Origin of the sequence: Nitrosococcus watsonii C-113, assembly GCF_000143085.1 — a bacterium.
Lineage (GTDB): Bacteria > Pseudomonadota > Gammaproteobacteria > Nitrosococcales > Nitrosococcaceae > Nitrosococcus > Nitrosococcus watsonii.
Genome location: NC_014315.1, coordinates 229,189 through 285,975 on the forward strand (window position 1 = coordinate 229,189; position 56,787 = coordinate 285,975).

The 56,787-nt window shown below is 50.8% G+C and carries 55 protein-coding genes, 1 tRNA gene and 1 riboswitch (2 of these 57 cut by a window edge); of the genes, 35 read left to right on the top strand and 21 right to left on the bottom strand.

The features are described 5' to 3' along the window. The 13 genes from NWAT_RS01080 to lpxC form a co-directional block, all read left to right on the top strand. Positions 1-798 carry the 3' portion of a UDP-N-acetylmuramoyl-L-alanyl-D-glutamate--2,6-diaminopimelate ligase gene (locus tag NWAT_RS01080; protein ID WP_013219303.1) on the top strand. It extends 762 nt beyond the left edge of the window, so 798 of the gene's 1,560 nt are visible here — the last part of the coding sequence; its start codon lies off the left edge, out of view; it ends in the stop codon at positions 796-798. Beyond that, positions 798-2,162: a UDP-N-acetylmuramoyl-tripeptide--D-alanyl-D-alanine ligase gene (locus NWAT_RS01085; RefSeq protein ID WP_013219304.1), complete on the top strand. Its 1,365-nt coding sequence runs from the start codon at positions 798-800 to the stop codon at positions 2,160-2,162. Before NWAT_RS01080 ends, NWAT_RS01085 begins: the two co-directional genes overlap by 1 nt. 4 nt (positions 2,163-2,166) lie before the next feature. Beyond that, complete coding sequence (gene mraY, locus NWAT_RS01090; protein WP_013219305.1) at positions 2,167-3,243, top strand: phospho-N-acetylmuramoyl-pentapeptide-transferase; 1,077 nt, start codon at positions 2,167-2,169, stop codon at positions 3,241-3,243. Positions 3,244-3,330: 87 nt separating this feature from the next. Beyond that, positions 3,331-4,689, top strand: coding sequence for a UDP-N-acetylmuramoyl-L-alanine--D-glutamate ligase (gene murD / locus NWAT_RS01095; RefSeq protein WP_013219306.1), 1,359 nt, complete (start codon positions 3,331-3,333; stop codon positions 4,687-4,689). Beyond that, complete coding sequence (gene ftsW, locus NWAT_RS01100) at positions 4,686-5,837, top strand: putative lipid II flippase FtsW (protein WP_013219307.1); 1,152 nt, start codon at positions 4,686-4,688, stop codon at positions 5,835-5,837. The genes murD and ftsW overlap by 4 nt, the downstream gene beginning before the upstream one ends. After that, positions 5,837-6,916, top strand: coding sequence for an undecaprenyldiphospho-muramoylpentapeptide beta-N-acetylglucosaminyltransferase (murG, locus tag NWAT_RS01105; RefSeq protein WP_013219308.1), 1,080 nt, complete (start codon positions 5,837-5,839; stop codon positions 6,914-6,916). The genes ftsW and murG overlap by 1 nt, the downstream gene beginning before the upstream one ends. Beyond that, positions 6,909-8,342, top strand: coding sequence for a UDP-N-acetylmuramate--L-alanine ligase (gene murC / locus NWAT_RS01110; protein ID WP_013219309.1), 1,434 nt, complete (start codon positions 6,909-6,911; stop codon positions 8,340-8,342). The genes murG and murC overlap by 8 nt, the downstream gene beginning before the upstream one ends. 2 nt (positions 8,343-8,344) lie before the next feature. After that, the gene (gene murB / locus NWAT_RS01115) at positions 8,345-9,241 is read left to right on the top strand and encodes a UDP-N-acetylmuramate dehydrogenase (protein ID WP_041350824.1); all 897 of its coding nucleotides are present in this window, start codon (positions 8,345-8,347) and stop codon (positions 9,239-9,241) included. Then, entirely contained in the window at positions 9,238-10,188 is a 951-nt protein-coding gene (locus NWAT_RS01120) for a D-alanine--D-alanine ligase (RefSeq protein ID WP_013219311.1), read from the top strand. Before murB ends, NWAT_RS01120 begins: the two co-directional genes overlap by 4 nt. Continuing rightward, positions 10,178-10,978, top strand: a complete 801-nt coding sequence (locus NWAT_RS01125; RefSeq protein WP_013219312.1) for a cell division protein FtsQ/DivIB — start codon at positions 10,178-10,180, stop codon at positions 10,976-10,978. Before NWAT_RS01120 ends, NWAT_RS01125 begins: the two co-directional genes overlap by 11 nt. Further along, positions 10,971-12,206 (top strand): cell division protein FtsA, encoded by a 1,236-nt coding sequence (gene ftsA, locus NWAT_RS01130; protein ID WP_013219313.1) that lies wholly within the window; start codon positions 10,971-10,973, stop codon positions 12,204-12,206. Before NWAT_RS01125 ends, ftsA begins: the two co-directional genes overlap by 8 nt. Positions 12,207-12,267: 61 nt before the next feature. Next, on the top strand, positions 12,268-13,425 hold the full coding sequence (ftsZ, locus tag NWAT_RS01135; RefSeq protein ID WP_013219314.1) for a cell division protein FtsZ: 1,158 nt from the start codon (positions 12,268-12,270) through the stop codon (positions 13,423-13,425). Between the two features lie 130 nt (positions 13,426-13,555). Next, positions 13,556-14,470 carry a UDP-3-O-acyl-N-acetylglucosamine deacetylase gene (lpxC, locus tag NWAT_RS01140; protein ID WP_013219315.1) on the top strand — a complete coding sequence of 305 codons (915 nt, stop codon included), beginning with the start codon at positions 13,556-13,558 and terminating at the stop codon, positions 14,468-14,470. 20 nt (positions 14,471-14,490) lie between these two features. Here the strand turns inward: lpxC and NWAT_RS01145 are convergent, their stop codons facing one another. Beyond that, positions 14,491-14,985 (bottom strand): DUF721 domain-containing protein, encoded by a 495-nt coding sequence (locus NWAT_RS01145; RefSeq protein ID WP_232420175.1) that lies wholly within the window; start codon positions 14,983-14,985, stop codon positions 14,491-14,493. Here NWAT_RS01145 and NWAT_RS01150 point away from each other — a divergent pair. From NWAT_RS01150 to argJ, 3 genes are all read left to right on the top strand, one after another. Then, a complete protein-coding gene (locus NWAT_RS01150) occupies positions 14,978-15,925 on the top strand; it encodes a M23 family metallopeptidase (RefSeq protein ID WP_013219317.1) in 948 nt (315 codons plus the stop codon). The genes NWAT_RS01145 and NWAT_RS01150 overlap by 8 nt on opposite strands. 178 nt (positions 15,926-16,103) lie before the next feature. Next, positions 16,104-18,815 carry a preprotein translocase subunit SecA gene (secA, locus tag NWAT_RS01155; RefSeq protein ID WP_013219318.1) on the top strand — a complete coding sequence of 904 codons (2,712 nt, stop codon included), beginning with the start codon at positions 16,104-16,106 and terminating at the stop codon, positions 18,813-18,815. A gap of 53 nt (positions 18,816-18,868) precedes the next feature. Beyond that, a complete protein-coding gene (argJ, locus tag NWAT_RS01160) occupies positions 18,869-20,086 on the top strand; it encodes a bifunctional glutamate N-acetyltransferase/amino-acid acetyltransferase ArgJ (RefSeq protein WP_013219319.1) in 1,218 nt (405 codons plus the stop codon). A 42-nt stretch (positions 20,087-20,128) separates the two neighbouring features. On the opposite strand, the gene NWAT_RS01165 is transcribed toward argJ, so the two are convergent. Genes NWAT_RS01165 through NWAT_RS01175 form a run of 3 tightly spaced genes read right to left on the bottom strand, consistent with a single transcriptional unit; the run spans position 20,129 to position 22,030 of the window. Then, a complete protein-coding gene (locus NWAT_RS01165) occupies positions 20,129-20,485 on the bottom strand; it encodes a Rieske (2Fe-2S) protein (protein WP_013219320.1) in 357 nt (118 codons plus the stop codon). Next, on the bottom strand, positions 20,482-21,366 hold the full coding sequence (locus NWAT_RS01170) for a PfkB family carbohydrate kinase (RefSeq protein ID WP_013219321.1): 885 nt from the start codon (positions 21,364-21,366) through the stop codon (positions 20,482-20,484). Before NWAT_RS01170 ends, NWAT_RS01165 begins: the two co-directional genes overlap by 4 nt. A gap of 10 nt (positions 21,367-21,376) precedes the next feature. After that, positions 21,377-22,030 carry an adenylate kinase gene (locus NWAT_RS01175; RefSeq protein WP_013219322.1) on the bottom strand — a complete coding sequence of 218 codons (654 nt, stop codon included), beginning with the start codon at positions 22,028-22,030 and terminating at the stop codon, positions 21,377-21,379. Positions 22,031-22,337: 307 nt separating this feature from the next. On the opposite strand from NWAT_RS01175, the gene NWAT_RS01180 reads away from it, so the two are divergent. Further along, on the top strand, positions 22,338-23,603 hold the full coding sequence (locus tag NWAT_RS01180) for a 6-phosphofructokinase (RefSeq protein ID WP_013219323.1): 1,266 nt from the start codon (positions 22,338-22,340) through the stop codon (positions 23,601-23,603). Positions 23,604-23,696: 93 nt separating this feature from the next. Here NWAT_RS01180 and sppA read toward each other — a convergent pair whose 3' ends face one another. Next, entirely contained in the window at positions 23,697-24,674 is a 978-nt protein-coding gene (gene sppA, locus NWAT_RS01185; RefSeq protein ID WP_013219324.1) for a signal peptide peptidase SppA, read from the bottom strand. Between the two features lie 100 nt (positions 24,675-24,774). Beyond that, entirely contained in the window at positions 24,775-25,749 is a 975-nt protein-coding gene (locus NWAT_RS01190; protein WP_013219325.1) for an RluA family pseudouridine synthase, read from the bottom strand. Between the two features lie 1,004 nt (positions 25,750-26,753). Between NWAT_RS01190 and NWAT_RS01195 the strand changes: the two genes are divergently transcribed. Then, positions 26,754-29,048: an Rne/Rng family ribonuclease gene (locus NWAT_RS01195; RefSeq protein WP_013219326.1), complete on the top strand. Its 2,295-nt coding sequence runs from the start codon at positions 26,754-26,756 to the stop codon at positions 29,046-29,048. Positions 29,049-29,179: 131 nt separating this feature from the next. On the opposite strand, the gene NWAT_RS01200 is transcribed toward NWAT_RS01195, so the two are convergent. Then, the gene (locus NWAT_RS01200) at positions 29,180-29,728 is read right to left on the bottom strand and encodes a low molecular weight protein-tyrosine-phosphatase (RefSeq protein ID WP_041350825.1); all 549 of its coding nucleotides are present in this window, start codon (positions 29,726-29,728) and stop codon (positions 29,180-29,182) included. A gap of 107 nt (positions 29,729-29,835) precedes the next feature. On the opposite strand from NWAT_RS01200, the gene NWAT_RS01205 reads away from it, so the two are divergent. Beyond that, positions 29,836-30,114 carry a hypothetical protein gene (locus NWAT_RS01205; RefSeq protein ID WP_013219328.1) on the top strand — a complete coding sequence of 93 codons (279 nt, stop codon included), beginning with the start codon at positions 29,836-29,838 and terminating at the stop codon, positions 30,112-30,114. Here the strand turns inward: NWAT_RS01205 and kdsB are convergent. Continuing rightward, on the bottom strand, positions 30,111-30,920 hold the full coding sequence (gene kdsB, locus NWAT_RS01210; RefSeq protein ID WP_013219329.1) for a 3-deoxy-manno-octulosonate cytidylyltransferase: 810 nt from the start codon (positions 30,918-30,920) through the stop codon (positions 30,111-30,113). The two genes, NWAT_RS01205 and kdsB, sit on opposite strands and share 4 nt — an antisense overlap. Next, positions 30,921-31,736: an LOG family protein gene (locus tag NWAT_RS01215; protein WP_013219330.1), complete on the bottom strand. Its 816-nt coding sequence runs from the start codon at positions 31,734-31,736 to the stop codon at positions 30,921-30,923. A 453-nt stretch (positions 31,737-32,189) separates the two neighbouring features. On the opposite strand from NWAT_RS01215, the gene NWAT_RS01220 reads away from it, so the two are divergent. Next, positions 32,190-32,774, top strand: coding sequence for a nitroreductase family protein (locus NWAT_RS01220; protein ID WP_013219331.1), 585 nt, complete (start codon positions 32,190-32,192; stop codon positions 32,772-32,774). 66 nt (positions 32,775-32,840) lie between these two features. Here NWAT_RS01220 and NWAT_RS01225 read toward each other — a convergent pair. From NWAT_RS01225 to NWAT_RS01255, 7 genes are all read right to left on the bottom strand, one after another. After that, positions 32,841-32,914: transfer RNA gene (locus NWAT_RS01225), tRNA-Gln, on the bottom strand. Positions 32,915-32,925: 11 nt separating this feature from the next. Further along, the gene (gene rpsI, locus NWAT_RS01230) at positions 32,926-33,315 is read right to left on the bottom strand and encodes a 30S ribosomal protein S9 (protein WP_013219332.1); all 390 of its coding nucleotides are present in this window, start codon (positions 33,313-33,315) and stop codon (positions 32,926-32,928) included. A gap of 19 nt (positions 33,316-33,334) precedes the next feature. Next, positions 33,335-33,763: a 50S ribosomal protein L13 gene (rplM, locus tag NWAT_RS01235; protein WP_013219333.1), complete on the bottom strand. Its 429-nt coding sequence runs from the start codon at positions 33,761-33,763 to the stop codon at positions 33,335-33,337. Positions 33,764-33,855: 92 nt separating this feature from the next. After that, entirely contained in the window at positions 33,856-34,653 is a 798-nt protein-coding gene (locus NWAT_RS01240) for an undecaprenyl-diphosphate phosphatase (protein WP_013219334.1), read from the bottom strand. 29 nt (positions 34,654-34,682) lie between these two features. Continuing rightward, a complete protein-coding gene (locus tag NWAT_RS01245) occupies positions 34,683-35,516 on the bottom strand; it encodes a hypothetical protein (protein WP_013219335.1) in 834 nt (277 codons plus the stop codon). Between the two features lie 26 nt (positions 35,517-35,542). Next, the gene (locus NWAT_RS01250; protein WP_013219336.1) at positions 35,543-36,319 is read right to left on the bottom strand and encodes an ABC transporter permease; all 777 of its coding nucleotides are present in this window, start codon (positions 36,317-36,319) and stop codon (positions 35,543-35,545) included. After that, the gene (locus NWAT_RS01255; RefSeq protein ID WP_013219337.1) at positions 36,316-37,242 is read right to left on the bottom strand and encodes an ABC transporter ATP-binding protein; all 927 of its coding nucleotides are present in this window, start codon (positions 37,240-37,242) and stop codon (positions 36,316-36,318) included. The genes NWAT_RS01250 and NWAT_RS01255 overlap by 4 nt, the downstream gene beginning before the upstream one ends. Before the next feature lie 94 nt (positions 37,243-37,336). Between NWAT_RS01255 and mutH the strand changes: the two genes are divergently transcribed. Together mutH and NWAT_RS01265 are read left to right on the top strand one after the other, a co-directional pair. After that, positions 37,337-38,032, top strand: coding sequence for a DNA mismatch repair endonuclease MutH (gene mutH, locus NWAT_RS01260; protein WP_013219338.1), 696 nt, complete (start codon positions 37,337-37,339; stop codon positions 38,030-38,032). After that, positions 38,033-38,422, top strand: coding sequence for a VanZ family protein (locus NWAT_RS01265; protein WP_013219339.1), 390 nt, complete (start codon positions 38,033-38,035; stop codon positions 38,420-38,422). A 147-nt stretch (positions 38,423-38,569) separates the two neighbouring features. On the opposite strand, the gene NWAT_RS01270 is transcribed toward NWAT_RS01265, so the two are convergent. Continuing rightward, the gene (locus NWAT_RS01270; protein ID WP_049773039.1) at positions 38,570-40,123 is read right to left on the bottom strand and encodes a phospholipase D family protein; all 1,554 of its coding nucleotides are present in this window, start codon (positions 40,121-40,123) and stop codon (positions 38,570-38,572) included. A 427-nt stretch (positions 40,124-40,550) separates the two neighbouring features. Continuing rightward, positions 40,551-42,425, bottom strand: a complete 1,875-nt coding sequence (gene thiC / locus NWAT_RS01280) for a phosphomethylpyrimidine synthase ThiC (RefSeq protein WP_013219341.1) — start codon at positions 42,423-42,425, stop codon at positions 40,551-40,553. Positions 42,426-42,483: 58 nt separating this feature from the next. Beyond that, a riboswitch (TPP riboswitch) is annotated at positions 42,484-42,580 on the bottom strand. 196 nt (positions 42,581-42,776) lie between these two features. Between thiC and purD the strand changes: the two genes are divergently transcribed. From purD to hemF, 4 genes are all read left to right on the top strand, one after another. Further along, positions 42,777-44,090: a phosphoribosylamine--glycine ligase gene (gene purD, locus NWAT_RS01285; RefSeq protein ID WP_013219342.1), complete on the top strand. Its 1,314-nt coding sequence runs from the start codon at positions 42,777-42,779 to the stop codon at positions 44,088-44,090. 87 nt (positions 44,091-44,177) lie between these two features. Beyond that, positions 44,178-45,050 carry a phosphoribulokinase gene (locus NWAT_RS01290; protein WP_013219343.1) on the top strand — a complete coding sequence of 291 codons (873 nt, stop codon included), beginning with the start codon at positions 44,178-44,180 and terminating at the stop codon, positions 45,048-45,050. Positions 45,051-45,059: 9 nt separating this feature from the next. Continuing rightward, a complete protein-coding gene (locus NWAT_RS01295; RefSeq protein WP_013219344.1) occupies positions 45,060-45,617 on the top strand; it encodes a Sua5/YciO/YrdC/YwlC family protein in 558 nt (185 codons plus the stop codon). 44 nt (positions 45,618-45,661) lie between these two features. Beyond that, entirely contained in the window at positions 45,662-46,594 is a 933-nt protein-coding gene (gene hemF, locus NWAT_RS01300; RefSeq protein WP_013219345.1) for an oxygen-dependent coproporphyrinogen oxidase, read from the top strand. A gap of 30 nt (positions 46,595-46,624) precedes the next feature. On the opposite strand, the gene trmL is transcribed toward hemF, so the two are convergent. Beyond that, positions 46,625-47,110 (bottom strand): tRNA (uridine(34)/cytosine(34)/5-carboxymethylaminomethyluridine(34)-2'-O)-methyltransferase TrmL, encoded by a 486-nt coding sequence (gene trmL / locus NWAT_RS01305; protein WP_013219346.1) that lies wholly within the window; start codon positions 47,108-47,110, stop codon positions 46,625-46,627. 16 nt (positions 47,111-47,126) lie between these two features. On the opposite strand from trmL, the gene NWAT_RS01310 reads away from it, so the two are divergent. Beyond that, on the top strand, positions 47,127-48,122 hold the full coding sequence (locus NWAT_RS01310) for a dihydroorotate dehydrogenase (protein WP_013219347.1): 996 nt from the start codon (positions 47,127-47,129) through the stop codon (positions 48,120-48,122). Here NWAT_RS01310 and NWAT_RS01315 read toward each other — a convergent pair. Beyond that, the gene (locus NWAT_RS01315) at positions 48,119-49,168 is read right to left on the bottom strand and encodes a metal-dependent hydrolase (RefSeq protein ID WP_013219348.1); all 1,050 of its coding nucleotides are present in this window, start codon (positions 49,166-49,168) and stop codon (positions 48,119-48,121) included. The genes NWAT_RS01310 and NWAT_RS01315 overlap by 4 nt on opposite strands. A 64-nt stretch (positions 49,169-49,232) precedes the next feature. Continuing rightward, positions 49,233-49,880: a TetR family transcriptional regulator gene (locus NWAT_RS01320; RefSeq protein WP_013219349.1), complete on the bottom strand. Its 648-nt coding sequence runs from the start codon at positions 49,878-49,880 to the stop codon at positions 49,233-49,235. A gap of 105 nt (positions 49,881-49,985) precedes the next feature. On the opposite strand from NWAT_RS01320, the gene NWAT_RS01325 reads away from it, so the two are divergent. From NWAT_RS01325 to grpE, 8 genes are all read left to right on the top strand, one after another. After that, positions 49,986-51,254, top strand: coding sequence for an outer membrane beta-barrel protein (locus NWAT_RS01325; protein ID WP_013219350.1), 1,269 nt, complete (start codon positions 49,986-49,988; stop codon positions 51,252-51,254). Between the two features lie 61 nt (positions 51,255-51,315). Next, entirely contained in the window at positions 51,316-52,098 is a 783-nt protein-coding gene (gene cmoA / locus NWAT_RS01330) for a carboxy-S-adenosyl-L-methionine synthase CmoA (protein ID WP_013219351.1), read from the top strand. A 13-nt stretch (positions 52,099-52,111) separates the two neighbouring features. Beyond that, positions 52,112-52,864 (top strand): methyltransferase family protein, encoded by a 753-nt coding sequence (locus NWAT_RS01335; protein ID WP_013219352.1) that lies wholly within the window; start codon positions 52,112-52,114, stop codon positions 52,862-52,864. Positions 52,865-53,177: 313 nt separating this feature from the next. Further along, positions 53,178-53,948, top strand: coding sequence for a class I SAM-dependent methyltransferase (locus NWAT_RS01340; protein WP_013219353.1), 771 nt, complete (start codon positions 53,178-53,180; stop codon positions 53,946-53,948). Then, positions 53,941-54,384 (top strand): ribonuclease HI, encoded by a 444-nt coding sequence (gene rnhA / locus NWAT_RS01345; RefSeq protein ID WP_013219354.1) that lies wholly within the window; start codon positions 53,941-53,943, stop codon positions 54,382-54,384. The genes NWAT_RS01340 and rnhA overlap by 8 nt, the downstream gene beginning before the upstream one ends. Beyond that, positions 54,384-55,115: a DNA polymerase III subunit epsilon gene (dnaQ, locus tag NWAT_RS01350; RefSeq protein WP_013219355.1), complete on the top strand. Its 732-nt coding sequence runs from the start codon at positions 54,384-54,386 to the stop codon at positions 55,113-55,115. Before rnhA ends, dnaQ begins: the two co-directional genes overlap by 1 nt. A gap of 186 nt (positions 55,116-55,301) precedes the next feature. Continuing rightward, positions 55,302-56,351: a heat-inducible transcriptional repressor HrcA gene (hrcA, locus tag NWAT_RS01355; RefSeq protein WP_013219356.1), complete on the top strand. Its 1,050-nt coding sequence runs from the start codon at positions 55,302-55,304 to the stop codon at positions 56,349-56,351. A 60-nt stretch (positions 56,352-56,411) separates the two neighbouring features. Beyond that, positions 56,412-56,787, top strand: the 5' portion of a protein-coding gene (gene grpE / locus NWAT_RS01360) for a nucleotide exchange factor GrpE (RefSeq protein WP_013219357.1). The gene runs 257 nt beyond the window's last position; 376 of the gene's 633 nt are visible here — the first part of the coding sequence; its start codon is at positions 56,412-56,414; its stop codon lies beyond the right edge, outside the window.

Genomic DNA, 56,787 nt, shown 5'->3' on the forward strand with positions numbered 1-56,787 from the left:
CGCCACGCCGTTATTAATGGGGATGATGCCGCAGGCCGTGCTTTTTTAGCTAACCTTCCTCCCGAAGTGAAGGCCATCAGCTATGGCTTGATGAATCCCCAGGCGAGCCTCCACACCGGGAAACTTCGTTGTGACCGTCATGGTATTGCCATGACGATTCAAAGTGCTTGGGGTGAAGGTCAATTAACTTGCCCTTTGCTAGGCCGGTTTAATGCTTATAACTTGCTGGCCGCTCTTGGCGGATTACTGGCTGTTGGGATGCCCTTTACTGAGGCGCTGCAGCGCCTCTCCCAAGTTCGAGCAGTGGTTGGACGTATGGAATCTCTTGGTGGAGAGGAAGGTGAACCTTTATTGGTAGTGGACTATGCCCATACCCCAGATGCCCTGGAGCAGGTTTTGCGCTCCTTACGGGCGCATTTGGGTCCAGGAGGCCGGTTATGGTGTGTGTTTGGTTGTGGCGGGAATCGAGATCGCGGTAAGCGTCCTTTAATGGGGGCAGCCGCTGAGCGTCTGGCTGATTTCGTGATGCTGACGGACGATAATCCTCGGAATGAGGACCCCATCCAAATTATCGTGGATATTCTCTCCGGTATCGATGATCCAGATAGGGTTTACCAGTTTAGGAACCGCTCGGAAGCAATCATCCGTGCTACACAATTAGCTGAGCCTGAGGATATTGTGCTCATTGCTGGAAAAGGGCACGAGGAGTACCAACAGATCGGCGCCGAGCAGCGCCCCTTCAGCGATCGAGAGCAAGCGCAACAAGCTCTACGGCAACGGCAGGGAGAGTTGCGCTGATGGCGCGAGGATTTACCATGGGCCTGGCAGAATTAGCTTCTGTGGTTCAGGGACGGCTGCAGGGGATAAATATTGCCGCAAGCGGGGTGAGTACCGATACCCGTTCCCTAGCGCCTGGAGCTTTGTTTGTAGTGTTGAGAGGACTACGTTTTGATGGCCATGCCTTTATCACCCAAGCGCGGGAAAAAGGGGCAAGTGCTGCCCTGTTAGAACAGAGGATTAATGATCCGCTACCGCAGATTGAGGTTGCGGATGCCCGCATCGCTTTAGGTCAGCTGGCAGCCTGCTGGCGCCGGCGTTTTGCCCGCCCCATCGTGGCGGTGACCGGTAGTAACGGTAAAACCACGGTTAAGGAGATGATAGCCTCAATCCTGGGCTGGGTGGAGCCTATATTGGCGACCCGAGGTAATTTGAATAACGATATCGGTGTTCCTTTGACCTTATTGGAGCTCGATACAAGTCATAGTTTTGCTGTAATCGAGATGGGTGCTAACCGGCCTGGCGAGATTGAATATCTGAGTCGTTTGACGCGCCCTCAAGTGGCTCTCATTACCAATGCGGGGCCAGCCCATTTAGATGGATTTGGCGATCTCAAGGGCGTAGCTCGCGCTAAGGGAGAAATTTTCCAGGGAATGGGTTCAGAAGGTGTCGCCATTCTTAATGCCGATGACCCTCATTTTAGCTATTGGCGAGATTTAGCGGGCGGGTTGCCAGTGATGGGGTTTGGTTTAAGTAGATCCGCGGAAGTAACGGCCCGTCATATAGTGGCTTCTACCAAAGGTAGCCGTTTTACCCTCATCACTCCTGCCGGCAAGGTTAAGATTCAGCTACCCTTGCCTGGGCGGCATAATGTTTTTAATGCCCTTGCGGCAAGCGCTGCCGCCATTGCCTTGGGCGTGGATAGGCAGCATCTGAGTGCTTCTTTGGCGGCTTTGCCTTCTATTCCAGGCCGGTTGCAAATCCGCCGAGGAATTGGTGGGATGCGGCTGCTTGATGATACTTACAATGCTAATCCTGCTTCTTTGCAAGCAGCATTGGAATTACTGGCCAAATTTCCTGGAGAACGTGCCTTGGTGTTGGGCGATTTTGCCGAACTTGGAGAAGAAGCTGCCCCCTTGCATCAAGCCATGGGAAAACAGGCCCGGGCGGCTGGTGTGAACAGACTTTATACCCTGGGTCGTCTGGGCGCTTTTGCGGCGAAGGCTTTTGGACGGGGGGCATCGCATTTTTTAGAACGGCAGCCTTTATTGGCGGCTTTGCAAGAGGAATTGCATCCTGATATTACCGTGCTGGTTAAGGGCTCCCGTTGTATGTATATGGAGCAAATAGTCGCGGCACTAAGTAGCGGCGGGGAGAGCGGTTAGGGCAGTGCTGCTATATTTGGCCGATTACCTCGCCCGCTTCAATAGTGGCTTCCACGTGTTTCAATATCTGACCTTGCGGGCTATTTTAGGTGTACTGACTGCTTTGGTCATCTCTTTTGTCGTAGGGCCGCCTATGATTCGCCGCTTGAAATTCGTGGGTCAACCGGTGCGCTCAAACGGGCCCACTACGCATCTTTGTAAAGCAGGGACTCCAACGATGGGGGGAGCCCTTATCCTGGTGGCTATCGTTACGGCAACAGCATTGTGGGCGGATTTGAGCAACCGTTACATTTGGGTGGTGCTGGTGGTCACCCTCCTATTTGGGGGGGTGGGGTTTGTGGATGATTATAAAAAACTGATCGCTCGAAATTCCCAGGGATTACCAAGCCGTTACAAGTATTTTTGGCAGTCCATGATTGCCCTGAGCGTTGCCCTGTTTTTGTATTTTACCGCCTCGGTGGCGGCGGAGACCGAGCTGATTGTTCCCTTCTTTAAAGATATTGCGGTGAATTTGGGGGGGTATTATGTATTGCTGACCTATTTTGTGGTAGTCGGTAGCAGCAATGCGGTTAATCTTACGGATGGCTTGGATGGGTTGGCCGTGTTGCCTACCGTGTTGGTAGGGGGCGCCTTGGGGATTTTTGCTTATGCCACGGGGCATAGCGGGTTTGCTCAGTATTTAGGGATTCCCTATATCCCAGGAGTGGGAGAATTAGTCGTATTTTGTGGCGCGCTGGTAGGTGCTGGATTAGGGTTTCTTTGGTTCAATGCCTATCCGGCGCAAGTATTTATGGGGGATATCGGTGCATTATCTTTAGGCGCCGCCTTGGGCATATTAGCGGTTCTGGTGCGGCAAGAGTTAGTGCTTTTCATTATGGGAGGGGTGTTTGTTGTTGAGACGGTGTCCGTCATGCTGCAAGTGGCTTCTTATAAGCTAACGGGACGGCGTATTTTTCGCATGGCGCCTTTGCATCATCATTTTGAGATTAAGGGTTGGCCGGAGCCTCGGGTGATCGTGCGTTTCTGGATTATTACCGTCATCTTGGTATTAATTGGTCTGGCGACCCTAAAAATTCGCTAATTCTATAGAAGTTATGGAAATACTAGGCATTGTAAGAAATAGAGTAGCGGGTTTAGCCAATATTTTTCCCTCATGGATGGGATTGACATGCTGAATGAACCCCTACGATCCCAGGCGGCAGTAGTTAGCGTGATCATTGGTCTCGGTAAAACCGGGCTATCGAGTGCCCGCTTCCTAGCTAGCCGCGGTTTCCCCATAGCAGTTATGGACAGTCGTGAGTTCCCGCCAGGACTCGCCGCCCTCCAGGAGCACAATCCTGACGTGGTGCTCCGGCTGGGTGGTTTTGATGCTGCCCTGATAGCGGAGGCTGAACAATTGGTCGTCAGTCCTGGCGTGGCCTTGAGTGAGCCAGCAATCCAGGTAGCTCAGGCAAGAGGAATACCTGTGATAGGAGATATTGAATTATTTGCTTCCTATGCCAAGGCGCCCGTGATAGGGATTACCGGATCTAATGGTAAAAGCACTGTGACCTCGCTGCTTGAGATGATGGCGCGCCAAGCCGGTAAACAGGTGCTCGCGGGGGGTAACCTGGGACTCCCCGCCCTGGAATTACTAGAAAAACCCGTGCCGGACCTTTATATCTTGGAATTATCCAGCTTTCAATTAGAGACTACCTATACCCTAAATACGGTTGCTGCTTGCGTACTTAATATCAGTCCCGATCATATGGATCGATATCCTGATCTAGATGCTTATTTCCAGGCAAAAGCCAGGATTTACCGGGGGACTGGGACGATGATTATTAACACCGACGATTTTCGTGTAGCAAGCCTCGCGCAACCCCATCGGTCTTGTCTTCGATTTACCCTAGGGAATCCAAATAATAATGAATATGGGCTACGGGAATATGGGGGGGAAATATGGTTGGCGCGGGGGCATGAAGAGCTATTATCAACCCGGCGGTTGCCCTTGGCTGGACGCCATAATCTGGCCAATGCCTTGGCCGCGTTGGCCCTGGGGGAGGCTGCGGGACTGCCTCGCGCCGCGATGTTGTCAGCTTTACAGGTATTCCCCGGTTTACCTCACCGTTGCGAGTGGTTAGCGGAGGTAAAGGGAGTGCGTTGGTATAACGACTCCAAGGGAACTAACGTAGGCGCTACGGTGGCGGCGATTGAAGGGATGCCCTGCCAAGGAAAGCTGGTGCTCATTGCGGGGGGTGTCGGCAAGGGCGCGGATTTTTCTCCTTTACGGGAGCCTTTAGTCCAGCGGGCTAGGGCAGTCGTCTTAATAGGTCAAGATGCTTCCCGATTGGAAGCGGTATTGGCCGGCGGTCTCCCCCTCTATCGGGCCAATAGCATGGGTGAGGCCGTGGCTAAAGCGAGCGCCTTAGCTCAATCCGGTGATTGTGTTTTGCTCTCCCCTGCCTGCGCTAGCTTTGATATGTATGCTGATTTTGAGGCTCGCGGTCAGGCGTTTAGGCAAGCCGTGCAGGAAATATCATTATGATGAGTCGTTTTTTACCTCCCCGGCAAGCGACCCGCGGTACGCCACAACCTGATCTCTATTTGCTTGGGGCGACGTTGGCCTTGGCGGGTCTCGGTTGGGTAATGGTGGGCTCAGCTTCCTTAGCCATTGCCGATGGCCCTCGCTTTCTTTGGCGCCAAGGGATTTTTTTATTGTTGGGGTTGACTGCGGCTTTGGTGGTTTGGCGAATACGGCTGACCTTTTGGGAACGGCTTGGTCCGGTGCTGTTGTTGCTTGGATTAGGATTATTGTTGTTGGTGTTAATTCCCGGCATAGGGATAGAGGCCAATGGTAGTCGGCGGTGGTTGGCTATTGGACCCTTAAGTCTACAGCCTTCGGAGTTAGTGAAGTTGTTTATGGTGATTTATCTCTCCGGATATTTGGTACGCCGCAGCCATGAGGTGCGCACTACCGTGAGGGGCTTTTTCTTTCCGGTAGGGATATTGGCCCTAGCGGGGTTGCTATTGTTGCTGGAACCTGATTTTGGCGCGGTAGTTATTCTGTTCGCTACTATGCTGGGAATGCTGTTTCTAGGGGGGGCTCGTCTCTGGCACTTTGTGTTGCTTGCTGCCCTCGGGGGGGTGGGACTTGCTGCCTTAGCTTGGGATTCTTCCTATCGGATGGAGCGGTTAACTTCTTTTCTCGATCCCTGGGCTGATCCGCTCAATAGTGGTTATCAGTTAACTCAGGCTTTGATTGCTTTCGGCCGGGGTGAATGGCTGGGGGTGGGATTAGGCAACAGTATCCAGAAATTATTCTATTTGCCCGAGGCTCATACGGATTTTCTTTATGCTGTTTTGGCTGAGGAACTGGGTTTAGTGGGAAGTTTAGCCGTAATTGTTCTGTTTGCCGTGCTAGTTTACCGGACTTTGCTGATTGGGCGGGCAGCGGAGCGGGCAGGACGTATTTTTGGCGCTTATCTGGCCTATGGCCTCGGAATTTGGATAGGGCTGCAAGCGTTTATCAATTTGGGGGTCAATATGGGGGTGCTGCCTACCAAAGGGTTGACTCTGCCTCTTATGAGCGTGGGGGGCAGTAGCATCATCGTCACTTGCATTGCAGTGGCGCTTATACTGCGGGTGGATCTGGAAACCCGCTTCCCTAAAACTGCCCGGAGAGGTGTTAAATAATGGCAGTACGGGTGCTGATCATGGCTGGCGGTACGGGGGGGCATGTATTTCCCGCCCTGGCGGTGGCTGATCGGCTCCGGGCATGGGGGGCAGAGGTCGTATGGATGGGAACCCGCCATGGGCTGGAAGCTGAGCTGGTGCCAAAGGCAGGTTATCCCATCGAGTGGATTTCAGTTAGTGGTTTGCGTGGTAAGGGCCTAACCCATTGGTTAAGGGCACCATTCAAATTGTTGCTTGCTTTGTCTCAAGCTTTGCGTGCCCAGCGCCGCTGGCAGCCAGCGGTCGTGCTGGGGCTAGGTGGATTTGTTGCTGGCCCAGGGGGGTTGGGGGCCTGGCTGCTGCGGCGGCCTTTGCTGATTCATGAACAAAATGCAATTGTAGGCACGGCCAACCGATTGCTGGCTCCGCTAGCTAGCCGGGTGATGGAAGCGTTTCCCGGCGCTTTTCCTCCAGCGAGAAAGGCTGAATGGACCGGCAATCCAGTGAGGGAAAGTATTGAGCAGCTTTCCGAAACGGGGGTTCGGCTTCAGGCTCGACAGGGCCGCCTTCGCTTGTTAGTTTTCGGCGGTTCCCAGGGGGCGCAAGTATTAAATGCAACCGTTCCTCAGGCCCTGGCCCTATTGCCCGCCAAAGTGCGTCCCCAGGTCTGGCATCAGTGCGGCTCCCGGCAATGGGAAGAGGCTGTAGCTGCTTATCGAGCGGTGGGAGTGGAGGCTCGGCTAGTGCCTTTTATTGATGATATGGCAGCGGCTTATGCCTGGGCTGATTTAGTGGTGTGCCGCGCCGGCGCGTTGACGGTGGCAGAGTTAATGGCCGTGGGAGTTGGTGCTTTACTGGTGCCGTTTCCATTAGCAATTGATGACCATCAACGGGCCAATGCGGAGTATCTCGTTGCGGCCGGGGCCGCTCTATTATTGCCGGAAAAGGAGCTATCCTCGTCGCGCCTGGCGCAAGCAATCGAACATTTGGTAGCAAACCGCTCTATTTTGATAAGCATGGCTCAGGCGGCCCGGCAACTTCATCGGGCAGGCGCGGCTCGGCGGGTTGCTGAGCGGTGTCTGGAGGCGGCCGATGGTTGAGGAGCCTCAAATGGCGCCTATCCCGCCCATGATGCGGCGGATTCGACGAATTCATTTTGTCGGTATCGGCGGGGTGGGGATGGGTGGAATCGCTGAGGTACTACTCAATTTAGGCTATCAGGTTTCGGGCTCGGATTTGCGTAAGAATCAGCTTATTCAACGACTTCTAAGCTTGGGCGCCCAAATTAGAATCGGCCATGACTCTCAGCATATTGAAGGCTGCGATGTGGTGGTAGTTTCAAGCGCCATTGATGAAAACAATCCCGAAGTGAGAGCGGCTCGTGGCCGCCTCATTCCGGTAGTGCCACGGGCGGAAATGTTGGCGGAGTTGATGCGCTTCCGGTACGGCATTGCCGTGGCTGGAACCCATGGCAAAACCACGACTACAAGCCTGATTGCCGGGATTCTTGGGGAGGCAAATCTGGATCCCACCTTCGTGATCGGTGGCCAAGTAAATAGTATTGGTGCTAATAGCCGGCTAGGAAAAGGCGAATACTTAGTGGCTGAAGCGGATGAGAGCGATGCCTCTTTTTTGCTGCTGCAGCCCTTGTTGGCGGTCATTACTAATGTGGATGCCGATCATATGGACGCCTACGGAGGGGATTTCATCGCCCTTAAAGCTGCCTTCCTGGAATTTCTCCACCATTTGCCTTTCTACGGTTTAGCCGTGGTATGCCTGGATGACCCTGTATTACGGGAATTATTGCCCGATATTGGACGCCCTGTCTTAACTTATGGGACTTGCAAGGAGGCTGATTACCAGTTACAAGCATTGAAGCAGATCCGGGCTCGAACCCAGTTCCAGGTGGCTCGTCCTGGCAAGGATAATTGGCTAACCGTGGTTTTGAATTTGCCTGGTGCCCATAATGCTTTAAATGCATTGGCAGCTATTGCGGTGGCCCATGAGTTAGGGGTAGCCGATTCCGCTATTCAAAGGTTTTTGAAAGGTTTTTCTGGTATCGGGCGCCGGTTTCAATGCTATGGAGAAATTGCCACGCCAGCGGGAAAGGTGCTTTTGGTGGACGATTATGGGCATCATCCCCGAGAGCTTGCCGCTACCCTGGAGGCTATCCGTGTAGGCTGGCCTGAGCGGCGCCTAGTAGTCATCTTTCAACCCCACCGCTATACCCGAACCCGGGACTTATTTGAAGCGTTTATCCAGGTATTATCCCAAGTGGACGTATTGTTTTTACTGGAAGTTTATCCAGCGGGGGAAGTGCCGATTGGGGGGGCTGACAGTCGTGCCTTATGGCAGGCTATTCAAGCCCGTGGGCAAGTAAGGCCCATCTTGGTAGAGGATAAGGAAATTATTGAAGAGATGCTGTTAGATCTGTTGCGGGAGGGTGATTTGCTGTTGACGGTGGGTGCTGGTGATATCGGCGCCCTAGCCAGGTATTTATCCGTTTCCTTAGCGGGGCAGCGCTGATGATGGCAGGGGTAAGTATTCCCTCAGCGCGGGGACGGCTACAGCACCATGTGGCTATGGCAAACCATACCTCTTGGCGTGTTGGCGGGCCAGCTCGGTGCCTGTATCGTCCTGCGGGCAGGGATGATTTGATAACGTTTCTTCGTTTTTTACCCAGGGATGAGCCGTTATTTTGGCTTGGGCTGGGCAGTAATTTATTAGTTCGAGATGGTGGAATTTCAGGTACGGTGATTGCTATTGCGGGAGCTTTAAACAAGATTGAGCGGCGTACCGTCACCACAGTATGGGTGGAAGCAGGGGTACCCTGCGCCAAATTAGCGAAGTTCTGTGCCCGTGAAGGATTGCGAGGGGCGGAGTTTCTGGCAGGTATTCCTGGGACGGTAGGAGGAGCGCTGGCCATGAACGCAGGTGCTTTTGGCGGTGCCATGTGGGAGCTGGTAACGGCAGTGGAGGTGGTAGGGGTAGGAGGTGAGAATCGTCGCCGGTTGCCTCAAGAATACCAAGTCAGCTATCGGGAAGTCCATGGACCGGAGCGGGAATGGTTTCTGGCGGCTGAATTATGTCTGACACCGGGGAATAGTCAGGTTGCGCAGCAGCAGATTCGACGATTACTGCGGCAGCGTAATGGTTGCCAGCCAACTCGTCAACCCTGTGCTGGCTCGGTTTTCCGTAATCCCCGGAACGATAAGGCAGGGCGGCTGATTGAAGCCTGTGGACTAAAAGGCGCCTCTATTGGTGGAGCACGGGTCTCGGAAAGGCATGCTAATTTTATTGTAAACACAGGCAATGCTTCCGCTGCTGATGTTGAATATTTAATTCAATGGGTTGCTGAAACGGTAGCTCGGCGGGCGGGGGTAAGTTTAGTCCCGGAAGTCCACATGGTGGGAGAGCCGGCATGATAGGGAGGGCTGATGCCAAAGCCTGGGGCAAGGTTGCGGTGCTGATGGGTGGTTATTCCGCGGAGCGAGAGATTTCTCTTAAAAGCGGTACCGCCGTCCTTCAAGCTCTCCTGAGGCAGGGAATTGAAGCCCATGGAATTGATGTGGGTAAAGAGGTGTTAACGCAGCTCTCAAAAGGGGAGTTTACCCGAGCCTTTATAGTTCTGCACGGACGCGGGGGAGAGGATGGCGTTATCCAGGGAGCTTTGGAAACTTTAAATTTACCCTATACCGGTAGTGGGGTATTGGGGTCTGCCCTGACTATGGACAAGCTGCGTAGTAAGCAGCTTTGGCGGGGGATGGATTTGCCTACCGCAGATTTTTCTGCGCTCACCGAGGATACCGATCCCGCTGTGATTGCGGCTGACCTAGGTTTACCCCTTATTGTGAAGCCGGCGCGGGAAGGTTCAAGCTTGGGGATGATGAAAGTGGAAAGTACTGATGCGCTGCAATCTGCTTATAGAGAAGCAGCGATTTTTGATACAGCGGTATTTGCCGAGCGATGGCTATCGGGGGCGGAGTATACAGCGGCTATTCTGGCAGACCGGGTTTTGCCGCTTATTCGTTTGGAGACACCCCGTGTTTTCTACGATTTCGAAGCGAAATACCATGCTAATACAACCCATTATTTTTGTCCCTGTGGACTATCGGAGAGGCAAGAACATGTCTTGCAAGCACTGGCTTTAGAAGCCTTTCAAGTCCTTGGGGCTAGCGGCTGGGGGCGGGTAGATTTGCGCTGTGATGAAAAAGCGCATCCCTATTTGCTTGAGATCAATACGGTGCCGGGTATGACGGATCATAGCCTAGTACCCATGGCAGCCCAAGCTGCGGGTATTGGGTTCGATGAGATGGTTTTGCGGATACTGGAAAGTAGTTTGGAACGGAGAATGTTCCAAGATGGCGCGTAGAAAAAAAAACCGCCGAGTACAGCGTGGGGCGAGTCGTTCCCAGCCTCCCCGCGCCTTTCCATGGTGGACGATTGGTCGAGGCTTGCTGGCATTGTTGCTTGTAGCGGTAGTTGTATGGGGAAGTAACCGTCTCACCGATCCCAAAACTTTGCCCCTGCGTCAGGTGAGCATCAAGGGGCAGTTTAAGCGTGTGACTCAACAAAAACTGCATAGGGTGACGGCTAATTACGTAAGTGGTGGCTTTTTTAACGTGAATCTGAAGGCGATACGGATGGCAGTGGAGAAATTACCTTGGGTAGCTCAAGCAAATGTACGCCGAGTTTGGCCTGATAGCTTACAGATTGAAGTTCATGAGAAAATACCTCTGGCGCGTTGGGGTGAAGATGCTTTAATCAGTATTGAAGGCGAGATTTTCACCCCACCTGAGGCGAGTTTCCCTAAGGGATTGCCAAAATTACAAGGTCCTCCGGATAGCGAACGATTGTTAATGAGCCGTTTAGGGAAAATACAGGCGCAATTGAGCTCTCTTGGGCTGCAGGTGGTTCAACTTACCCTGGGAGAACGGCGGGATTGGCATGTGGTTTTCGAAGACGGTATGGAGTTGATTTTGGGGCGAGCTCACAGCAAGCAACGTCTAACCCGATTTCAGCAAATCTATGCCCATTTGTTGCGATTACACCGAGAGGATATAAAGCGAGTCGATATGCGCTATACAAATGGTTTTGCAATCACCTGGCACGACGGCAATACGGCGCCCGCATGGGTTCGTGAGGCGGCATTCGATGTCTAAGCGTAGCGATAAGAATTTTATTGTAGGTTTAGATATTGGTACCTCTAAGATAGCCGCCATTGTGGCTGAGACTCATCCTGAAGGTGAGATTGAGGTAGTAGGTATTGGTTCTCATCCCTCCCGTGGATTGAAGAAAGGTGTAGTCGTGAATATCGACTCCACGGTTCAGTCTATTCAAAGAGCAGTAGATGAGGCGGAATCCATGGCAGGTTGCCAAATTTACTCGGTGTTTACTGGCATTGCCGGTAGTCATATCCGCAGTCTCAATTCCCATGGAATTGTGGCTATCCGTGATAAGGAGGTGACCACGGAAGATGTAGAACGGGTTATTGATGCCGCTCGAGCGGTGGCTATTCCCGCCGATCAAAAAATTCTTCATGTATTACCCCAGGAGTTTATTATTGATAGCCAAGAGGGGATACGAGATCCGGTCGGTATGTCGGGGGTTCGTCTGGAGGCTAGGGTGCATTTGGTATCTGGCGCCGTTAGCGCTGCCCAAAATATTATTAAGTGTATCGGCCGGTGTGGGCTGGAAGCGGATGACATTATCTTGCAACAGATAGCCTCTAGTTATTCAGTACTTACCGATGATGAGCAGGAGTTGGGCGTGTGCTTAGTGGATATCGGTGGCGGGACCACGGATATCGCGGTTTTCGTGGGCGGGGCGATTCGCCACACGGCAGTCATTCCGATTGCGGGCGATCAGGTCACTAATGATATTGCCGTGGCTTTGAGAACTCCGACTCAGCATGCCGACGATATTAAGATGAGATACGCCTGTGCCTTGACTCAATTGACCAATCCTGATGAGCACATTGAGGTTCCCAGTGTTGGTGATCGGCCTCCACGGCGATTATCGCGCCAGGCGCTAGCCGGGGTCATTGAGCCCCGTTACCGGGAACTGTTGGAGTTGGTTTTGGAAGAGCTGCAGCGGAGCGGGTACGAGGAATTGCTGGGGGCGGGGGTCGTATTAACAGGGGGTAGCGCCAAAATGGAAGGGGTGATGGAGTTGGCGGAGGATGTTTTTCACACTCCAGTACGACTCGGTATACCCCAACATATGGCTGGCTTGCCTGATGTGGTGAGGAATCCGGTACATGCTACTGGTATAGGGCTTTTGCTTTTCGGACATCATCATCGTTACACGCCGGGTTTAGGAAGCCGGTCGCTGAGAAGCGTTCAGGGGATATGGGATAGGGTGCGGGGATGGTTTCAGGGAAATTTTTAAAAATACTCGAATTTAGACCAGCTTATCAATGATAGCAACTTAAACGACAAGGAGAATGGCCATGTTTGAATTGATGGATTCATATACTCAAAGTGCGGTGATCAAGGTCATTGGCGTCGGTGGGGGAGGCGGCAACGCCATTCGGCATATGGTGGACGCTAAAATAGAAGGGGTCGATTTCATTGTTGCCAATACGGATGCTCAAGCCCTCAAGGACTGTGCCGCCCCTACAGTGCTGCAACTGGGCAACAATATCACCAAAGGATTAGGGGCCGGGGCTGATCCGGAAATTGGCCGCCAAGCTGCTCTGGAGGACCGGGAGCGGATTATGGAAGTAGTGAGCGGTGCGGATATGGTATTTATCACTGCCGGTATGGGTGGTGGTACTGGAACAGGCGGCGTTCCTGTGGTGGCCCAAGTCACTAAGGAACTCGGGGTTTTGACTGTCGCCGTGGTGACTCGGCCTTTTTCCTTTGAGGGGCGCAAGCGTGCGGCCATCGCTGATGAAGGAATTAAGGAGCTAACCCAGTATGTTGATTCTTTGATTACCATACCGAATGAAAAATTGATGCCGGTGCTAGGTAAAAGCATTAGCCTGTTAAATGCTTTCAAGGCGGCTAATGATGTTTTGCTCGGCGCAGTGCAGGGAATTGCCGAACTTATTACTCGGCCTGGCTTGATTAATGTGGATTTTGCCGACGTTCGCACCGTCATGGCGGAAATGGGAATGGCCATGATGGGGTCCGGCAGCGCCACGGGAGAGGAACGAGCCCGTTTGGCGGCCGAAGCGGCGGTAGCAAGTCCCTTGCTAGAAGATATCAGCCTAAAAGGTGCTCGCGGGGTACTGGTCAATATCACGGGGGGACCCAGCATGTCTATTGGCGAATTCGAGGAGGTTGGAAGTACAGTTAAAGAATATGCCGCAGACAATGCAACCGTTGTGGTGGGTACCGTGATTGATCCTGGCTTGGAAAATGAACTGCGGGTTACGGTGGTGGCTACTGGGCTAGGACGGCCGGAGACACAAACAAAAGCGCCCATCAGTCTTGCGCAGATTTCTTCTCAGCAGTCTGAACTTGAAGAACCTGTTGATTATCATACTTTGGATAAGCCTACCGTTATCCGCCATGGTTCATCGCGAGATCCAGTCACAACGAGCAGCGATTCTAGCATGGATTATTTAGATGTTCCGGCGTTTTTGCGCCGACAGGCCGATTGATGTTTCAACCCAGTCCAATTTTAATAGGGGGCACCGCCATTATTGGGTTCGTGTGGGTATGGATCCTTCGTTATCTCCCCGGCAAGTGCTTGGCCCGATAGGTTATTGGTTAAAGGAAATATAATTTACCATGATAAAACAACGTACACTTAAAAATGCCATCCGTGCTACTGGGGTAGGATTGCATACTGGGGATATTGTCTATCTCACGTTAAGGCCGGCAGCGGTGGATACCGGTATCGTTTTCCGCAGAGTTGATTTAGATCCCCCGGTGGAAATAAAAGCCAGGGAAGAGAATGTAGGAGATACCACGCTTTCTTCCACCCTCGTCAAGGAGGGGGTGCGCATTGCTACGGTCGAGCACTTGTTATCGGCTTTTGCTGGCTTAGGTATTGACAATGCTTACGTGGATCTGAATGCTTCTGAAGTTCCTATCATGGATGGAAGCGCGGGTCCTTTTGTTTTTTTAATACAGTCTGCGGGAATAGTCCAGCAAGAGGCACCCAAGCGCTTTATCCTGATAAAAAAGACGTTGTTCATGGAGGAAGAGGATAAGTGGGCTCGTTTTGAGCCTTTTGATGGCTTCAAAGTTTCCTTTGTCATTGATTTTGATCACCCGGCATTCAAGGGTCGTCCGCAAGGGGTTGAAATTGATTTTTCTTCTACCTCCTTTGTGAAGGAGGTGAGTCGTGCGCGAACCTTTGGCTTTATGAAAGACATCGAGCGCTTGCGAGAAGCTAATCTGGCGCTAGGAGGTAGCCTGAACAACGCGGTAGTAGTGGATGATTATCGGGTAATCAACGAAGATGGTCTGCGTTATGAGGATGAATTTGCCCGCCACAAGATTCTAGATGCCATTGGCGATCTTTACTTGCTTGGTCATACCCTCATTGGGGCCTTTAGTGGTTATAAATCGGGCCACGCCTTAAATAATAAATTACTTTGCGCGCTGATGGCGGATAAATCTGCTTGGGAAATCGTCACCTTTGAAGATGATGAGGCCACCACTCCTATTCTTTTCACCCATCCTTTAACGGCAGCATAAAGCTGGATCATCTCAGGACCTTATTTCTTGGATTTTAAGGATAAGCGTAAAAAGGCCGATTTAAGATGAGAATCTTTTATTCTTCTTGCTGTATTACGGAGTAAAGCCGCGTTTTCTTGGGAAAGGGCAGGAGGACGCTGCTCTTGGGGAAAAGATAAAATAGGAGTGGGAGGGCGCACTTTTACTACGACTCTACGAAGGTCGGGGTATTCCTGACATTGCTGTAGGTGTTTGATAATATTCGGCATATAATAGCGTAGAAGGTTAGCTTGGGCTGAGGTATCGGTATACATAATGAGGCGGTTATCCCGGATATTGGCGACTAAGCAGCGGGGCGATAGGGCTTGCGGCAGGCATTGACGAACTTCAAAGGTCAACCGTTGTAAGATTTTGGTTCGGGTAAGCAGGCGTTGCAAGTTCCCCTCGGCGGACTTGAGTACCTTGTTAATGGATGGGGTAATTCGCATCGTCAATATTCCTAGATTGATATCAAGATATAAGGAAAAAATGGACATTATCATCCTTCCCACAGCGTCAAAAAGCCGAAATTGTATCCATCTGGGTACCCGTGCTTTCTTCGTCTGCTTATTTTTAATATTAACACTCCTATTGCTAACAGTGTACGGGGCTTACCGTTTTGGTATTAGAACCCAATTTACTGTACAGCAGGAATCGCTTGCCCAAATGCAGATACTGACCAAGGAGTGGCAGACGAGATTGGCGCAGCAGCAGGCAATGTTAGCAGCGACAACCAAGCAGGCTGAGGAAGGGCTTGGTGTCCTTGCTCAGCGGCTTGGGTATCTCCAAGCGAATGTGATTCGCCTGAATGCCTTGGGACAGCGTCTCATCGTATATGCGGATCTGGAGCAAGGAGAATTCGATTTCACTCATCCGCCCGCTATGGGCGGGCCAGAATCTCGCATAGGAGATATACCAAAGCTTAGCGATTTTTTGGCAACTATGGGGCAATTAGCACAAGAAATCACTGATCGTCAGCAGCAGCTGCGGCTACTAGAGACTATGTTGCTAGAATGGGATATGCAGCAAGCGGCTTTACCGGCGGGTCGCCCCTTGCACCAGGGTTGGCTTTCTTCTAGGTACGGGTATCGTACTGATCCCTTTAATGGTCGAAGGGAGTTTCATAGTGGGGTTGATTTTGCCGGTAAAGCAGGCACCAAGGTTTTAGCTGTGGCTGCGGGTGTTGTAACCTGGGTAGGGAAGCGTTCGGGATACGGAAGGATGGTTGAAATTAACCATGGTAACGGTTACGTGACCCGTTATGCTCATAACCGGAAGAATTTAGTACAAGTGGGCGAGCATATTGTCAAAGGGCAAGCTATTGCTTTATTGGGGTCTAGCGGCCGCTCAACGGGACCTCATGTCCACCTCGAGGTTTTATATGGGGGGCGTACGGTAGACCCTCTCCAATTTGTCAGGGCAGTGGAAGATAGCTGAAGCAAGAGTTGAGCGGCGTTGTTTGTTACAATTGAGAGTTTTCAGCAGATATAAAGCAAGGCGGATTTTTGGATAATTTTCTTGCCCGAGGTTAGTTGGTTTAGTCTTAATTGTCCCTTAATATCGAGCTCAGTACCCACCTTATAACCTTAGAATCAATTCTATATCATCAACAGTTATGGTCACTAATTTACTCAGCAAGGTATTTGGCAGCCGCAATGATCGCTTGTTGCGAAACATGAATAAAGTCGTGGCGCAAATTAATGCTTTAGAGCAGGAATTTACGGCGCTTAGCGATGGACAGCTACAGGCTAAAACCGACCAGTTCCGGGATCGGCTTGCCGCGGATGAAAATTTAGATGAACTCATACCTGAAGCCTTTGCTGCGGTTCGGGAAGCGGGTAAGCGGGTTCTTGGCATGCGCCATTTTGATGTCCAGCTTTTGGGTGGTATCGTGCTTCATGATGGCAAGATTGCCGAAATGCGCACAGGGGAAGGTAAGACTTTAGTAGCCACCGCGGCTGCCTACCTTAATGCTTTGCCTGGCAAAGGGGTTCATGTGGTGACGGTGAATGACTATCTGGCCCAGCGCGATGCTCAATGGATGGGACCGCTCTACCAGTTTTTGGGACTTTCCACGGGGGTTATTGCTTCCAATATGGACCCTAGTGCCCGAAGAGACGCTTACCTGGCGGATATTACTTACGGCACTAACAATGAGTTCGGCTTTGATTACTTGCGCGACAATATGGCGTTTAGTTTGGAGGAAAAGGTACAACGGGAACTGCACTATGCCATTGTGGATGAAGTCGACTCTATTCTGATTGACGAGGCCCGTACTCCTCTGATTATTTCCGGTGCCGCGGAACAGAGTTCCGAACTTTATCGGCAAATCAATGTCTTTATGCCCCGTTTAAAGAATCAAGAAAGGGAAGATGGGCCGGGCGATTACACGGTGGATGAGAAAGCACGCCAAGTATATTTGACTGAAGCGGGACATGAGCACGCGGAGCAAGTTATGCTTGAGTCGGGCCTAATGCAGGAAGGTGAAAGTCTCTATGATGCCGCCAATATTGGTTTGATGCACCATTTTAATGCGGCCTTGCGGGCCCATGTACTTTTCCATAAGGATGTTGATTATATCGTTAAGGATGATCAAGTGGTGATCGTGGATGAGTTTACGGGCCGCACCATGCCTGGCCGAAGGTGGTCGGAGGGGCTTCATCAAGCGGTGGAAGCCAAGGAGGGGGTGTCCATCCAAAGTGAGAACCAGACTTTGGCTTCTATTACCTTCCAAAATTATTTTCGCCTCTACGAGAAATTGGCGGGAATGACCGGGACGGCGGATACTGAGGCCTATGAATTCCAACAGATTTATGGCCTAGAGGTTGTGGTTATCCCTACTCACCTTCCCATGGTCCGGGTTGACCATGGGGACCAGGTCTATTTAACTGCAGAAGAAAAGTACCAGGCTATTATTGAAGATATCAAGGATTGCCACACCCGCGGTCAGCCTGTCCTGGTGGGGACTGCTTCCATTGAGACCTCCGAACATCTCTCGGGGCTGCTTAAAAAAGAAAAAGTTGAACACCGAGTGCTCAATGCTAAATTTCATGAGAAGGAAGCTGAAATCATCGCTCAGGCTGGCCGGCCTGGCACGGTTACTATTGCGACTAACATGGCGGGCCGCGGTACCGACATTGTACTTGGCGGTAGCTTGGATGCGGAATTAGCGACCCTAGACGAGAATGCTGATAAGTCAAAAAAGGAAGAAGTACGGCGCCGGTGGCAAGAAGCCCATGACCAGGTTGTGGCAGCGGGAGGACTGCATATCATTGGTACTGAACGCCATGAATCACGCCGTATTGACAATCAGCTTCGAGGGCGATCCGGGCGCCAAGGGGATCCGGGTTCCACTCGTTTTTACCTATCCCTGGAAGACAACCTGATGCGCATCTTCGCCTCGGAACGTATCTCGGGCCTGATGCAAAGGTTAGGCATGGATGAGGGGGAGGCCATTGAACATCCGTGGGTCACCCGTGCTATCGAAAATGCCCAGCGTAAAGTTGAGGGTCACAACTTCGACATCCGCAAACAATTGCTAGAGTTTGATGATGTGGCCAATGATCAACGTACGGTGATTTATCAGCAGCGTAATGAATTGATGGCGGCAGAGGATGTTTCGGACATGGTCCAAGGCATTCGCCAGGGCGTCATTCACTCTCTAGTTAGCCAGTACATTCCCCCGGGGAGTATTGACGAACAATGGGATATTCCGGGATTACAGGAAGGGTTGGCGAGTGAATTCGGTCTTGAGGTGGATATTGCCGGTTGGCTGGAGGCCGATGAAGGGCTCCACGAGGAGACCTTGCGGGAACGTATTATAGAAGCGATGGAAGACGCTTATGGGGAAAAAGAAACCTTGGTTGGTTCCCAAGTGATGCGTCATTTTGAGAAAGCAGCCATGCTACAGGTATTGGATTCCCAATGGAAGGAACATCTTGCAATGATGGACCACTTACGCCAGGGTATTCATCTGCGCGGTTATGCCCAAAAGAATCCTAAACAGGAGTTCAAGCGAGAGGCTTTCGAATTATTTCAAGAGATGCTGGAGCGGATTAAGCATGATGTCATTGCGCTCCTTTCCAAGGTGCAGGTGCGTACCGAGGCTGATGTGGAGGCGGTGGAGCATCAACGCCGTGCTGCCAGCGCAGTAGAATACCAGCATGCAGCGGCAAGCGCGATGGCGGACAGTTCTGGCGAAGCAGAGTCCTCGACGGCTCCATCCAAGACGCCTTATGTCAGGGATGGCCGAAAAGTAGGTCGTAATGAGCCTTGTCCCTGCGGCTCGGGAAAGAAATACAAGCATTGCCATGGTAAATTGAATTGAAGTAATGAATTGCGTGCTGATAAAGCCATTCTTATTTGAATGCAAGGAAGCTGATGGCTGCTGGCCTTGAGCACTTGCAAGCATTGCTACCGGTAGCAGGAGTTGAGCTGGGGGCGATGGCTGCGGGAATTCGCTACCGCGATCGTCCTGATTTAGCGATAATAACAGTGACTGAGGGCAGTACCTGTGCCGCTGTTTTCACTCGTAATGTCTTTTGTGCCGCACCTGTAATCGTAGCTCGTCGTCATTTAGCTGGAAACTCTCCGCGCTTTCTCTTGATTAATGCGGGCAATGCCAATGCGGGCACCGGCATCCAGGGAATAGTAGATGCTGAGACCTGCTGCGCCACTTTGGCCGAACTGGGTGGAGTGGCTTCCACGGCGGTTCTTCCCTTTTCTACGGGAGTCATTGGTGAGCGGCTACCAGTCTCCCATATACAAGCCGTATTACCTCAAGCCTGGCAAGCGTGCTCGTCGACGGGATGGTTGGCAGCAGCACATGCCATAATGACTACCGATACCACACCCAAAGGTACCTCCGTCCATTTTATCTATCAAGGTCACCCAGTAACCGTCACGGGTATTGCTAAAGGGTCCGGTATGATCCGACCTGATATGGCTACTATGCTGGCTTTTCTAGCGACTGATGCTCGGGTTTCTAAGGAAGTATTACAGCGTTGTCTCGCCCGAGGAGTGGCAGAGAGCTTTAATCGCATTACCGTCGATGGTGATACTTCCACGAATGACGCCTGTGTCCTTCTGGCCACGGGGCAAAGTGAGGTTTCTATCGCCACGGTTGAGGACCCGGCTTTTGCCGCCTTGCAGCAGGCAGTGAGCGAGGTATGTTTATCTTTGGCCCAGGCTATTGTTCGGGATGGAGAAGGGGCGACTAAGTTTATTACGATCGAAGTGACTGGAGGGAGGAATATTCAAGAATGCGAGCAGGTAGCTTATACGATTGCTCAATCTCCTTTGGTCAAGACCGCCTGCTTTGCTAGCGATCCCAATTGGGGCCGGATTCTTGCTGCTATAGGGCGCAGCGGAGTGCCTGACCTTGAAATAAGAGGCGTTTCTCTTTATTTAGGTGAGGTTTGCGTGATCCACAGGGGCGTTCCTCATCCCGAGTATACCGAAGAGCAGGGTCGAACAGTCATGGCTCAGGATGATATCACCTTAAAGGTGGAGTTAGGCAGGGGGGATTCCCGTGTGCAAATCTGGACCTGCGATCTCTCTTTTGCCTATGTAAAAATTAATGCTGAATACCGCAGTTGATGATCGGATAGGCATATGCTTGGGGAAGTTAGCACCATAAATCTAGGAATGAGCAGACATCTTTTTCGTATCGGTGAGATAGAGTTTGTTGCCGATCAGCTTAAATGGTATCGGTTCTAAGCGAGTTCCAGGACAGGGACCAGCCAAGCAGAGGCCATCATGAAACCGGAATAAGGCCCCGTGAGTTGCACATTGGATATATTGTCCTTCCAAATCGAGGAATTGATGAGGGAGCCAGTTGAGAGTCACTCCCGTGTGGGGACAGCGGTTTAGGTAGATCCAGAGCTGGGTAGCTTGGCGAATAACAAAAATTTCCTGCTGGTCAAGGGTAAAACCGCGGGTGCCGCACTCTGGAAGGTCTTCCAAGTGGCATAAAAATAGGGGTGAAGTCTCTGTCATCGTATTGATTGCTGCTGGTTTCCTAGGTCTTTGAATCCTTGCTGGCCACACTTACGGCCAGCCAGTTGGCACGCCAAAGCAAGACTTTCAGACAGAGAGTGGTTGCGCAGACGGGCATCAAGAAACCCCGCGTTGAAAGTATCTCCCGCGCCCAGGGTATCTACTACTTGGGGTGGAAAAAAAGCTGGTGCGTGTTTTATCTCCCCTCCATCACCAAGAGCGTAGGCTCCCTCCTTGCCCCAAGCGCAGACTTTCTCAGTATGGGGCAGGGATGAGTGTAATTCCTGGAGAAAGGTTTGAGCCTCTGCGTAGCCGTGGTAAGCTGCATAATGGCGGGAGAATAATAAAATAGTGGCGCCCTCAAAAAGATTTTCAATATTGGCTCTGGGTTTTTCAATCTCTACTGACCAGGGAAGGGATGGAAGTTTTTCCCGGACGAAGGTTAGCATACGAAGCGTTTCCGTAATATTACGGCCTTCAAAGTGGAGCCAATCGAAAGCAGAGAGCTTAATCTTTGCGAAATCGGCAAAGCTAAACTCCGGGAGAGTCCGATAGTGGACAATTGTACGGGTGCCTGTAGCGCGGCTTAAGGTAATATAGGATGTGGGTGTCTTTCCTTTCGCAACCCGGCAATTATTTACCTTGATACCTTCCAGTTTCAATTGCTGGGCAATGAACTGTCCGTCGGGGTCATCCGCTACGATTCCTGCGAAAGCGCATTTGTGGCCGAGCTGTTGGAGAACAGTAAGGGTATTAGGGCAATTCCCCCCCACGGAGCGGCGTTGCGATAAAGCCCTGCGTTCTTCATCCTCTGTAGGATAATATTCAACGGTGTTAATAATATCAAGGGTGGCGGTTCCGATACCGAGTATCTTGGCCATCGGTTAGTTGTTATTTAACGGTTTCTAGAATTTTTCCAATGTTTTTGGCGATTTTAGTGATATCATCGGCGCCATTAACCCTGTATAGTTTACCTTGAGCTTCGTAATAATCGACCAGGGGAGCGGTTTGGGCTTCGTAAACCCGTAAGCGGTTGCTGATGGTCTCCTCGTTATCGTCCGAGCGTTGAACGAGTTGATCACTGCTGCATTTATCACAACGTTGGTCCACTTGGGGTGGTGAAAAATAAATATTGTAGATAGCCCCGCAGGCTTGGCAAGTGCGCCGCCCAGTGAGCCGCTTCATTAGCACTTCGAATTCCACATCCAGCAGAATTACGGCCTGGAGAGGTTGTTCTAGAACGGCCAGCACCTCATCGAGCGCCTGGGCCTGGGCAAAATTCCGGGGAAACCCATCGAGGATATAGCCTTTAGCGGCATCAGGCTGGGTTAGCCGTTCCCGAATAATGCCGATGACAATTTGATCAGATACTAATTCCCCCGCCTCCATGGCTGCTTTTGCCTGTTTTCCCAGCTCGTTACCAGCGGTTACAGCAGCACGCAGCAAGTCTCCAGTAGAGATCTGAGGGATATTATATTGTTGGGATAGGTGCTCACCCTGGGTACCTTTGCCAGAACCTGGAGCGCCAAGTAACACTGTTCTCATAATAAATGCGCCTCGAAATAGCCCCTTTAAATCAAGTGTAGAAGTAAGTATTAAGAAATTTATTATTCTTTAATCTAACTTACTAATCTTCAGACTGGGACTCAAAAAGCTGCTACGCTACCGTGCTGGGCGATAGGAGTCAATTAGCTGGAGCGGAGAGAGAATTAGGAGCCGGCAAGCAGGGTATAAAGGCAAGATTAAAAGGCCCACTTGGTCTAATATGGGCATTCTCGGCGTCCTAACGCTTACAATCCATACTTTTAGTGGATAAAAGGTTTTGTTGTTAATCAATTAAGGAGAATAAAGGATGGCCAAAAAGAATGCATTTTATGCTCAATCTGGCGGCGTGACTGCGGTTATCAATGCTTCTGCCTGCGGCGTTATTGAAACGGCGCGGCAGCATCCGGAGGTCATTGGCAAAGTTTATGCCGGGCGTAATGGCATCATTGGGGCCTTAACCGAAGATCTTATCGATACCAGCCAGGACAGCAATAATGACATTGCTGCTTTACGGCATACGCCGGGAGGAGCTTTTGGGTCTTGCCGGTATAAACTCAAGGGACTCGAGGAAAACAAGGCTGAGTATGAACGTCTGATTGAGGTGTTCAAGGCACACGATATTGGCTATTTCTTTTATAATGGCGGTGGCGACTCTCAGGACACCGCCCACAAAGTCTCCCAGCTTGGGGAGCGGCTAGGATATCCCATCACGTGTATTGGGGTTCCTAAGACCGTCGATAATGACTTGCCGATTACTGATAACTGCCCGGGTTTTGGATCTGTAGCGAAATATGTGGCAGTTTCAGTGCGAGAGGCAGCCTTGGATGTGGTCTCCATGGCCCGAACTTCGACAAAAGTTTTTATCCTTGAAGTGATGGGACGCCATGCAGGTTGGATTGCCGCTGCGGGCGGGCTAGCAGCAGAGCGGGAAGGAGACGCTCCTCACATCATTTTATTTCCTGAAATCCCCTTCGAGCAAGGGCAATTCCTAGAGAAGGTGGATGCCAGCGTCAAGGATTATGGCTATTGCGTGGTGGTAGCTTCGGAAGGTGTTCGTAACCAGGAAGGCCAATTTTTATCTGAAACCGGGTCGCGGGATGCCTTCGGCCATGCCCAGCTGGGTGGGGTAGCTCCTTTTATTGCCCGGATGGTGAAAGAGCAGTTGGGTTATAAATATCATTGGGCGGTTGCTGATTATTTGCAGCGGGCAGCACGGCATATCGCCTCCCAGGTGGATGTGGAGCAAGCCTATGCGGTGGGCAAAGCGGCTGTAGAATTCGCCATCAGAGGTAAAAATGCGGTGATGCCTACTATCCTCCGCGCCTCTCACGATCCCTATCGTTGGGAGATTGGTTCAGCGCCCCTAAAGGACGTAGCCAATGTGGAGAAAACCCTGCCCCGAAGCTATATCACTCAAGAAGGGTTTGGTATTACGGAAGAGGGGCGGCGCTACCTTGCTCCCTTAATTCAAGGAGAAGATTATCCTCCCTATAAAAATGGATTACCCGACTATGTTGAGCTCAAAAATGTTCCGGTTGAGAAGAAACTCAAGGAAGCATTTACCTTACGCTGAACGCTGAAGTTCTCCATGGAGGTAAATTTTATAGTCCCCCCGGGGAGTTTTATCCGCGGGGGTATTTCTTTTCGTGCATCCTGTCTTTGTTGATTATCTTGTACTAGCCGCAAGGGTGAAGCCGGACAGCATATTAGCAAAGGTAGCTCCAAGCTGGCGAGAGAAACGATCTAGGAGTTTAGGCTTGGGGGTGTAATCGATAATTTTTTCCGCTCCTATAATCTCGCGGGCCACATAGCTACTGTTTCCCAAGCCATCAATCAAACCTAGATCGATAGCTTGCTCGCCTGTCCAGACCAAGCCGGTGAATAGGGAAGAATCGTTCTTGAGTCGATCTCCGCGGTTGTCTTTTACAACTTGAATGAATTGCTTTTGAATATTGTCTAGCATCTTTTGGATATGTTGGGCTTCGAATTCTTTCATAGGCGAGAATGGATCAAGAAAGCCTTTATAGTCGCCTGCAGTAAAGAGGCGCCGTTCAATCCCTAGTTTTTCCATAGCTTCCACGAAGCCGAAACTATTGATTAGAGCACCAATGGAACCCACGATACTTGCTTTGTCCGCATAAATTTGATCCGCCGCTACTGCAATGTAATATCCTCCCGAGGCGCAGATGTCTGTAATAACGGCGTGGATAGGAATATCAGGATGTTTTTTGCGCAGTTGATGAACTTGGTCATTGATTTGACTTGCCTGAACTGGGCTGCCTCCAGGACTATTGATATGCAGTATTAACCCCGCGATATGCTCGTTTTCAAAGGCGGCTTTTAGTCCTTTTTTTATATTTTCCGCATTTGCAAACGAGTCGGCGCCAATGATTCCTTCTATGTTCACTAAGGCGGTGTGGGGGGCAGTTATTCCTGGAGCGCTAAGCCCATTGGGAAGATAAAGCAGTAAGAGAGCAAGTAAATAGGCCGCAAAGAGTATTTTGAAAAAAATACTCCAACGACGTGCCCGCCGTTGTTCTTTAAGCGCGCTAAAAGCCAAACGTTCCAGGACGTCTCGCTCCCAGTTGCGTTGGATTTCCTGCGTTTTGCTTAGATCGGTTGTCGGTGCATCTTGGTTTGACATGGAGTCTCCATAAACGAAAGTTAGGCTAACAGGGTTAATCGTAGGGGGCTAATATCATTAAAAATAAAAGTTGCAACATTTACCGCTTTTCAGTTCGAAGTTATTTAGTTCCGATTTTGATAGCGTATGCTTCCATGACAGCATTTAATTCCTCCGGTAGAGGAGCAATCGTCTTTATCGTTTTTTTCCCCTCGGGTAGGGTGAAGATGAGTTGGCTAGCATGGAGAAATAGCCGACGCAGTCCCAAGTATCGTAACCGCTTATTGAAGGTGGAATCACCATATTTTTCATCGCCGCCGAGAGGATGCCCAAGGTGGGTGGCGTGTACCCTTATCTGATGAGTGCGGCCGGTTTCTAAGGCAACCTCTACAAGAGTCGCTTCATCCCTATAAAACAGCTTGGGGTAGAAACGACTAGCGGCAGGCTTTCCTGCTGGGCTTACCTTAACTATTCGTTCTTTTGAACGTGATATATTTTTTAGCAGGGGCAAGTCCACCCGCTGGACATTTTTTCGCCAGCGCCCTTTAACGAGGGCAAGATAGCGTTTGTGGATAAGCTGTTTTTGCTGCATTGCTTGGAGCGTCAGCAAGGTGCCGCGGGTTTTGGCTATCATGAGACAACCTGAAGTTTCCCGGTCTAAACGGTGTACTAGCTCCAAAAAAGTCGCCTCTGGACGTAAAGCCCGCAGCACCTCAATAATTCCATAGCTTACACCACTTCCCCCGTGAACTGGGATTCCAGCTGGTTTGTCGAGTATGAGCAGTTCCTTATCCTCATACAATAAGCTATTTTTAATCAGGAATAAGAGGAAGTGGGCTATCGGTCTCTTAAGGGGGGGATGAGATACGCGCAGTGGCGGAATTCTGACTTGGTCGCCTTGTTGTAGGCGGTAGCTACTAGTGATGCGAGATTTATTAACCCGGACCTCTCCTCGGCGGAGGCAACGGTAAATTCGACTCTTGGGAACCCCCTTGAGATGGGAGAATAAAAAATTGTCGATCCGCTGACCTACCTGCTCTAGGTGTATTTCCAGGATGCGGACTTGAGCTGCCGGCGGTTTTTTCACAGTATTCATAAGCCTAGTTATAATACCAAGGAATACACCTATTTGATGCTTAAGGAACAGCCTGATATATTGCGAAGAGTTAATTCACCGCCCGCGAGTTGCGTGTATAAGTAAAGGGGGTAGTTTGAAGGCACTGTTTTAAAAAAGACTTGTCCAAGTATATTTTGGATGCGGATGGCGTGGCTGCCCACCGGTGAGAAGGGATATATTTTTATATGTGGTGTTTGACTAATTTAATTAGTAAGGGGATTAGGTTTTTGGGGTCCGAGTGGCCGGGGCAGCTCCCTATAAGTCATATATCAGCCACTTGTTAGTAGAATATAATGAAGAATTGTTGTGGCTGCGCCGATTCTAACTCTGATGGAAGAGTGTCTAGGCTGCAGCAGTAAAACAAGGTTTTGCGTAGAGTAACGAGTAGATTTTTTGAGGTTCTTGTGGTGAAAAGCTGGGTCACGATTTATGATAAGAAAGTTCGGGCGATCCCGCTTTTTCCGGGCTTAGAAAATAAGCGAAATGTGGACGAGCAAAGGCTATTGCCGTGCTTGAAAAAATGATTGATATTCTCCCCGCTCATATTATTCATATATGTGCAGAGTGGTGAGGGCTTCTGGCGGAGCAACTTTGCCGATGGGTGGACAGGTGAGGTGGAGCCGTCTCTACAGAGACGGGATGGCTAGTAGTCGCACAACTAAGGACATGAAGTACGTGTACACTGGTCTACTTCTTTTGTCTCAATGGGAAGAAATCTGATATAGGGGGCGGGTATCTTAATTATATTATCAACAGACTAGGTTGCCCGGTCTTTAATTATGTCCTAAATTGTGAAGTTTTCTAGGCCCGAGCACATAGACCCTCATACTAAAATTAGCGTTTTGATCGCTATTCTCGTTTCTCTCGCGAGTACCCGCAGCATGGCTGCTGCTTATTATATAAGCTTGATGTATTTGAATTTTTGAATAGGCAGGAAGTTGGCTGAGGGTGTAAATATGCGCAGAAATTAAGGAACGAGACACATGAAGAGAATGCTTATTAATGCGACTCATGCGGAAGAGTTGCGAGTAGCAATGGTCGATGGCCAGTACCTGCAAGATCTAGATATTGAAAATCCGGCTCGGGAGCAAAAAAAAGCCAATATTTACAAGGGTAAGATTACCCGAATCGAACCAAGTCTAGATGCTGTATTTATAGATTATGGCGCTGATCGCCAAGGGTTTTTGCCCCTTAAGGAGGTGACGCGTAGTTATTTTCAATCCCACCAGAGAGAACCTGGAGATCGCCCTAAAGTCCAGGAAGTGCTTAAAGAAGGACAAGAATTAGTCGTTCAGGTAGAAAAAGAAGAGCGAGGCAATAAAGGGGCGGCGCTCTCTACTTTTATTAGCCTAGCTGGGCGGTATCTCGTTTTGATGCCTAATAACCCTAGGGCTGGCGGGGTTTCACGCCGGATCGAAGGAGAAGAGAGAAGCATGCTACTGGAAGCAATGCGTACGCTTGAAATTCCTGAAGGCATGGGTCTTATTACGCGGACTGCCGCCGTTGGCAAAAACGCTGAGGAATTACAATGGGATCTTAATTACTTGCTCCATCTTTGGCGTTCTATCCAGGCGGCCGCTGAGGGGCAGCCCGCGCCTTTTCTTATCTATCAGGAAAGTGATGTTATTATTCGTGCATTACGGGATTACCTCCGCCTGGATATAGGCGAGATTCTTATTGATACGCCAGATGTTTACCAGCGGGCCTATGATTTCATGCGCCAAGTAATGCCCCCTGAGCTGCGCAAACTCAAGCTTTACCAAGACAAAGTTTCTCTTTTCACCCGTTTTCAAATCGAGTCTCAAATTGAGACGGCGTTTCAGCATGAGGTTGCACTGCCATCGGGTGGCGCGATTGTCGTCGATTATACCGAGGCTTTGACCACCATTGATATTAACTCAGCGCGGGCAAATAAGGGCGAGGATATTGAGGAGACGGCCCTCTCCACTAACCTAGAGGCTGCTGAGGAAATAGCACGTCAACTAAGGCTGCGTGATTTAGGGGGATTGATCGTTATCGATTTTATCGATATGGCGCCGCTGCGCAATCAACGGGCGGTTGAAAATCGGTTGCGCGAGTGTTTGCGCGAGGATCGGGCGCGGGTGCAAATAGGCCGTATTTCCAGATTCGGGCTGTTAGAGATGTCGCGGCAGCGATTGCGGCCCTCCCTAGGGGAGGCCCATCAAGTAGTATGCCCGCGTTGTAATGGTCGGGGCCAAGTCCGGGGAGTGGAATCTCTGGGGCTATCAGTCTTACGCCTTATCGAAGAAGGGGCAGCTAAAGAAAAGACTGCCCGTATGGTGATCCAGCTTCCTATTTCGGTAGCTTCCTTTTTGCTCAATGAAAAGCGGGCTAACCTTGCCGCCATTGAAAAGCGATACGGGGCTCACTTGTTTGTAGTTCCTAATTCTCATCTGGAAACCCCGACTTTTGAGATTGAGCGTATTAAAGACGCAAGGAAAGGGGAGAGTCGAATGGATAAACGGATTGAGATGCAAAGTTACCAGATGGCAAATGAGCCCAATCCCAAAAAGCCAGCACTTTTACCACCTAGCGCTATCCCCGATGAGCCCTTGGTTAGAGCAGGTTCCCCTTTATTTCCTGCGCCTGAGCCCCAACCGGTAACCACAGAAGCCCAGCCTGATTTTTTAAGGCGTTTTTGGACGACATTCATGGATGGGAACCAAGCATTAGGTGTGGCAGAAGGGGTGACTCAAGAAACAAAAGTAGTTTCTGAAGAAGCGGGTGAACGGGGGCGTGCGGTTCCCCGCCGCGGGCGTTCTCAAGGTAGAGGGCGACGCGGTTCAGGTCGGCAGCCCAATCGTAAGGAAAGCACACAGGGCAATGAGAGCACTACTGGCCTTTCTTCTGAGGCAGAGAGCGGGCAGGTGGCATCGGAAGCGAAGGAAACTCAGGATATGCAAGACGGTACGGAGAGTTCCGCCGCCCCATCTTCAAGGACGACTGCCCGAGGCCGACGGGGAGGCCGACGCCGCCGCGTCAATGCCACTGGCCGATATCGCCGCGGCAGCGGTAGAAAAGAAGAGGGAGAAGCAAAGCGGCCAGAAGAAGCGCAGCATCTCGAAAGAGACTCCTTATCCTCTTCAACGGCGTTAACAACTTCCCCAAAATCATCTCCAGAAGAGACGGCTTCTGATAGAAAAAAGGCTCCATTGGAAGAAAGCCGAGAAGGAATTTCCCAGGAACCGGAATCCTCTGGACCGACCAAGGTAGGCGCTGAGGGGGAGCGGGTAGCCGCCGTGAAAGAGCCGCTATAACGATACAAGCATCGAAATTACAGAGTACGCCAAGGGGGAAGCGGGAGCCAATTTTTCCCTTTTGGGTAGTAATAGAAAAATACGATTTTTCCACGGTAATGGAATAAGAAGCGAGTATTAGCTTGAAGGGGTTAAGGGGGGCTTAAATGCCGTTGGCGAATTTCATTGAGGAGGCTATGAGCAGCCTCCTCAATGAGGTCCAAGACCGCCTCAAATTCGCTGGGGGGGCCATAATAGGGATCGGGCACGTCTCGTCTTTTTAAATGAGGGGCAAGTTCAAGTAGTAATCGGATTTTTTCTGTTTGGTTATTATTGGGTGCTAGCTTTTGTAATATAGCTAAGTTCGAGCAGTCCATGGCAATCAGGTAATCAAAATTTATGAAGTCAATAGGTTGAATTTGCCGGGCGCGGTAGCGATCGATATCAATACCACGCCGCCGACAGCATGCCCGAGCCCGCGGATCTGGACGCTCCCCAGCAAAGTGACCGTGGGTGCCAGCAGCATCAACAAAAATGGCCTGGTTAAGACGATGGTGCGTTACTAATTGTTGGAAGAGACCCTTAGCCATGGGGGAACGGCAGAAGTTAGCCATACAAACAAAAAGTACTCCGATCTTATTCTCCGGGGGGCGAAGCCCTGGTTGTTGGTTGCCCTGGAGCCATTCTTTTAGAACCATCATCTTCATACGATTTTAAAAGTTAAAAATGAAATTAGGTTTCAAACACGGGAGGCGTTTTTTTAATGCAAAGCCGCTGTAAAAACACCTCCTAAAGGGTTGCATCACTGATGATTCCCCCTCCCATCACCGTTACTTGCCTACGGCACCTTATTGGCTGCCGAGTCCAGTATCAAGGAATTCCTTGCCGAATTATTGAGGTCTTAGAGGAAGGCCCCATACTGGTGCTGCAGGAAGCAGTTTGCCATCAGGCAATCCAACCTGATCAGTTTGGCAAGGCGCGCCGCCGAGCGCCGCAAACCTTAGAAGTTAATGTTCAAGATTCATCCGGCCGGATAAGTCCCGCCTTCCTGGCCTTGGGAGTTTTACCTTTGTTATCCTCTCCTTAAATAATATCGCTGGATTGTGCTTCATTTTTAGTTGTAATTTTTTCTTGGGCTAGTAGTTGCCTCACCCGTTCCAAATCAGCCAGGGTGTCCACCCCTGGAGGAGGAATTGTACCGGCGATAGCCACATGAATGCGACCTCCATGGTATAAAACCCGCAATTGCTCCAAGCATTCGGCCTGTTCCAAGGGGGAGGCAGGAAGTCGGGGATAGCGCCGTAAGAAACCCGCGCGATAAGCGTAAAGTCCGATATGGCGATAATAAGGACAGGAGGTAGGCCAACTGCTTTCAGTGGTTTTAGCGGCAAAGTCTTCTCTTGCCCAAGGAATGGGAGCCCGGCTGAAGTAAAGGGCATAGCCTTGTGTATCCCGAACTACTTTGACGATATTAGGATCAAACAACTCCTCTTGGTTAGCAATAGGTACACATAAGGTAGCAATATCCGCCTCGGGATGGGTCTCTAGGTCTTCTGCTGTCTGAGCAATCAGCGAAGGAGGTAAAAGAGGCTCATCACCCTGAACATTGATGATAATGGTTTGATCTGGATAGTCTTTATGCGTTACTACTTCCGCCAAGCGGTTAGTCCCAGAGTCATGTTGGATTGAGGTCATACAGACTTGTACACCATGGCCTTGGGCAATTGCTTCTATACGCCTATCATCAGTGGCAACCAAGACTTCTCCAGCACCGCTTTTCTGAGCTTTTTCCACAACATACAGCAACATGGGTTTACCCGCTAAATCGAGCAGTGGCTTACCTGGTAGGCGGCTAGCGCCATAACGGGCGGGAATAATGACTTTGTAGGACATTTAAAGAATTGCTCCTCGCTCCTCAATTGCATACCGGGCGAGATGATCGATGAGAAAGGCATAAGCTTCGTTGACCGAATCAGTCTGATAAAATAAATCTAAATCTTGGGGATCAATGTTACTGTACTGGACCAGAGCATTAAAATTAATAACTTCATTCCAGTAGGCCTTTCCGAAGAGGATAATAGGAAGGTGTTTGCGGATTTTACCGGTCTGCATTAGAGTGAGGAGTTCAAATAATTCATCAAGCGTGCCAAATCCACCTGGAAAGACGATAATGGCTTTTGCTAAATAAGCGAACCAAAACTTGCGCATAAAAAAATAGTGAAAGTGAAAGGAAAGTTCGCGAGTGATATAGAGGTTATCAAACTCCTCAATGGGGATGGAGATGGTTAACCCAATATTCATCCCCTTTGCTTCGGAGGCTCCTCGGTTAGCAGCTTCCATGATCCCTGGCCCGCCCCCCGTGCATACTACAAAACGCCGTTCCTCATCGCTTAATGCCTTGGACCATTCCGTTAGGCGGCGCGCCAATTCCCTTGCAGCCTCATAGTATTTCGACATTTCAAGCTGTAGTTCTGCTTTACTGATATCACCTTTGCTTTCTTTGGCTTCCTTAAGTGCCTGTTCAGCTTGTGCTTGTGGAAGAGTGCGAGCCGAACCCATGAAAACCACGGTATCGTCTACCTTATAGCGCGCGAAACGGCGTTGAGGCTCCAAGTACTCGGAAAGAATCCGAAGTGATCGCGCCTCGCGGCTGGAGAGAAATTCCTCATTCCGATAGCTTTCTGGTAAAGGGCGGCGTTTTTGGGGCATGATAGGTGGGCTAATCCTTGAGACTGTTATAGATTATAAGCGAAAACAATAATTTATCCTAAATTCTAATCCAAATGAAGGCTCCGTAAAGTGCTCACGGCAGGGATTTAAAAAATTGCCGAATGCCAGGTATTTGGTGGAAAACCAGTATTAAAGTGAATTAAGCGATTGTCCTTATTATCTCATACTTAAAATATTAAGCGCTTTCCGTGGGGGTTAAATTATGAGCTATTTGTTCGCAGCAGGGCTTGAGAGGAGCGGGCGCAGCTAGATGGGTTGATTCCGGTAATCAGACCGCGAGAAAAAGCAGGGTTGGATTCAACGTTTCTTTAAGTATCGCCTTCTGAGCATATGAGGGTGGATACTCTCGGCGAGACTGGCCACAATTCCGTTGCCTGATTAAATCGGCTACCCTATGTGTTTTTTATAAGCACAACCAATAAGGAGCGTTTTATGAATCGCAACGCCCCCGTCGATTATCCCGTTCACGATTTGCTTGTCCAACGCTGGAGCCCTTACGCTTTTGATCCAAGCCGTGAGGTCAGCAGAGATGATCTGCGCGCTGCGTTCGAGGCGGCCCGCTGGGCTATGTCGTCCTATAATGCTCAACCTTGGCGGTATATTGTCGGTGTCCGGGAGCGTAGCCAGGAAATTTGGGAGCAAATACTTAGCGTGCTTACGGAAGGTAACCAGCCGTGGGCGAAAAATGCACCAGTACTTGCCCTAGGCTTGGTTGAACATAAATTTGAGCATAATGGTAGGCAGAACAAAGCGGCGATCCATGACTTAGGTGCTGCATCGGCTTGCCTCACCTTCGAAGCAACCGCGCGTGGTTTAAGTGTGCATCAGATGATCGGTATTGAACCTGATAAGGCGCGGCAGGTATTTAGCTTCACTGGTTCGCTGGAGCCTTTTACAGGATTAGCAATCGGCTATGCCGGTAAATCTTCTCTGGTACCAGAGAAATACGCGCAGCGGGATTCCCGTGAGCGGCAACGTAAGACACTGGATGAGATTATTATCCATGGCGAACTTTAAATCAGGGCTTTTTGGTGTAGAGATCAAAAACAAAGACCCGCAGTAATACTACCGGTCTTTGTTTTTTGGCTGGGGGACTAGGATTCGAACCTAGGTTGACGGAGTCAGAGTCCGCTGTCCTACCACTAGACGATCCCCCAACAAAAAACCATTAACGCTTCGAGTATTGAGGTGCTTTGCGGGCTTTATGAAGGCCGATTTTCTTGCGCTCCACGGCTCGGGGGTCTCGGGTAATAAATCCTGCTTTGCGAAGCGGGGGCTTAAGTATTTCATCGTAGCTGACGAGTGCCCGGGCAATACCATGGCGAATGGCGCCGGCTTGACCGCTATTCCCACCTCCGCGAACGAAAATCCGCACATCTAGCTTCTCGTTTAATTCCACTAATTCCAGTGGCTGGCGGACGATCATCCGTGAAGTTTCCCTGCCAAAGTACTCTTCTATGCTACGGTTATTGATTAAAATATTGCCACTTCCACTACTCAGATAGACCCGGGCGGTGGAAGTTTTGCGGCGGCCGGTAGCGTAATATGTCTCTGCCATGATTGAGATGCTCGTGAACTTAGATCTTGAGAGGTTGAGGTTGTTGCGCAGTATGGGGATGGCTGGTTCCCCCATAAACGTTTAGCTTGCGAAACATTGCACGGCCTAAGGTATTTTTGGGTAACATTCCTTTGACGGCAAGCTCTATTGCCCGTTCGGGGGCGCGTTCAAGGAGTTTCTCCAAGGTAAGGGATTTAATCCCGCCAGGATAGCCTGAGTGCCGGTAGTAATGCTTCTGCGCCATTTTCTTACCCGTGGCGCGGATTTTTTCTGCATTGACCACCACAATGTAATCTCCAGTATCGATATGGGGGGTGTAGATAGCTTTATGCTTTCCCCGCAGGCGCCGGGCGATCTCGCTTGCTAAGCGCCCTAGGGTTACCCCATTAGCATCCACAAGATACCAGTCGCGCCGGACTTCTTTGGGTTTGGCACTGAAGGTTTTCATCCGTTATTGCTCCAGCAATTGGCTGAGTGTCTAAAAAGCTGTTAATTCTACGGATTGCCGAGTGAACTGTCAATTTGGAGTTGGAAGCTATGTTATGAAAATAGATAAAATAACAAAGCGCCCAGCAGCACCCGGTATACCGCGAAGGGAAGCATGCCGATATGCTGAAGAAATTTAAGGAAGTAGTGAATACAGGCATAGGCGCAAAGCCCGGAAATTAGGGCACCAAGGGCGAGGGCGTTCCAATCTACGGTTTCGGTATGATTCAACAGCTCCAAAACGGCTAGCCCGCCGGCAAGGAGGATAACCGGGATGGCCAGCAAGAAGGAAAACCGAGCGGCTCCTTCCCGGGTGAGTCCTAATATTAGGCCGGCGGTGATGGTGATGCCGGAACGAGAAGTGCCGGGAATGAGGGCCAAGGCTTGAGCGAGGCCAATAAAGAGCACATCGCGCCAGGTGAGGGTATGCTCGTTTCGTTGTTGCTTGCCGGCCCAGTCCGCATAGGCGAGAAGGAAGCCGAATCCCACCGTGCTCCAGGCGATGATCAAGGGGGAGCGGAGTGCTTCCTGGGTGGACTCGTTGAGCATAATGCCCACTAATCCGACCGGTAGGGTGCCAAGGAGCACAGCCCAGGCTAGGCGGCTTTCTCCTTGCTGTTGGCCTGAAGCGAGGGATTGGAGCCAATCTCTCGCCATCCTTGCTAGTTCTAGCCGGAAATAGCCGATGACCGCGGCTAAAGTTCCCAGGTGAACCGCCACGTCAAAAGCAAGCCCTTGATCGGTCCAGCCAGCGAGAACCGGCAGGAGGATAAGATGGGCGGAGCTGGAGATGGGAAGAAACTCGGTGAGTCCTTGCAAAATAGCCAGTGCCAGAATATGGATAAAATCCACGAGAAAATTCCTTCTAATTAAGCCGTTGATTAAAGCGTTTGCATAAGCCGCGCGGCGACCAAGGCGATTTTTAGTGCCTCGGAGTCCAGAACTTCGGGGAGCATGAGATGGCTTTCTAGCAGCATATCGGGCCTCTTCCGGGCAGCTTGCTCCAGCCGCTGCCGGGTATTCCGTAGCAAATTTCCATGGGCTAGGAGCAGAGCCCCGTGCCAGTTATGATAGCCTTGGACTAAGCGGGCGGCTTCCTCACTCTCCCAGTGCTCATCCAGCAAGAGCTCCGGGAAGGCCAAGGCTGGCAAAATTCGTCCTTGCCATTGAGGCGCAATCCGGAGTCCGTCTAATCCCTTACCCCTCCCGTTAGAGTCGCGCTGGAACCATTGGGCGGCGGGCAGTGGCCGGGCTGCATCGTTGATCCACCATTCCAGCATATTCTGGTGGCGTGCCCCGCGAGTAGTCGCTAGGCCAGGTACTTCAAAGTCGGTTACGCCAGGGGGGAATGCTCGCCAGGTTGGATCGGTGACAGCTGCCATATCCTGCGGCCAGTGGCAGCTATTGAGCAGCGCCAAGGGTAAGCCAGTTGCTTTGCGCAGCAGCCATAGCTCAAAGCGATCGCCGACTGGAAAAGGGAGCGGGGGGTGATGCTCGATGGCTTTGGCGAGGGCGTTTTTAGAAACCTCGGCGCGGCCATAGCCATTACCGCCGGTATCCATTTCGGGCCAAAAACGCTCGCTACCTGCAACCCGCCGTGGCCGCCAGGTTTTACCTTCACTGGAATAGACTCGCACCTTACCGGCATCAATGACCTGCAGAATGCCCAGATAGGGGTTTAAACGCCGGACAGTATAATAGTCGAAGGGATACATGGAATTGCCTACTGGAAGGGTATGGTTTAGGTTTTTATCCCTACTCCCTTGCGCAGTAAATAGAGAGCCAAGGCCGTTAGCCCTATCAGGAATACTGAGATAAGGGCGAAAGCCATCCAGATATTGATATCCGATACCCCTAAAATGCCGTAGCGGAAGGCATTAACCATATAGAGAATAGGGTTAAAGAGGGAAAGGGTTTGGCCAAATTCCGGCATCAGATTGATGGAATAAAAAACGCCCCCCAGATAAGTCAGGGGGGTCAGGATGAAATTGGGGACGATAGAAATATCGTCAAAGTTATTAGCAAACGTGGCGTTAATAAATCCCCCCAGGGCAAAGACAATGGCAGTCAATATGGCAACGGCGCAGGTAATGAGGGGATGTTCTACCTTTAAGTGGGTAAAAAAAAGCGCTATAAACAGCACAAGCAAGCCGACCATCAGACCTCGCACCGCGCCGCCTACCACGTAGCCTGCCAGAATAATGCTAGGGGGGGTCGGTGAAATCAGCAGCTCTTCCACATAGCGTTGGAATTTAGCGCTGAAAAAGGAGGACACCACATTGGAATAAGAATGGGTAATGACCGCCATCATGATCAGGCCGGGGGCGATGTATTCCATGTAGCTAAAACCTTCCATGGGGCCAATGCGGGCGCCGATGAGGCTGCCAAAGATAATGAAATACAATGTCATGGTCACCGCTGGCGGCAGCAGGGTTTGGACCCAAATGCGAGCGAATCGCCGGACCTCCTTAATAACTAGGGTCTTAAAGGCAATGTAATGACGTTGTGCGCGGCTCATGCGGCAAGGGTATCGCTGGAAGTGATAAGGTCTATAAAGAGTTCTTCCAACCGGTTGGCTTTATTCCGCATGCTTAGTACCCGAATCCCTTCCTTGGAAAGGGCTGCAAAGAGGGTATTGAGATCCTCTTCCTTGCGAACTTCCGCTTCCAAGGTCGTGTCATCCACGCGATGGAGAGGGTAGTCAGGAAGAGTGGGGGTAAATTTCAGTGGTTCTTTAAGGTAGAGGATGAAAGTTTCCCGGTTGAGTTTGGTCAGTAAGGTTTTCATGGAGTTATGCTCAATGATAGCGCCGCGGTCAATAATGGCAATGTTGCGGCAGAGTCTTTCAGCTTCTTCCAGGTAGTGGGTTGTTAAAATAATCGTAGTTCCCTTAGCGTTGGTTTCCTGAAGAAATTGCCACATGGAGCGGCGCAATTCGATATCGACTCCGGCCGTGGGCTCATCTAGGATCAGGAGGCGGGGGTTATGCACGAGGGCACGGGCAATCATCAGGCGACGCTTCATTCCTCCGGAAAGGTTGCGGGCGCACTCGTTGCGTTTGTCCCACAGGCCCAGCTGTTTTAGCCGTTGTTCAGCGCGAGTGCGGGCGATTCTGGGTTCGATCCCGTAATACCCAGCCTGGGTGATCAAGATGTTGAAAATTTTCTCAAAGCCGTTACAGTTGAATTCTTGGGGAACGAGGCCAATGATCCGCTTGGCCTCTTCTGGCTCCTGGTCCAGGTCCATGCCAAAGACCGAGACCTTTCCGGCGCTTTTGGTAATTAGGGAAGAAATGATGCCAATAGTGGTGGATTTTCCCGCCCCATTGGGACCTAGCAGAGCAAAAAAATCCCCTTGTTTTACCTCTAAAGTGATTCCCTTCAGGGCTACGAAATGGTTGCCGTAGGTTTTTTGTAGATTTTCGATGACCAGTGCTTTCATTGCTCATGAACAGCCGTTGCTTGGAGTAAACATCCTATCATGTACGGTAAGGTCTCGACAGGGTGCTAGTTGTTGCCCATAATTGGATTTTACTATGGCAGTATTTTCGATGCCTCCCCCCGCTGATGAGCGTGAGCTATTAGCACGGGCCCAGGCATTAGCGGGATTGTCTTTTGCGCAGATTGCTGCCCACCTTGGCCGGCAGGTACCCCGGGATTTACGGCGTGCTAAAGGGTGGGTTGGGGAATTGCTGGAATTGGCCCTAGGGGCAACTTCCGGCTCCCAAGCCGCGCCTGATTTTCCCGCGCTTGGTGTAGAGATGAAAACCCTCCCGCTGTGGGCAGATGGCCGACCTAAAGAATCCACCTATGTTTGTACCGTGCCACTAACGGATTTCGATGCCTGTTGGGAGACTAGCTGGATTCGGCGTAAACTTAACCGGGTATTGTGGTTGCCTGTGGAAGCCCAGACAGGAGTGCCCCTATCGGTGCGCCGGGTAGGGATGGCCTTGCTTTGGAGTCCTAATTCTGAGGAAGAAGCAATGCTAAGAGCGGATTGGGAAGAGTTGATGGATATGGTGTGCCTCGGGCAGTTAGAAATGATTACCGCGCACTATGGGGTTTGCCTCCAGATACGTCCCAAGGCGGCCAATGGAGATGCCCTATGTGAAGGAATCGGAGAAGATGGCGCGCGAGTTCGGACTCTCCCCCGTGGTTTCTATTTACGTTCCACCTTTACGGCCGCCCTGCTAGGGCGTTATTACGCTAGTTGGTCTTTTTCCGAGAATTAAATGAAATTAAAGTTTATATGGTTTTGGCGTTTACTAGGATGGTTATTGGTAGCTGTCGTGGTTTATTTAAGCCTTACCTCGTCTCTACCGGATGTAAAACTGGACATCCAGGATCAGGATAAGTTGGGACATTTTACAGCTTATGCGCTGCTAGCATGGTGGTTTAGCCAAGTTTATCCTGCCCGGCTACATGTTTTTTGGGGTCTTTTTTTGGTGGTTTTGGGGATTACTCTGGAATTTTTGCAAGATCTCGTGGGCCGTGACTTCGAATATGGAGATATGCTTGCCGATATAATGGGAATAGTGGGCGGATACCTGTTAGCCCGTACTCCCGCCGGGACGGCCTTAAGGCGCTTAGAATGCTTTTGGGAAGCCCGGGGGGCGTCGTAGGGGAGCGGCATGGCGCTTCATCCAGCTTGGGCGTTGTGATCAATCAAAACCTATGGCTTCTGTCTCGCGTACTGGAGGCCAGGCTATAAGCACTGGAAAGTAGGGCGGGATTACTCGCGACGATACCGAGAAGATTGAGGGAATTGTCTACAATAACCACTCGATGGGCATGATTGACAGAAGCCGAACACCCATGCGTTTCCAAATACTGGTGTAAGGCTCTTCGTCGTGGCGCAATGTTTTACCGTCGCATTGTTCGAGCCAGTACACGTTGCCATCGTTCGATAGCATAACGCGATACGCGTATTGCGGCGCGGTATTGAATTGCGCGGCGATACGTTGCGCGAGTATGGCGCTTTCAATGACGAAACCCAGCTCAGTATTGAGCTGCGCCGAACGCGGATCGAAGTTAAATGAGCCGACAAACACGCGCTCGCCATCAATGCTGAAGGTCTTGGCATGCAAGCTGGCGGCTGAACTGCCGAACACGGCCATGTTGGTTTTAGCATTACCGCTGCGCATCTCATACAGCACGATACCTGCTTCAAGCAGCGTCTTGCGGTAGCGCGCATAACCGGCATGCACTGCGGCGACGTCAGTCGCCTCGAGCGAATTGGTAAGAATCGTGATATCAACACCTCTGCGGGCCAGGGCCACGAGGGCGTCGGTTCCAGCCTGGGTCGGTACAAAATAGGCGGATATCAACGTGAAGCGTCCGACAGCGGCACCGATGATCTTGCTTAAGCGCGTGACTAGCAATGCCTCGGGTGATGCCTTACCAACACCCTTGGCCGGATCGTCGCTGAGCATCTGGGTCGGCGCCCAGATGAAGGGTAGATTATGTGTGAGCAGCGCATCAATGGTGCCATCCTCGTGTAGTGCATCGAGATACTTATTTGCCTCGGGTCCGTTTGCGACGCGCGCGGCCGCGCCGAAGATTTCCGCCTGCGCCGAGGCGGAAGACGGCGGCAATAAGGAGGCCGCTGGATAGGCCGAGGCGCTGGCCCAGTAACGGTCGAAATCCCATGATACAGCTTTGACTACGGGGCCAATTGCAAGCACGTCGGCATCGGCGAACATGAGATGCTCACTGGCGCCGAAATATTCATCGCCGATGTTGCGCCCGCCCACGATGGTGGCGCTGTTGTCCGCCGTAAACGATTTATTGTGCATGCGTCGGTTGGCACGCGCAAATGCGGTGATGAAATCGATAAAGCGAAACTTGCGATGCACGAAGGGATTGAATAGCCGTACCTCGACGTTTTCATGCGTATCGAGCGCGGCGAGCATGGGATCAAGGCTGGCGGTGGTCATATCATCGAGCAGCAGCCGCACGCGCACGCCACGACGCGCCGCTTCGAGCAATGCCTTGAGCATGAGCGTACCAGTGATGTCGTGGCGCCAGATGTAATACTGCACATCCAGCGTGTGCTCGGCAGTTGCGGCAAGCATGGCGCGCGCGGCAAACGCGCCGCGCGGTTCGGTGAGCGCAAACACGCCACTCTCATCCGGATGTGCCGCCGTGTCGCGCGCAATTTCGCGGCCGAGCGCAGTGTTGGGTACCTCATCGCGACCAAAGGCGTGTGAAGGGATGCGTGTATCAAGTGGTGGCAGTTCTTGGCATCCCATCAAAAGACTGGTACTTAAAATTATTGCTTTGTAGGCAGATAGAAATATTTTCCAGGGATTTAAAGTGTGCATGGAGTAGTAAAAAAACCGAGGCCGTGGAAAAACCACCGCCAAAAACTACTAAGAAATGCAAATTGGTCAGGTGAATAAAATTTTGCAGGAACAAAATTAAAATCAGCCTCGATGAAACCCCAAAGCGATTGATGCCGTCTCTTGGTCCCCACAATATAGCATGTTGCCTGGCTCTTTGCTGAGCGCGCCGTACTGTACGGGTGTTATTGAAAGACTGTTTGCTTGGTTGCCAGCTTTCTTGCTCGCTTGTAGGGGGTTATAATATCCTTGTTAATTAGTCACCCCCCCCTTTATTGGTTTGCGAGCAATATCAGTGCTGAACGCAGCGGAAGTAGAGGTTAAGAAAAGATTTCTGGATAGTGCTTAAGAAGTAGGGGGCCTTTTAGAGGCCCCCTGTTTTTCTATACTTTTGATAAAAGCAAAGAGATTAGGTCTGGTGGTAAATCTCCGCACCCTTTTCCCTGAATTCCTGGGCTTTTTCCGCCATGCCTTGCTCTAGGGCGGTATGGTGCTCTAGGCCCTTTTGTTTGGCATATTCGCGCACATCCTGGGAGATCTTCATGGAGCAGAACTGAGGACCGCACATGGAACAGAAGTGGGCTACTTTGGCCGAGTCCTTGGGTAAGGTCTCGTCATGATACTCCCGCGCCTGATCAGGGTCTAAACCAATGTTGAATTGATCTTCCCAGCGAAACTCAAACCGCGCTTTGGACATGGCATTGTCCCTGATTTGGGCGCTGGGATGTCCTTTGGCTAGGTCGGCAGCGTGGGCCGCAATTTTGTAAGTAATAATGCCTTCCTTGACGTCGTTTTTATTGGGTAATCCCAGGTGCTCCTTGGGAGTGACATAACAGAGCATGGCAGTGCCGTACCAGCCGATCATGGCCGCGCCGATACCAGAAGTGATGTGGTCGTAGCCTGGCGCAATGTCAGTGGTTAAAGGTCCCAAGGTGTAGAAAGGCGCTTCGCCACAACAAGCCAACTGTTTGTCCATATTTTCCTTAATAAGGTGCATGGGGACATGGCCCGGGCCTTCAATCATAGTCTGAACATCATGTTTCCAAGCAATCTCGGTGAGTTCCCCCAGGGTTTCAAGCTCGGCAAATTGGGCTGCGTCGTTGGCATCGGCAAGGGAGCCGGGTCGCAGTCCATCTCCTAAGGAGAAAGAAACATCGTAAGCTTTCATGATTTCGCAAATTTCCTCAAAATGGGTGTAGAGGAAACTTTCCGTGTGATGAGCAAGGCACCATTTGGCCATGATGGAGCCGCCCCGGGAGACGATACCGGTGACTCGCTTGGCGGTTAGGGGCACATAGGCCAGACGCACCCCGGCGTGAATGGTGAAATAATCCACCCCCTGTTCGGCTTGTTCAATTAAGGTGTCGCGGAAGATCTCCCAGGTCAGCTCTTCGGCTTTTCCCCCCACTTTTTCGAGGGCCTGGTAAATAGGCACGGTGCCAATGGGGACGGGAGAGTTGCGTACTATCCATTCCCGTGTTTCGTGGATATTTTTGCCAGTGGAAAGATCCATCACCGTGTCGGCGCCCCAGCGAATGGCCCAGGTCATTTTATCCACTTCCTCGGCAATGCTAGAGGTTACGGCGGAGTTGCCAATATTGGCATTAATCTTGACCAAGAAATTACGCCCGATAATCATGGGTTCCAACTCGGTATGGTTGATATTAGCTGGGATAATGGCGCGGCCGCGAGCGACTTCCGAGCGTACAAATTCGGGAGTTAGCCGGGACGGTAGATGGGCACCGAATGACTGCCCGGGATGGTGCTGGGCAAGCTGCTCCCGATATTGCTCCAGGCGCTGGTTCTCGCGGATAGCAATAAATTCCATTTCTGGAGTGATGATCCCTTGCCGGGCGTAATGCATCTGGCTTACATTATGACCAGCCTTGGCTCGGCGGGGTGGGCGTAAATGGACAAAGCGTAAGGAATCCAGCTTGGAATCAGCATTTCTCTGTCGACCGTATCGGGAGGAAAGATCAGGTAATATTTCGCTATCCGCTCGTTCTTCAATCCAGTTTCGGCGGAGCTCTGGCAGACCTTGGCGGATATCAATTTTGGTTTCCGGGTCCGTATAAGGGCCAGAAGTATCGTAGACGGTTAAGGGAGGATTTTTTTCTCGCCCCTGACTCGTATGGGTGTCGGAAAGCGCGATTTCCCGCATGGGGACGCGAATATCAGGGCGACTACCCGTAACATGGATTTTGCGTGAATTGGGAAAGGGCTGGATGGCTTGCTTGTCCACCTGAGCTTGGGTGGACATAAATTCTTCTGGAATAGCGCTCATGTATAAACTCCTTAAAGACCGCATGGGCTAATGACCGGCGGCATTGAGGACGTAGGCGCCTAGGCTTTCTCAGCTTCCCTACGCCGGTACCAACCGGATCAGGTTCAGAGGGACTCTCTCAGCCGGGTAATTCCACGGCACCCCTAGCTACTGTCCCGTGACCATAAAGGATCGCGCGGATTCTTGCAACGGCTTGCCGCCATTTGAATTCATTTTTGTGCCTCGAATGCGGAGCGCTTTCGAAAAACGTCAGTTTATATCAATTAGGCAGAATTAGGATCGCTTATTTGGGCTTTAAGCTTTCCTAGGCTATTATTTGAGCATTTTTTTACATGCAGTGCAGTTAAAAATATGAAAGTTTTGGTGATTGGAGGAGGAGGCCGGGAGCATGCTCTGGCTTGGAAATTAGCCCAGTCGCCCCTGGTTGATCGAGTTTATGTAGCGCCGGGTAACGCTGGTACCGCAAGGGAGCCTAAAGCGGAAAATATTCCTATCAAATCGGATAATATTTCCGCTTTGGTGGCTTTTGCCTTGGCGGAGCAAATCGAGTTGACCGTGGTGGGCCCGGAAGCTCCCTTAGTGCTGGGTATCGTAGATGCTTTCGAAGAAGCAGGGTTGCCCTGCTGGGGGCCTCGGCGTGGAGCTGCACACCTTGAAGGGTCTAAGTCCTTTGCCAAGGAGTTTTTAACTCGTTGGGGGATACCCACTGCCCGTTACCAGACGTTTAGCCAGGTGGAGCCGGCTATTGCCTATATTAAAACCGAAGGCGCTCCCATCGTCGTGAAAGCTGATGGTTTAGCCGCAGGCAAAGGGGTGGTGGTTGCCCGGACTGAGGAGGAAGCTATTGCCGCTGTTCATAGTATGCTAGGGGATGGTGTCTTTGGCGAAGCTGGATGCCAAGTGGTAGTGGAAGAGTTTTTGAGGGGAGAAGAAGCCAGTTTTATTGTCATGAGCGATGGTGAGCACGTTTTACCTCTGGCCAGCTCTCAGGACCATAAAGCTCTCGAGGAGGGAGATAGGGGACTTAATACGGGAGGGATGGGGGCTTATTCCCCTGCGCCAGTACTGGCAGAGGCGGTCCATGAACGCGTCATGCAAGAAGTCATCGTGCCCACGGTGCGTGGGATGGCGGAGGAAGGTTATCCCTACCGGGGGTTTTTATATGCTGGCCTGATGATTGCCGAGAATGGCTCTCCCAAGGTCCTAGAGTATAATTGCCGTTTTGGCGATCCGGAAGCCCAACCCATTCTGATGCGGCTGCGATCAGATTTAGTTGCCTTGTGCCAGGCTGCCTTGGCAGGGCGCTTGCATGAGGTTAGTGTGGATTGGGATCCCCGCGCTGCCTTGGGGGTAGTGATGGCGGCGAAGGGCTACCCAGGGTCTTATTCCTTTGGCGATCCTATTTATGGGCTGCCTGCCCCGGAACGTGAAGATCGTAAAGTATTTCATGGGGGGACGGCTGAAGAGCAAGGCCGCATTGTAACTGCCGGAGGCCGGGTGCTTTGTGCCTGTGGTCTTGGCAATTCCGTCACCGAGGCCCAAGCAACGGCTTATGGCCTTGTTCAGCAGATTACCTGGAAAGAAGCCTACTACCGGAGTGATATTGGTTATCGCGCCATCGCTCGGGAAGCAGATTCGATGGCGGAGAGCGGGTATCCGAAGTAGCAGGTAAAATTTTGTAAGCATAAGTTTTCACTGATCTCGATTCAAATTAAAGCAATTTTCAATAAAATTAGTACTGAGGAGAGCGCAATGTCCGTAGCACATCCTATTATTGCAGTAACTGGCTCGTCTGGGGCCGGTACTTCTACAGTTAAACAGGCCTTCAGCGATATGTTCCGGCGTGAAGGTATTCGGCCGGTAGTCATCGAGGGAGATAGTTTCCACCGTTATGACCGTCAGACCATGAAGGAGAAGACAGCGGAGTATGAAGCTCAGGGCAAGATTTTGACTCATTTCGGTCCAGAGGCCAATGAGTTAGAGAAGCTAGAAGCTCTATTCCGCGAATATTCGGAACAGGGTACAGGGAAAAAGCGGCTTTATATTCACAGCGAGGAAGAGGGCGAGCCTTACAATCAGGCGCCAGGCACCTTTACGCCTTGGGAGCCTATCGACTCAAATAGTCATTTACTTTTTTATGAAGGACTCCACGGAGGGGTGGTGACGGATCAGGTCAACGTTGCCCGATATGTGGATTTACTGGTAGGCGTGGTGCCGGTAGTAAATTTGGAATGGATTCAGAAAATTCACCGGGATTGTCTCAACCGGGGCTATTCCTCAGAAGCGGTGGTTCAGATTATTCTCAAGCGTATGCCGGATTACGTGCATTATATTTCTCCTCAGTTCTCCCATACCCATATTAATTTTCAGCGGGTGCCCTTGGTCGATACCTCCAATCCTTTTATTGCCCGGGATATTCCAACGCCTGATGAGAGCAAAGTGGTTATCCGTTTCCGCGATCCTCATATGGCGGATTTTCCCTATTATTTAAATATGTTGAAAGATTCGTTCATGTCGCGGGCCAATACTTTGGTGGTGCCTGGGGGTAAAATGGGGCTGGCCATGGAGATTGTACTCACCCCGGTTATTCATGGCATCATGGAGAAAAAGCGCGCCCGTGGCTAAGGATTGTTGATGGCTTGCCCCAACTGGCGAGTGCGGTTCGCTGCCCGCATTATCCACAGGGGCGGCGTGATCGCTTACCCGACGGAAGGGGTCTTTGGCCTTGGTTGCGATCCGCGGCAAAAGGCGGCCATTGAGCGTATCCTTCAACTCAAGGGGCGTTCTGTTCATAAAGGCTTCATCTTGATCGCGGCCGATTTTACCCAGCTACAGCCATATTTATTGCCGTTGACTGCCTCAACCCGGAGCCGCCTTGAAGAGACCTGGCCAGGGCCAGTTACTTGGTTATTGCCAGCCCGAGGGGATGTTCCTCCTTGGCTGAGAGGCCGCCATGATACTCTTGCTGTTCGAGTCACCGCGTATCCACTAGCAGCGTGTCTTTGCCAAACGGCGGGTCATGCGCTAGTATCCACGAGCGCTAATCGTGCCGGTCGTCCTCCGGCACAGACGACTTTACAGGTACGCCGATCCTTTGGAGCGAGCCTCGATTATATTCTCCCCGGCATTACGGGAGGCCGGACTGGTCCCAGCGAGATCCGCGATGGAAGCACTGGTCGGCGGCTTCGATAAGGTCAGTTAGTATATATCCGCGCTAACCTAAAAATGGAGAGGTAATGCATCATTCTGGCGGTGATCCTGATATAACAGCAGTCAAAAATTATCTACTTGATCTTCAGGATCACATTTGCTCCACCTTGGAACAGGAGGATGGGGAAGCGCCCTTTATGGAGGAAACTTGGCAGCGGGCGGCGGGTGGCGGAGGCCGCTCCCGGGTGTTATCCGAGGGTGCCGTGTTCGAACAAGGAGGAGTCAATTTCTCCCATGTCTTTGGAGAGGGGCTCCCGGCTTCAGCCACGGCTCAGCGGCCAGAATTAGCGGGTCGGCGGTTCGAGGCGCTAGGAGTATCTTTGGTTATCCATCCGCGTAATCCTTATGTGCCTACTTCCCATGCCAATATCCGTTTCTTTATGGCCTCCAAGGAGGATGCCGCGCCTATTTGGTGGTTTGGTGGCGGTTTTGATCTCACTCCTTATTATCCTTTCGAGGAAGATGCCATCCACTGGCACCGCATGGCCCGTGAGGCTTGTCTCCCCTTTGGAGAAACGGTGTATTCCCGTTACAAAAAATGGTGCGATGAATATTTTTACCTGAAGCATCGGGATGAAACCCGGGGGATTGGCGGACTTTTTTTTGATGATTTGAATGAATGGGGTTTTCCGCGTTGCTTTGATTTCATGCAAAGCGTGGGAAATCATTATTTATTGGCTTATGTGCCTATTGTGCGGCAGCGCAAATCCCTAACTTATGGCGAACGGGAGCGGGATTTCCAGCTCTACCGGCGGGGACGTTATGTGGAGTTTAACCTTCTCTATGATCGGGGCACTCTCTTTGGGCTGCAGTCAGGAGGGCGAACTGAATCCATTCTGATGTCCCTGCCGCCCTTGGTAAAGTGGCGTTATCATTGGCAGCCAGCTCCAGGAACCCCAGAGGCGCGGCTCTATGAAAAATTTCTGCGGCCCCAGGATTGGCTGGCAGAAGAACCATAAATCGCTGCCTGGGCGTTTTATCCTTTGAAATTAAGTTTTTTGGGTAGCTGGCTTACGGCTACTAGCAAAACCTTGCTGCCGCCAGGCTTCATAGAGTACAACCGCAACCGCATTGGAAAGATTAAGGCTGCGGCTAGTGGGTTCCATGGGAATTCGCAGTACTTGTTGTGGGGGCAAAATTCCAAGTAATTCCCTGGGGAGACCGCGGGTCTCTGGGCCAAACAAGAGGGCGTCACCAGGGCGGAAGTTAGCCTTATCGTAGGAGTGTCGCCCCCGGGTAGAGCAGGCCCACAGTTGTCTCGGCTGAGTTTGAACCAAAAAATGTTCCAGGCTGGGATGCACCTTAACTTTCGCCCATTCATGGTAATCTAGCCCGGCGCGACGCAGACGCCTATCGTCCAACTCAAACCCCAACGGCTGTACTAAGTGGAGCATAGCCCCTGTGTTGGCGCAAAGGCGTATGATATTGCCCGTATTGGGCGGTATTTCAGGTTCAAGTAATATGACATGGAACATTGCGGTAGGGTAAGAAATGGCTGAGACATTCAATACTGACTTAAGCGATACCGATAGGGCAAGGCTAAAGGTTGATTTCTGTGGGCTGGCGTTGCAAAGTCCCTTAGTGTTGCTTTCAGGTTGCGTCGGTTTTGGGGAAGAATATACGCGGGTAGTAGGTTTCTCCAACCGGGAGGTGGGCGCGGTATGTCTTAAGGGAACCACGGCAGCTCCCCGTTTGGGAAATGCCCCCCATCGTATTTATGAGACGCCCATGGGCATGCTTAATGCCATTGGCTTGCAAAATCCCGGCATGGATTATGTGGTCGATCATATTTTGCCGACGCTTGATTTTAGCGAAACTTATTATATCGCCAACGTTTCTGGCTCCACTATTGAAGAGTATGTGGCGGTCACCCGCCGCTTTGATGATTCCCCCATTGATGCCATAGAAATCAATATTTCCTGTCCTAATGTAAAAGAAGGGGGTGTTGCTTTTGGCAATGATCCCGATATGTCGGCGCGGGTGGTAGAAGTTTGTCGGAAAGTGACTCGTAAACCCCTGATCACCAAGCTTTCCCCTAACCAAACCTCGATAGAGGAAAATGCCCGTCGCTGTATCGAAGCGGGAACGGATGCATTTGCCGTCATCAATACCCTTATGGGAATGGCCATTGATATAGAGCAGCGCACCCCGCTGCTCGGGAATATCCAGGGGGGATTGTCGGGACCCGCCATAAAGCCAATCGCCTTACTCAAGGTACGCCAAGTCTATCAGGTATGCCGGGAGCATGGTATTCCGATTATTGGGCAGGGAGGAGTTGCTTCTGGCAAGGATGCTCTGGAATTTCTCATTGCGGGCGCTACTACCGTGGGAGTAGGTACCGCCTTGTTTTATGATCCTTTGCTTTGCGCCAAAATCAACACGGAAATCGTGGCTTACCTTAAGCGCCATGACTTAGCGACAGTAGCGCAATTAACAGGGAGCTTACGCTTAAATGAAGAAGTTTCGGGTTGCGCCGTGAGTGGCTAAGTATCAGAGGTTGCAAGCAATTGGCGTAGTTTCCAGCGAGAGTCTCGTGCTTGGCGGCAGCCTCCATAACGAAAGGGTGGGGTGAGGCCAGGGTGGATAAAGCGCAAGTCCACAAACCAAACACACAGGTGGTGAGCGTTACGTTCAATGGCGTAAAGCGCCGGGAGCTGAGCAAATTGGCGGTAATCCTGTAAAATTTCCTGCTGCCAAACGGTACGAGCTAAAGATTCCTCGTTGAAATTTCCGTAAAGTCGGTATCGTTTCCACTTCATCGCACTCAGTGGGGGATAGGCTGTATAGAGGCGAACCCAAAAAGGAGGGTTGGGGGAAGCAGGAACCGCGAGTTGTTGGCGCAGAAGGTTAACTTGGCTGACGTAATAGATCTGAGGCGCCGCTACCACGATCTTCCAATTAAATGGGGATAGGGGTTGGGGCAAGGCATGGACTTGGATGTTGGCTAGTGATTGTTGGCGGGCATATTCATAGCCCAAGGCTAATGCCTGGGTTCGGAGTATTCCCTGAAAGCCCACATAGGCTATCAACATAGCTAAACCTGCTACCGCCGGCAGGCGGGAGCGGCGCCAATACCAGCAGCCTAATAATCCAAGGGCAATAATACCGGTAAACCAAGGATCAATGACGAAGGTAGTAGGCCAGGCGGCTTTGTAGCTGGAAAAAGGGGCAAAGATCTGGGTGCCGTAGGCGGTAATCACGTCCCCGGCGATATGAATACTGATTCCTAAGAGGGACACGCCGAAATAGGCTTTCCAGGGTTTTTGTTTTCCCCGAAACCACCAAAACAAGGTAGCCAGCAGCGCCCCCCATAAGGGTAGCATGATCACGGAATGGGTGATTCCCCGGTGCAGGTTAAGATAAGTAAGTAAGTTGGTGGTCCAGCGAAGGATAAAATCGCTATCCGGAAAAGCGGCAGCTAAAGCGCCCAGTACCATTCGTTCCCCGGATTCGAGCTGGATGGCCCGTCGCTTGGAAGAAGCAGTGGCGCGAGCTAGCAGCGCACCGCTTAAAGCATGGGTAAGGGTATCCATTGCAATGGTAGTGGAGCGCCAAATTAGTTCTGTTTTGTCGCAAAGAGGAAGAGCATTGATTTCCTTATTCTTTAGGTACCTTTTGGGGTGGAGTTGCTGTGAAATTTGGTTCTTGCCGGCGGGACTGCAGGAACGAGGGCTTGCGGGACTCTATGACTTCACCTAGATACAGCATTCTATCGAGTAATCGGCGGGTTCTTTCATAATTTTGGGTGGGATCATTGAGCCAGCAGAGAAAAGTAGCCAGGTAGGTGGAAGTCAAAGCCGTTTCATCAAGCGCCCGAAACAGAAAAGTTTGCTCCCGCTGGGCGGCCTCCCGAGCCCATTGTACCGTACGGCTGATGCGCAGCAGGCTTGCCATTTGCATATGGAGGTGCCCTGGTTCAAGCCGGTTAAATACCATTTGACGCATCACTGAGCGGTGCGGAGAGAAAGCTTCCAGCCATGCCATAAACAGTTGATTGAGGCGCTCCCGAGGAGAGAAGGACGAGAAGTGAGGACGGTTCGCCTCATTCAGCATGGCCTCATCGGCCCGGTCTAGCCATGCGTCCACCAGTTCTTCCTTTTCCCTGAAATAGTGACGAATATGGTTTAAGGTCAATCCTGTCCGTTGGGCAATGTGGTATAAACGCACATTTTCCCAAGAAGTTTCCTCGGCTAATTCCAAGGCAGCATCAAGAATGATATCGGGGGCGCTCGTTGTTTTCTCCATGGTGAATTTTCTTACTGTAGGCTTTAGTAAACAGTATAGCGCGTTTTACGAGAACTGCAGTTTCAATTTTACTGGCTACTATATGTACAGTAGGCAAACAGTCGGGTGCATAAACAAAGAGAGAGTATCGTGGATAGTAAACGTAATCTACTTTTCGTAAAAATCTTGCTTTTTATGCTTGTATCACTAAACGTTCAGGCTAATGGGTTAGCTGATATTCGCCCTTATTTACAACCTCGGTTTGGGTTCGAAAACTCTTTTTATAATTATACGAAACCCGATACGGTCTCTGATGTGCGTCTTGAATCTCCCTCGGAAGAACCCCATATTGGCGCCACCTTAGGCGCTGATCTAGGGCGCTACTGGGGCATTGAACTTGCCTACGATTATATTAAAACCAACCTTTTGCAGACCTCTGGCAAAAAAGCAGGTGATTACGCTGCAACGACTTGGCTTGGCCAGCTAAGATTCCGCTACCCGTTACTCCAGGAGCGACTGGTTCCCTACCTACTGGCCGGTGGTGGTATCGGTATCGGAGAGTTTAGCGGCCGCGAGGATTTTTCCTTTACGGGGGGCGGTAGCGACACAGTGCCTCTGGGTGTGGTTGGTGGCGGCGCTGAATATTTTATAACAGATAATATTGCCCTTGGAGTCGAAGCGAAATATTATTTCGGCTTTCATCCTGACATCTGGGTTGGCACTAAGGAGCGGGAACTTACCCTGGACGCTGTTGGTGTCACCGCGAACATGCGTGTTTATTTGGATGAGTTAGCGACAGGTAAGTATGCTCGTCTTGGACAGCAACGACCGGCTCGGGACAAGGATGCCATGCGAGGTTATCTTAGCTTGCGAGGCGGGGTTGCGTTTCTTACGGATAGAAATGCTGTTCCAGAGGCTAGTTTCGATAGTACTTCTGGACCGTGGCCCAGTGGCTCAATAGGCATGAATTTCAACAAGCATTGGGGCATGGAGCTTGCCGGTGATTATGGCCGCACCCAGTTGCGATCACCTACTTTTGGAAAAATTACGGGCTATCCTATCTGGACCATCTCGGTCCTGGGACGTTTTCGTTACCCTTTGCTTGATGATAAACTTAGCCCCTATATATTAGCTGGCCCCGGCCTTGGTTTTGCCGAGATAGGCGATCCGGATCAGCCACTTTCTGTCACTGGATTAGGCGGTGGTCAGGATAATTCCATTGTGGCCATCTTCGGTGCTGGCGTTGATTACTTTGTCGGCTATAATATAGCGCTTAACCTTGAAGTCAAACGGGCTGCTTTTTTCAACACCCAGGTCAAGATCAATGGCCAATCCGAAACGTTATCGCCAGAGTTTGTTTCCCTGACGGCGGGCATCCGTGTTTTTTTTCCTTGACCTAAATAAGCATTAAAAATAATCCTGCTTGTTCAGGCGTTCACTTGCGAGAGGATTATCGATGAAAGAGATGGATGATACCGATCCGACGGCTGATAGAGTGGGCGAAGAGTCCAGTGTATTGCACGATCAGCTATTTGCGGAAAGTAACGCGGCTATTGAAGATTTTCGTTTTGACGAGGCCACGGCCTCCGTGTTCGATGATATGGTATATCGTTCTGTTCCCTTCTATGATGAAATGCAGCGGATGACCGAAGAAATTGCCGCTGATTTTGCCGTACCAGGGACTAATCTCTTTGATTTAGGATGCGCGACCGGAACTACGCTTTTAAGATTAGATGCAGCCATAGATCCTGGCGTCCACTTCATCGGCGTGGATAATTCCCTGGAAATGTTGGAGAAAGGGCGGCAAAAGTTCTTGGCGCGGAAAAGTGCTCGCCGCTGTGAATTTATGGCGGCTGATTTGCACCGCGAGCGGATTGTCGAAGATGCTTCTGTAGTCATCATGATACTGACCCTGCAGTTTATCCGCCCACTGCACCGTACCCGGATGCTTCAGAGTCTTATTGCGGGAATGAATGAGCAGGCTTGCCTTATTATCTTTGAGAAAGTGACTTTGAACGATAGCCTGTTTAATCGCCTGTTTATCCGCTACTATTATAATATGAAAAAGCGCCAGGGCTATTCCGATGTGGAAATTACTCGGAAGCGGGAAGCCTTAGAGAATGTGCTCATCCCTTACCGTCCCGAGGAAAACCATGAGCTATTGACGAGCGTTGGGTTTACCCACATTGAGGAGTTTTTTCGCTGGTATAATTTCACTGGCATCCTGGCGGTTAAATGAGGCCAAATTTGCCATGAAATTATCTTGCCAATCATCTCTTATCCATTATGGCAATTTTCTCTTTAAGTACCGTAATATTGTTTTCCCTTTGGTTTTAGTGGTCTTGCTGTTTGGTTTTCGCCCCTTGCCGCTATCAGATAATACGAGTTATAGCTTGGGAACGAGTATGCTTGGATTTTTCATCTCTGCTATGGGAGAGGGCATTCGTGTTGCCGTGATTGGTTTAGCTTATATTAAGCGGGGAGGACTTAATAAACGAGTCCATGCCGATACCCTGGTGCAGGAAGGAATCTTCGCCCACTGCCGAAACCCCCTTTACCTAGGCAATTTGCTGATACTATTTGGACTGTTTCTTATCCACAATAACCCCTGGGTCTACTTTTTAGGGCTTGGTTTTTTTCTGACCGCCTATACCGCCATTGTGATGGCTGAAGAGGCCTACCTAGAAGCAAAATTTGGTGCTGATTACCAGAGTTATTGTCGTCGGGTAAACCGCTGGCTTCCGCGACTAAGAGGGCTAGGGAAGACCCTGGGGAGCATGCAGTTTAACTGGCGCCGGGTTATTGCCAAGGATTATGCTAGTGCTTATAGCTGGATGGTGTTAGCCTTGCTGATAATGGGCTATAAAGCGCTTCTGTTTCCTTTAACCGAGCAAGCTGCCCTTTGGCTCAAGGAGTTAGGAATTTTATTTATTCTCCTGACCACGGTTTTTATCATTGCGCGGTATTTAAAAAAGAGCGGTTGCCTGGCAGAAAAAAAGGGATAGTTCATTTTATGCCTAAAGCTGCCTTGCTGGCTTGTTCCGGTGGGGAGCATAGCTTAATTTTTATCGCTATCAGCCCTGGTCAGCACAGCTTAACTGATTACCCTAATGATCAAAAACGAGGTTGGAAAACACCTTCCCGGATTACTTCCGCAATTTTCATATCCTCTAACGTTATAAAAGCTTAAATCTGCTTCGGCAGTTTAAAGCTTGTTGATAGAAAAATAATTCATGATGATGGCTATTCTCGCCGCCTATTCATTTCAAGAGGGCTTATGTAAGCACAGTTAGTTTTTTATCTCTTCATATTCCAAAAATGAACACTTTATATAAGTGGGGCTATCCGTCCCGCCAAGCTTTTTGCGTTTGGTTGGGCGAGTCCCTTGGAAGGCACCTGCTGAAAATCGAGCAGGCGGAGCTGGAAAAAGTTCTGCCTGATCTATTTGGCTATCACCTAGTCCAGCTAGGATCTGTGCGCAGAGGAATGGATTTGCTATCCTCTAGCTGCATTTGGCACCGAGTAGTATTGGAGGCAGAGATTTGGCCAGAGGCTCAGGCGCCTAGTTTACTGTCCCACGTAGATGCTCTGCCCTTTGCCAGCGCAACTGTGGATGGGATAATTTTACCTCATGTGCTGGAGTATGAAGAGAACCCCCATCAGGTGCTACGAGAGGTCCAACGGGTGTTGGTGCCCTATGGCACGCTAGCTATTTTAGGTTTCAATCCCTGGAGTTTTTGGGGTTTTTGGCGATTTATTTTATATCGACGGGGAAGCATGCCTTGGTGTGGCCGTTTCTATAGTCCCACGCGTATTCAGGATTGGTTGGCCTTATTGGGTTTCAAGACAGTGGAGTTACGGTATTTTTTATTTCGCCCCCCTTTGCGGCAGCCACGATTGATGCGGCGCTTACGCTTCCTAGAGTTGATAGGGCGGCGTTGGTGCCCTTTTTTTGCGGGAGGCTACTTGGTGGTGGCTAAAAAGCAGGTGGTGCGCCTAAATCCGATAGACTCTCTTTGGTGCGAGAAGGAAAGTTTAGATATGCCTGTCCTGGCGGAACCGACGACCCGGGAGCGCTGCCGTGACTGAGATCGTGGAGATTTTTACGGATGGGGCGTGCCGCGGGAATCCCGGTCCGGGGGGCTGGGGCGCCCTGCTGCGCTACCAGGGGCATGAAAAAACTCTAGCGGGCGCCGCACCGAAGACGACTAATAACCGAATGGAGTTGATGGCTGCTATCCGAGCTCTAGAGACGCTCAAGCGGCCGTGCCGGGTTCATCTGACCACGGATTCGCAATATTTGCGCCAGGGCATTACTTGTTGGCTGACGAATTGGAAGCGGCGGGGATGGAAAACAGCTAATCGGCAACCTGTCAAGAACATAGATTTGTGGCAGCGTTTGGATCAGGCCGCCGCCCAGCATCGGATAGAATGGTTTTGGGTCCGGGGACATGAGGGACACTCAGAAAACGAGCGTGCTGATGCTTTGGCCCGGGGCGCGATAATCAATGGGGAGGAAGGGTGATGCGCCAGATTATACTTGATACCGAAACTACCGGGTTGGAGCCGAAGGAGGGGCATCGAATCATTGAAATTGGCGGTGTTGAATTAAACTGTCGACGCCGCACTGGCCAGACTTTTCATTGTTATCTAAACCCGGAACGGGAGGTGGATGAAGGGGCTTTGAAAGTCCATGGCCTGAGCAATGAGTTTTTGTCCGATAAACCCCGTTTTATAGAGATTGCCGAGGAATTTCTGGCGTTTATTAAAGGGGCAGAATTAGTGATTCATAACGCGCCTTTTGATGTTGGTTTTTTGGATCATGAGTTGTATTTGCTCGGTTCTAACTGGGGGAAGGTAAGCGTTAATTGCCAAGTGCTGGACACATTGCAGCTAGCGCGGCAGCGTCATCCTGGCCAAAAAAATAATTTAGATGCTCTTTGCAAACGCTATGGGATCGACAACTCTCGCCGGGATCTGCATGGCGCTCTCCTCGATGCGGAAATCCTGGCCGGAGTGTATTTAGCCATGACGGGTGGCCAGGTTAGTTTAAGCCTGCATGAGTATGGTGACAATAGCACTTCATCTCGCTCAGGAGAGGGGAATTATCGGCCTGTCTCTGCTGAGCGAGCACCGCTTAAGATAGCGCGGGCAAGCAGGGAGGAACAGAGGGCTCATGAGGCTTGTCTGACTGCTATTGATAAGACAAGTGCTGGTGCTTGCGTGTGGCATCAGCTCGATTCGCTGCCAGATTAACGCGCTATAGGCATGAGTGCTAGCCTGAGTGAAATTCTTATGTCCTGAAGTGGCAGTTAACTCTGCTTGGTGAGTTAGATACTGGAGGCTAAATTTTACATGGCCCTTGCGCAAGGCGTACTAATTCGCGGACTCGTTCAGGAATCATGCAACATTCATGTTTAACTCCAAAGTGTTATCCAGTTCATGACGCAATCCAATAACCCACTAGTATTAAACGAGCGTTCCCAACACCTGCTCAAGGCCATGGTGGAGTGCTATATTCGTGATGGAGAACCCGTGGGTTCCCGGACTTTATCTCGAGAAAGCCGGTTGGACCTTAGTCCCGCGACTATTCGCAATGTCATGGCCGATCTGGAAGAGCTAGGGTTAGTGTTTTCTCCCCATACTTCAGCGGGTAGAGTGCCGACAGTTCAAGGCTATCGCTTTTTTATTGACGCTTTGCTAAGACCTAAGCAATTAGGGGTAACCGCCATTCGCGAGCTAGCAATCCAGTTTGATGTTGAAGCGGAGCCCCGAGCCTTGCTGACTACAGCCTCCCATTTATTGTCTGAAATCAGCCGCTTTGCAGGGGTAGTCATGCTACCGCGGCGAGAGTGCCGGGCCCTGCGTCAGGTGGAGTTCTTGCCGCTATCGGAGGATCGCATACTGGCAATTCTAGTATTGAATGAGCAAGAAGTGCAAAATCGTATTATCCATCCCAGCCGCGCCTATTCTGCTTCAGAATTGCAGCAGGCGGCTAACTATCTTAACGCTATGTTTAAAGGTAAAGATCTTCATGCCGTTCGTAGCCGTCTTTTGGCCGAGATGGGTGAGGTACGTGAAGATATGGACCGAATCATGCAAACGGCGTTGGAAATTGCTAAACAGGCTTTTATTCCTGGAGAAGAAGCAGAAGATTGCGTCGTGGCAGGACAGACCAATTTATTGGACTATTTGGATTTATCGGATAAAGAATGTTTGCGCCTATTGTTTGATGCCTTCAATGAGAAACAGGATATTTTGCATTTACTTGATCAGTGTCTAAATGCGGGGGGGATACAAATTTTTATTGGTGAAGAATCAGGTTACCAGGTCTTTGATAACTGCAGTGTAGTCACCGCCCGTTATGGCTCTTCCGAAGGGGCATTGGGGGTGCTTGGGGTGATTGGCCCCACGCGGATGAATTATGAACAGGTAATTTCCCTAGTAGATGTCACAGCCCGATTATTGGGCGCAGCCTTGAATTCAAAGTAAACAATCCCCAACTGTTGTGGTTTTAGGTAGAAGCCTCTAGCAATTTTGGAGAATATCGGTATGGCCAACGAAGAGAGAACTATTCCGGAGACTAATGTTGCGTCTGAACGGCCGGAAGATCCGGTAGAATCCCAGACGCAAGCCGAGGGCGGCGAGCAAATCCAGGAGGCAGCCCCCGAGACTGCTGAGCTGGAGGCTGTCCAGCAACTTTTGGAGGATGCCCGCAGCAAGGCAGACGAACATTGGAATGAGCTACTGCGCGCCCGAGCTGAGCTGGAGAATCAGCGCCGACGCCATGAGCGGGAATTAGACAAGGGCCGCAAGTATGCCTTGGAGAAATTTGCCCAGGATTTATTACCGGTTAAGGATAGCCTAGAGATGGGATTAGCGGCAGCCCAGGCTGAAGATGCCAATGTAACCGCTTTACGGGAAGGAA

Bases quoted from the DNA above. Each gene is read 5' to 3' on its own strand.
- trmL (WP_013219346.1), bottom strand. From the start codon at position 47,110: ATGTTCCATGTCATATTACTTGAACCTGAAATACCGCCCAATACGGGC.
- NWAT_RS01215 (WP_013219330.1), bottom strand. From the start codon at position 31,736: ATGCCCCAAAAACGCCGCCCTTTACCAGAAAGCTATCGGAATGAGGAA.
- cmoA (WP_013219351.1), top strand. From the start codon at position 51,316: ATGAAAGAGATGGATGATACCGATCCGACGGCTGATAGAGTGGGCGAA.
- lpxC (WP_013219315.1), top strand. From the start codon at position 13,556: ATGATAAAACAACGTACACTTAAAAATGCCATCCGTGCTACTGGGGTA.
- NWAT_RS01295 (WP_013219344.1), top strand. From the start codon at position 45,060: ATGGCTTGCCCCAACTGGCGAGTGCGGTTCGCTGCCCGCATTATCCAC.
- NWAT_RS01195 (WP_013219326.1), top strand. From the start codon at position 26,754: ATGAAGAGAATGCTTATTAATGCGACTCATGCGGAAGAGTTGCGAGTA.
- NWAT_RS01250 (WP_013219336.1), bottom strand. From the start codon at position 36,319: ATGAGCCGCGCACAACGTCATTACATTGCCTTTAAGACCCTAGTTATT.
- NWAT_RS01180 (WP_013219323.1), top strand. From the start codon at position 22,338: ATGGCCAAAAAGAATGCATTTTATGCTCAATCTGGCGGCGTGACTGCG.
- kdsB (WP_013219329.1), bottom strand. From the start codon at position 30,920: ATGTCCTACAAAGTCATTATTCCCGCCCGTTATGGCGCTAGCCGCCTA.
- NWAT_RS01165 (WP_013219320.1), bottom strand. From the start codon at position 20,485: ATGACAGAGACTTCACCCCTATTTTTATGCCACTTGGAAGACCTTCCA.
- rplM (WP_013219333.1), bottom strand. From the start codon at position 33,763: ATGAAAACCTTCAGTGCCAAACCCAAAGAAGTCCGGCGCGACTGGTAT.
- secA (WP_013219318.1), top strand. From the start codon at position 16,104: ATGGTCACTAATTTACTCAGCAAGGTATTTGGCAGCCGCAATGATCGC.
- NWAT_RS01310 (WP_013219347.1), top strand. From the start codon at position 47,127: ATGGCTGAGACATTCAATACTGACTTAAGCGATACCGATAGGGCAAGG.
- murD (WP_013219306.1), top strand. From the start codon at position 3,331: ATGCTGAATGAACCCCTACGATCCCAGGCGGCAGTAGTTAGCGTGATC.
- NWAT_RS01085 (WP_013219304.1), top strand. From the start codon at position 798: ATGGCGCGAGGATTTACCATGGGCCTGGCAGAATTAGCTTCTGTGGTT.
- NWAT_RS01205 (WP_013219328.1), top strand. From the start codon at position 29,836: ATGATTCCCCCTCCCATCACCGTTACTTGCCTACGGCACCTTATTGGC.
- NWAT_RS01120 (WP_013219311.1), top strand. From the start codon at position 9,238: ATGATAGGGAGGGCTGATGCCAAAGCCTGGGGCAAGGTTGCGGTGCTG.
- purD (WP_013219342.1), top strand. From the start codon at position 42,777: ATGAAAGTTTTGGTGATTGGAGGAGGAGGCCGGGAGCATGCTCTGGCT.
- dnaQ (WP_013219355.1), top strand. From the start codon at position 54,384: ATGCGCCAGATTATACTTGATACCGAAACTACCGGGTTGGAGCCGAAG.
- NWAT_RS01340 (WP_013219353.1), top strand. From the start codon at position 53,178: ATGAACACTTTATATAAGTGGGGCTATCCGTCCCGCCAAGCTTTTTGC.
- rpsI (WP_013219332.1), bottom strand. From the start codon at position 33,315: ATGGCAGAGACATATTACGCTACCGGCCGCCGCAAAACTTCCACCGCC.
- NWAT_RS01335 (WP_013219352.1), top strand. From the start codon at position 52,112: ATGAAATTATCTTGCCAATCATCTCTTATCCATTATGGCAATTTTCTC.
- argJ (WP_013219319.1), top strand. From the start codon at position 18,869: ATGGCTGCTGGCCTTGAGCACTTGCAAGCATTGCTACCGGTAGCAGGA.
- hemF (WP_013219345.1), top strand. From the start codon at position 45,662: ATGCATCATTCTGGCGGTGATCCTGATATAACAGCAGTCAAAAATTAT.
- NWAT_RS01315 (WP_013219348.1), bottom strand. From the start codon at position 49,168: ATGGATACCCTTACCCATGCTTTAAGCGGTGCGCTGCTAGCTCGCGCC.
- thiC (WP_013219341.1), bottom strand. From the start codon at position 42,425: ATGAGCGCTATTCCAGAAGAATTTATGTCCACCCAAGCTCAGGTGGAC.
- NWAT_RS01200 (WP_041350825.1), bottom strand. From the start codon at position 29,728: ATGATGGTTCTAAAAGAATGGCTCCAGGGCAACCAACAACCAGGGCTT.
- NWAT_RS01170 (WP_013219321.1), bottom strand. From the start codon at position 21,366: ATGGCCAAGATACTCGGTATCGGAACCGCCACCCTTGATATTATTAAC.
- NWAT_RS01320 (WP_013219349.1), bottom strand. From the start codon at position 49,880: ATGGAGAAAACAACGAGCGCCCCCGATATCATTCTTGATGCTGCCTTG.
- murB (WP_041350824.1), top strand. From the start codon at position 8,345: ATGGCAGGGGTAAGTATTCCCTCAGCGCGGGGACGGCTACAGCACCAT.
- ftsZ (WP_013219314.1), top strand. From the start codon at position 12,268: ATGTTTGAATTGATGGATTCATATACTCAAAGTGCGGTGATCAAGGTC.
- mutH (WP_013219338.1), top strand. From the start codon at position 37,337: ATGGCAGTATTTTCGATGCCTCCCCCCGCTGATGAGCGTGAGCTATTA.
- ftsA (WP_013219313.1), top strand. From the start codon at position 10,971: ATGTCTAAGCGTAGCGATAAGAATTTTATTGTAGGTTTAGATATTGGT.
- NWAT_RS01290 (WP_013219343.1), top strand. From the start codon at position 44,178: ATGTCCGTAGCACATCCTATTATTGCAGTAACTGGCTCGTCTGGGGCC.
- NWAT_RS01145 (WP_232420175.1), bottom strand. From the start codon at position 14,985: ATGTCCATTTTTTCCTTATATCTTGATATCAATCTAGGAATATTGACG.
- NWAT_RS01265 (WP_013219339.1), top strand. From the start codon at position 38,033: ATGAAATTAAAGTTTATATGGTTTTGGCGTTTACTAGGATGGTTATTG.
- murC (WP_013219309.1), top strand. From the start codon at position 6,909: ATGGTTGAGGAGCCTCAAATGGCGCCTATCCCGCCCATGATGCGGCGG.
- NWAT_RS01245 (WP_013219335.1), bottom strand. From the start codon at position 35,516: ATGTATCCCTTCGACTATTATACTGTCCGGCGTTTAAACCCCTATCTG.
- NWAT_RS01150 (WP_013219317.1), top strand. From the start codon at position 14,978: ATGGACATTATCATCCTTCCCACAGCGTCAAAAAGCCGAAATTGTATC.
- NWAT_RS01255 (WP_013219337.1), bottom strand. From the start codon at position 37,242: ATGAAAGCACTGGTCATCGAAAATCTACAAAAAACCTACGGCAACCAT.
- ftsW (WP_013219307.1), top strand. From the start codon at position 4,686: ATGATGAGTCGTTTTTTACCTCCCCGGCAAGCGACCCGCGGTACGCCA.
- murG (WP_013219308.1), top strand. From the start codon at position 5,837: ATGGCAGTACGGGTGCTGATCATGGCTGGCGGTACGGGGGGGCATGTA.
- hrcA (WP_013219356.1), top strand. From the start codon at position 55,302: ATGACGCAATCCAATAACCCACTAGTATTAAACGAGCGTTCCCAACAC.
- NWAT_RS01270 (WP_049773039.1), bottom strand. From the start codon at position 40,123: ATGCACACTTTAAATCCCTGGAAAATATTTCTATCTGCCTACAAAGCA.
- NWAT_RS01190 (WP_013219325.1), bottom strand. From the start codon at position 25,749: ATGAATACTGTGAAAAAACCGCCGGCAGCTCAAGTCCGCATCCTGGAA.
- NWAT_RS01175 (WP_013219322.1), bottom strand. From the start codon at position 22,030: ATGAGAACAGTGTTACTTGGCGCTCCAGGTTCTGGCAAAGGTACCCAG.
- NWAT_RS01220 (WP_013219331.1), top strand. From the start codon at position 32,190: ATGAATCGCAACGCCCCCGTCGATTATCCCGTTCACGATTTGCTTGTC.
- sppA (WP_013219324.1), bottom strand. From the start codon at position 24,674: ATGTCAAACCAAGATGCACCGACAACCGATCTAAGCAAAACGCAGGAA.
- NWAT_RS01125 (WP_013219312.1), top strand. From the start codon at position 10,178: ATGGCGCGTAGAAAAAAAAACCGCCGAGTACAGCGTGGGGCGAGTCGT.